This is a genomic window from Acinetobacter sp. YH01019 (assembly GCF_013420285.1).
GTDB lineage: Bacteria > Pseudomonadota > Gammaproteobacteria > Pseudomonadales > Moraxellaceae > Acinetobacter > Acinetobacter gandensis.
In genome coordinates this window covers 1-57,671 of sequence record NZ_VOYM01000010.1, presented here as the reverse complement: position 1 = coordinate 57,671, position 57,671 = coordinate 1, and the positions used below count along the sequence as shown (strand labels likewise).

At 39.1% G+C, this 57,671-nt stretch carries 49 protein-coding genes, 1 other RNA gene and 1 pseudogene (1 of these 51 running past the window's edge); 30 read left to right on the top strand and 21 right to left on the bottom strand.

Annotated features, from left to right (window positions below):
- On the bottom strand, positions 1 to 2,246 hold the 5' portion of the coding sequence (locus FTT84_RS04395) for a M66 family metalloprotease (RefSeq protein WP_180080101.1). 430 nt of this gene lie to the left of the window's left edge; only the first 2,246 of its 2,676 coding nucleotides appear in the window; its start codon is at positions 2,244 to 2,246; the stop codon falls past the left edge of the window.
- Positions 2,247 to 2,623: 377 nt separating this feature from the next.
- On the opposite strand from FTT84_RS04395, the gene FTT84_RS04390 reads away from it, so the two are divergent.
- On the top strand, positions 2,624 to 3,064 hold the full coding sequence (locus tag FTT84_RS04390; protein WP_160255556.1) for a hypothetical protein: 441 nt from the start codon (positions 2,624 to 2,626) through the stop codon (positions 3,062 to 3,064).
- A gap of 77 nt (positions 3,065 to 3,141) precedes the next feature.
- Here the strand turns inward: FTT84_RS04390 and FTT84_RS04385 are convergent, their stop codons facing one another.
- Together FTT84_RS04385 and FTT84_RS04380 are read right to left on the bottom strand one after the other, a co-directional pair.
- Complete coding sequence (locus tag FTT84_RS04385) at positions 3,142 to 3,879, bottom strand: histidine phosphatase family protein (protein WP_067762529.1); 738 nt, start codon at positions 3,877 to 3,879, stop codon at positions 3,142 to 3,144.
- Positions 3,880 to 3,948: 69 nt separating this feature from the next.
- On the bottom strand, positions 3,949 to 4,800 hold the full coding sequence (locus tag FTT84_RS04380; protein WP_180080098.1) for a 3'(2'),5'-bisphosphate nucleotidase CysQ: 852 nt from the start codon (positions 4,798 to 4,800) through the stop codon (positions 3,949 to 3,951).
- 13 nt (positions 4,801 to 4,813) lie between these two features.
- On the opposite strand from FTT84_RS04380, the gene FTT84_RS04375 reads away from it, so the two are divergent.
- The 4 genes from FTT84_RS04375 (at position 4,814) to FTT84_RS04360 (ending at position 7,870) form a co-directional block, all read left to right on the top strand.
- Positions 4,814 to 5,515 (top strand): HAD-IA family hydrolase, encoded by a 702-nt coding sequence (locus FTT84_RS04375; RefSeq protein WP_180080095.1) that lies wholly within the window; start codon positions 4,814 to 4,816, stop codon positions 5,513 to 5,515.
- Positions 5,508 to 5,948, top strand: a complete 441-nt coding sequence (locus tag FTT84_RS04370; protein WP_067762523.1) for an RNA-binding S4 domain-containing protein — start codon at positions 5,508 to 5,510, stop codon at positions 5,946 to 5,948. The genes FTT84_RS04375 and FTT84_RS04370 overlap by 8 nt, the downstream gene beginning before the upstream one ends.
- A gap of 145 nt (positions 5,949 to 6,093) precedes the next feature.
- Positions 6,094 to 7,137 carry a recombinase RecA gene (gene recA, locus FTT84_RS04365; protein ID WP_067762521.1) on the top strand — a complete coding sequence of 348 codons (1,044 nt, stop codon included), beginning with the start codon at positions 6,094 to 6,096 and terminating at the stop codon, positions 7,135 to 7,137.
- 115 nt (positions 7,138 to 7,252) lie between these two features.
- Positions 7,253 to 7,870: a regulatory protein RecX gene (locus FTT84_RS04360; RefSeq protein WP_180080093.1), complete on the top strand. Its 618-nt coding sequence runs from the start codon at positions 7,253 to 7,255 to the stop codon at positions 7,868 to 7,870.
- Positions 7,871 to 7,968: 98 nt separating this feature from the next.
- Here FTT84_RS04360 and ffs read toward each other — a convergent pair.
- Positions 7,969 to 8,065, bottom strand: an RNA gene (gene ffs, locus FTT84_RS04355) — signal recognition particle sRNA small type.
- A gap of 292 nt (positions 8,066 to 8,357) precedes the next feature.
- Here ffs and FTT84_RS04350 point away from each other — a divergent pair.
- A pseudogene (locus FTT84_RS04350) lies at positions 8,358 to 9,219 on the top strand (YbgF trimerization domain-containing protein).
- A gap of 71 nt (positions 9,220 to 9,290) precedes the next feature.
- Here FTT84_RS04350 and lpxA read toward each other — a convergent pair.
- The 12 genes from lpxA to rimO form a co-directional block, all read right to left on the bottom strand.
- On the bottom strand, positions 9,291 to 10,079 hold the full coding sequence (gene lpxA / locus FTT84_RS04345) for an acyl-ACP--UDP-N-acetylglucosamine O-acyltransferase (RefSeq protein ID WP_180057586.1): 789 nt from the start codon (positions 10,077 to 10,079) through the stop codon (positions 9,291 to 9,293).
- 2 nt (positions 10,080 to 10,081) lie between these two features.
- Positions 10,082 to 10,561, bottom strand: coding sequence for a 3-hydroxyacyl-ACP dehydratase FabZ (fabZ, locus tag FTT84_RS04340; RefSeq protein ID WP_171256651.1), 480 nt, complete (start codon positions 10,559 to 10,561; stop codon positions 10,082 to 10,084).
- A gap of 5 nt (positions 10,562 to 10,566) precedes the next feature.
- Complete coding sequence (gene lpxD / locus FTT84_RS04335; protein WP_067762513.1) at positions 10,567 to 11,637, bottom strand: UDP-3-O-(3-hydroxymyristoyl)glucosamine N-acyltransferase; 1,071 nt, start codon at positions 11,635 to 11,637, stop codon at positions 10,567 to 10,569.
- A gap of 3 nt (positions 11,638 to 11,640) precedes the next feature.
- Positions 11,641 to 12,138: an OmpH family outer membrane protein gene (locus FTT84_RS04330; protein ID WP_067762511.1), complete on the bottom strand. Its 498-nt coding sequence runs from the start codon at positions 12,136 to 12,138 to the stop codon at positions 11,641 to 11,643.
- A gap of 40 nt (positions 12,139 to 12,178) precedes the next feature.
- The gene (bamA, locus tag FTT84_RS04325) at positions 12,179 to 14,710 is read right to left on the bottom strand and encodes an outer membrane protein assembly factor BamA (protein WP_373684991.1); all 2,532 of its coding nucleotides are present in this window, start codon (positions 14,708 to 14,710) and stop codon (positions 12,179 to 12,181) included.
- Between the two features lie 86 nt (positions 14,711 to 14,796).
- A complete protein-coding gene (gene rseP / locus FTT84_RS04320; RefSeq protein ID WP_180080086.1) occupies positions 14,797 to 16,152 on the bottom strand; it encodes an RIP metalloprotease RseP in 1,356 nt (451 codons plus the stop codon).
- A 4-nt stretch (positions 16,153 to 16,156) separates the two neighbouring features.
- A complete protein-coding gene (gene ispC / locus FTT84_RS04315) occupies positions 16,157 to 17,353 on the bottom strand; it encodes a 1-deoxy-D-xylulose-5-phosphate reductoisomerase (protein WP_180057592.1) in 1,197 nt (398 codons plus the stop codon).
- A complete protein-coding gene (locus tag FTT84_RS04310) occupies positions 17,354 to 18,175 on the bottom strand; it encodes a CDP-archaeol synthase (protein ID WP_067762503.1) in 822 nt (273 codons plus the stop codon).
- The gene (gene uppS / locus FTT84_RS04305) at positions 18,176 to 18,931 is read right to left on the bottom strand and encodes a polyprenyl diphosphate synthase (RefSeq protein ID WP_067762501.1); all 756 of its coding nucleotides are present in this window, start codon (positions 18,929 to 18,931) and stop codon (positions 18,176 to 18,178) included.
- A gap of 6 nt (positions 18,932 to 18,937) precedes the next feature.
- Entirely contained in the window at positions 18,938 to 19,492 is a 555-nt protein-coding gene (frr, locus tag FTT84_RS04300) for a ribosome recycling factor (protein ID WP_067762499.1), read from the bottom strand.
- A gap of 79 nt (positions 19,493 to 19,571) precedes the next feature.
- The gene (gene pyrH, locus FTT84_RS04295; protein WP_067762497.1) at positions 19,572 to 20,300 is read right to left on the bottom strand and encodes a UMP kinase; all 729 of its coding nucleotides are present in this window, start codon (positions 20,298 to 20,300) and stop codon (positions 19,572 to 19,574) included.
- A 45-nt stretch (positions 20,301 to 20,345) separates the two neighbouring features.
- Entirely contained in the window at positions 20,346 to 21,689 is a 1,344-nt protein-coding gene (rimO, locus tag FTT84_RS04290; RefSeq protein WP_067762495.1) for a 30S ribosomal protein S12 methylthiotransferase RimO, read from the bottom strand.
- A gap of 352 nt (positions 21,690 to 22,041) precedes the next feature.
- Here rimO and glnL point away from each other — a divergent pair, with 352 nt between their 5' ends.
- Together glnL and glnG are read left to right on the top strand one after the other, a co-directional pair.
- Positions 22,042 to 23,148, top strand: a complete 1,107-nt coding sequence (gene glnL / locus FTT84_RS04285) for a nitrogen regulation protein NR(II) (protein WP_067762493.1) — start codon at positions 22,042 to 22,044, stop codon at positions 23,146 to 23,148.
- Positions 23,138 to 24,613 (top strand): nitrogen regulation protein NR(I), encoded by a 1,476-nt coding sequence (glnG, locus tag FTT84_RS04280; RefSeq protein ID WP_067762491.1) that lies wholly within the window; start codon positions 23,138 to 23,140, stop codon positions 24,611 to 24,613. The genes glnL and glnG overlap by 11 nt, the downstream gene beginning before the upstream one ends.
- 73 nt (positions 24,614 to 24,686) lie before the next feature.
- Here the strand turns inward: glnG and FTT84_RS04275 are convergent, their stop codons facing one another.
- From FTT84_RS04275 to mnmG, 3 genes are all read right to left on the bottom strand, one after another.
- A complete protein-coding gene (locus tag FTT84_RS04275) occupies positions 24,687 to 25,013 on the bottom strand; it encodes a hypothetical protein (protein WP_067762489.1) in 327 nt (108 codons plus the stop codon).
- Between the two features lie 128 nt (positions 25,014 to 25,141).
- Entirely contained in the window at positions 25,142 to 26,347 is a 1,206-nt protein-coding gene (gene mhpT / locus FTT84_RS04270) for a 3-(3-hydroxy-phenyl)propionate transporter MhpT (protein WP_067762487.1), read from the bottom strand.
- A gap of 357 nt (positions 26,348 to 26,704) precedes the next feature.
- A complete protein-coding gene (gene mnmG / locus FTT84_RS04265) occupies positions 26,705 to 28,585 on the bottom strand; it encodes a tRNA uridine-5-carboxymethylaminomethyl(34) synthesis enzyme MnmG (protein ID WP_180080083.1) in 1,881 nt (626 codons plus the stop codon).
- A gap of 265 nt (positions 28,586 to 28,850) precedes the next feature.
- Between mnmG and FTT84_RS04260 the strand changes: the two genes are divergently transcribed.
- The 10 genes from FTT84_RS04260 to FTT84_RS04215 all read left to right on the top strand — a co-directional run bounded on the left by FTT84_RS04260 (position 28,851) and on the right by FTT84_RS04215 (position 38,381).
- A complete protein-coding gene (locus FTT84_RS04260) occupies positions 28,851 to 29,201 on the top strand; it encodes a hypothetical protein (RefSeq protein WP_067762483.1) in 351 nt (116 codons plus the stop codon).
- A gap of 152 nt (positions 29,202 to 29,353) precedes the next feature.
- Positions 29,354 to 30,244: a bile acid:sodium symporter family protein gene (locus FTT84_RS04255; protein ID WP_180080080.1), complete on the top strand. Its 891-nt coding sequence runs from the start codon at positions 29,354 to 29,356 to the stop codon at positions 30,242 to 30,244.
- 97 nt (positions 30,245 to 30,341) lie between these two features.
- Positions 30,342 to 31,211 carry a bile acid:sodium symporter family protein gene (locus tag FTT84_RS04250; RefSeq protein ID WP_180080077.1) on the top strand — a complete coding sequence of 290 codons (870 nt, stop codon included), beginning with the start codon at positions 30,342 to 30,344 and terminating at the stop codon, positions 31,209 to 31,211.
- Positions 31,212 to 31,353: 142 nt separating this feature from the next.
- Positions 31,354 to 32,256 (top strand): 50S ribosomal protein L11 methyltransferase, encoded by a 903-nt coding sequence (gene prmA / locus FTT84_RS04245; protein WP_067762477.1) that lies wholly within the window; start codon positions 31,354 to 31,356, stop codon positions 32,254 to 32,256.
- A gap of 18 nt (positions 32,257 to 32,274) precedes the next feature.
- Entirely contained in the window at positions 32,275 to 33,156 is an 882-nt protein-coding gene (locus tag FTT84_RS04240) for a DUF3426 domain-containing protein (protein ID WP_180057602.1), read from the top strand.
- A gap of 392 nt (positions 33,157 to 33,548) precedes the next feature.
- Positions 33,549 to 33,818, top strand: coding sequence for a DNA-binding transcriptional regulator Fis (gene fis / locus FTT84_RS04235; protein WP_001086304.1), 270 nt, complete (start codon positions 33,549 to 33,551; stop codon positions 33,816 to 33,818).
- 95 nt (positions 33,819 to 33,913) lie between these two features.
- Entirely contained in the window at positions 33,914 to 35,488 is a 1,575-nt protein-coding gene (gene purH / locus FTT84_RS04230; RefSeq protein ID WP_067762594.1) for a bifunctional phosphoribosylaminoimidazolecarboxamide formyltransferase/IMP cyclohydrolase, read from the top strand.
- 132 nt (positions 35,489 to 35,620) lie between these two features.
- On the top strand, positions 35,621 to 36,904 hold the full coding sequence (purD, locus tag FTT84_RS04225) for a phosphoribosylamine--glycine ligase (protein WP_180080074.1): 1,284 nt from the start codon (positions 35,621 to 35,623) through the stop codon (positions 36,902 to 36,904).
- Between the two features lie 84 nt (positions 36,905 to 36,988).
- The gene (locus FTT84_RS04220; RefSeq protein WP_180080071.1) at positions 36,989 to 37,822 is read left to right on the top strand and encodes a TIGR02391 family protein; all 834 of its coding nucleotides are present in this window, start codon (positions 36,989 to 36,991) and stop codon (positions 37,820 to 37,822) included.
- Positions 37,815 to 38,381, top strand: coding sequence for a GNAT family N-acetyltransferase (locus FTT84_RS04215; RefSeq protein ID WP_257223355.1), 567 nt, complete (start codon positions 37,815 to 37,817; stop codon positions 38,379 to 38,381). Before FTT84_RS04220 ends, FTT84_RS04215 begins: the two co-directional genes overlap by 8 nt.
- 255 nt (positions 38,382 to 38,636) lie before the next feature.
- On the opposite strand, the gene FTT84_RS04210 is transcribed toward FTT84_RS04215, so the two are convergent.
- The gene (locus FTT84_RS04210) at positions 38,637 to 38,957 is read right to left on the bottom strand and encodes a pyrimidine/purine nucleoside phosphorylase (RefSeq protein ID WP_067762568.1); all 321 of its coding nucleotides are present in this window, start codon (positions 38,955 to 38,957) and stop codon (positions 38,637 to 38,639) included.
- A gap of 734 nt (positions 38,958 to 39,691) precedes the next feature.
- Here FTT84_RS04210 and FTT84_RS04205 point away from each other — a divergent pair.
- The 10 genes from FTT84_RS04205 (at position 39,692) to FTT84_RS04160 (ending at position 52,268) form a co-directional block, all read left to right on the top strand.
- Positions 39,692 to 40,564 carry a MetQ/NlpA family ABC transporter substrate-binding protein gene (locus tag FTT84_RS04205; protein ID WP_180080068.1) on the top strand — a complete coding sequence of 291 codons (873 nt, stop codon included), beginning with the start codon at positions 39,692 to 39,694 and terminating at the stop codon, positions 40,562 to 40,564.
- A 73-nt stretch (positions 40,565 to 40,637) separates the two neighbouring features.
- Positions 40,638 to 41,663, top strand: coding sequence for a methionine ABC transporter ATP-binding protein (locus FTT84_RS04200; protein ID WP_180080065.1), 1,026 nt, complete (start codon positions 40,638 to 40,640; stop codon positions 41,661 to 41,663).
- Positions 41,660 to 42,355: a methionine ABC transporter permease gene (locus FTT84_RS04195; protein WP_078193550.1), complete on the top strand. Its 696-nt coding sequence runs from the start codon at positions 41,660 to 41,662 to the stop codon at positions 42,353 to 42,355. The genes FTT84_RS04200 and FTT84_RS04195 overlap by 4 nt, the downstream gene beginning before the upstream one ends.
- A gap of 144 nt (positions 42,356 to 42,499) precedes the next feature.
- Positions 42,500 to 43,018 (top strand): hypothetical protein, encoded by a 519-nt coding sequence (locus FTT84_RS04190; protein WP_180080063.1) that lies wholly within the window; start codon positions 42,500 to 42,502, stop codon positions 43,016 to 43,018.
- 106 nt (positions 43,019 to 43,124) lie between these two features.
- Complete coding sequence (locus tag FTT84_RS04185) at positions 43,125 to 43,715, top strand: hypothetical protein (protein ID WP_257223353.1); 591 nt, start codon at positions 43,125 to 43,127, stop codon at positions 43,713 to 43,715.
- A gap of 129 nt (positions 43,716 to 43,844) precedes the next feature.
- On the top strand, positions 43,845 to 47,417 hold the full coding sequence (gene dnaE / locus FTT84_RS04180) for a DNA polymerase III subunit alpha (protein WP_180080060.1): 3,573 nt from the start codon (positions 43,845 to 43,847) through the stop codon (positions 47,415 to 47,417).
- A 53-nt stretch (positions 47,418 to 47,470) separates the two neighbouring features.
- Positions 47,471 to 48,313, top strand: coding sequence for an RNA methyltransferase (locus FTT84_RS04175; RefSeq protein ID WP_180080057.1), 843 nt, complete (start codon positions 47,471 to 47,473; stop codon positions 48,311 to 48,313).
- Positions 48,306 to 49,115 (top strand): serine O-acetyltransferase, encoded by an 810-nt coding sequence (gene cysE / locus FTT84_RS04170; RefSeq protein WP_067762575.1) that lies wholly within the window; start codon positions 48,306 to 48,308, stop codon positions 49,113 to 49,115. The genes FTT84_RS04175 and cysE overlap by 8 nt, the downstream gene beginning before the upstream one ends.
- Before the next feature lie 106 nt (positions 49,116 to 49,221).
- Positions 49,222 to 50,136: an ABUW_2363 family tetratricopeptide repeat lipoprotein gene (locus FTT84_RS04165; protein ID WP_180080054.1), complete on the top strand. Its 915-nt coding sequence runs from the start codon at positions 49,222 to 49,224 to the stop codon at positions 50,134 to 50,136.
- Between the two features lie 128 nt (positions 50,137 to 50,264).
- Positions 50,265 to 52,268, top strand: a complete 2,004-nt coding sequence (locus tag FTT84_RS04160; protein ID WP_067762577.1) for an alpha/beta fold hydrolase — start codon at positions 50,265 to 50,267, stop codon at positions 52,266 to 52,268.
- A gap of 55 nt (positions 52,269 to 52,323) precedes the next feature.
- On the opposite strand, the gene FTT84_RS04155 is transcribed toward FTT84_RS04160, so the two are convergent.
- The gene (locus FTT84_RS04155) at positions 52,324 to 53,100 is read right to left on the bottom strand and encodes a TenA family transcriptional regulator (protein WP_180058671.1); all 777 of its coding nucleotides are present in this window, start codon (positions 53,098 to 53,100) and stop codon (positions 52,324 to 52,326) included.
- A 273-nt stretch (positions 53,101 to 53,373) separates the two neighbouring features.
- Here FTT84_RS04155 and FTT84_RS04150 point away from each other — a divergent pair, with 273 nt between their 5' ends.
- Positions 53,374 to 54,597 carry a diguanylate cyclase gene (locus FTT84_RS04150; RefSeq protein WP_180058955.1) on the top strand — a complete coding sequence of 408 codons (1,224 nt, stop codon included), beginning with the start codon at positions 53,374 to 53,376 and terminating at the stop codon, positions 54,595 to 54,597.
- 260 nt (positions 54,598 to 54,857) lie between these two features.
- A complete protein-coding gene (gene mutS / locus FTT84_RS04145) occupies positions 54,858 to 57,488 on the top strand; it encodes a DNA mismatch repair protein MutS (RefSeq protein ID WP_180058954.1) in 2,631 nt (876 codons plus the stop codon).
- The last annotated feature ends 183 nt before the right edge of the window (positions 57,489 to 57,671 follow it).

The window sequence follows — 57,671 nt, the reverse complement described above, 5'->3', positions numbered from 1 at the left end:
TTTATCAATGTTGCTTGTTCAAAAACACCATCACGGTTTAATACCAACTTTTGCATAAAACTGGTTAATGCCGTTGATGCTTCAGGCACTTGATTAGATAGATCTTTATAATAAACATTCATCCAACGATTGATACGGTATGCCGTATTTTGCTGGGCTTCATAACGGTCAAATTGCTGACGCGCAACTGAACTTAACAGCGCCTTATCATTTTTATAGGTATCAAACAGCATCTTAGCCGTTGGATCTAAATTCACAACAGCATTGTTCACTTGAGCCACTAGTGCTTGTTCGAGCTGCGGTAATTCAATCGAACGTAAAGCACTATAACCTGCTTCACGGCCTATTTTCACAGCAGGCTTAATCATATCGCTGTAAACTGGAATCACGATATTCGAAAGCAATTTAGCTTCTGCTCCTGCTTTCTTACGATACAAATCTACCGCTTTTGGCTGATCGCTAATCGCTAAATTGACATGTAGTTTATTTGCATTTGAACCCATACGGTTCGGAGATAATGCAATGATCTTATTCTGCGATGGATATTGTACATTAAGCCAGCACGATGAACTTACAGTCGCTGTATCAGCAGTCGGTAAATCAAAGACATTCCCCCAGTTACCTCGTGCCGCAGGATATAACAAACCTACTTGTTGTTCAGGGTCATATCCACCCAAAATGGTATACACAGGCACACCTATTTGTTTTGGTTTGAGATAATCACCATCTTGGCTGTTAAACCAAATATCAGAGGATTTCGGTACTTTAGGTTGAGTAACTTCCATGGTGCGGGTTTGTGTATTCCAAAGTTTATACCCAGTTGGAGAGCTTACATCCCATACTGCACGATTGAAATGTGGCTGAATTTTTAAGAATGTACTATAGCCAGTATAGTGGGTATAACGTGAGTAAGTGCTGTTGGGATAACCACCAGCCATAGAGTCACGGCCATAAGGAAATAAGTTTTTAAAATTTGGCGTACCTGAACTTGCATCCCATAATGAAGTCGACGTCCAACTTAAATTACCACGCATTTTATTACGGTTAGCAATATAGCCCCAACCACTGTCGGCATGGTGAGACGCCCAAAAGTAATTCGTCACGCCATCCGTGGTTACAGCACCTGGATAATGTCCAAGTCCATAATGATGTCCAATTTCATGACTAAATTCATTACCGACCGAATCAATTAAGGTCAACATACCGTTACCACCACTGAGACCATGGTTGTTATAACCATTGGCATAGCGACCACGTGAATGGTGTGTTATCACAGATTGAGTCAGTTGTGGTTGAGATTGACTTGACATTGAAGCGCTCGTCACCCCCCAGTTCGCAAGATTAATGCCTACACTAAACGTTGATTTCCCCACGTTTTCACGCATATCACCTGCATATACCCCTCCATCACCCGCACTGGCTTCGTTATAAATAACACCCGATGCTACGATCACTTTATCAAGTTGGATATCATCGTACTTGGCAACTGTCATTGCCGCCGCAGGAATAGTTTGGAAATAATCTGTACCCGCCTTCTCAGGCTCAAGTAACATATAATGTCCATTTGAAACTGGCGGCTCACTTAACATACCTATGCGTATATTATTCAGTACCAATTCACCAGGTGAGGCAAAATCAATTTTTTCTTCAACCAACTCACCACTTCGTTTCTGTGCATCAACAATTTTGAGTTTTAAACCTGGTTTAACTTCATCCCAATTCAGCTTTGTGGTCCACGCACGTTTGCTATAAACCACATCTGGACGACCTTTTTGACCACTTTGATCTGAAAGTGGCATTTGACTTGGGTCATCTAAATTTACTGTTCGAACTAAGCGATTATTTTGATAAATTTCGACTTTTAATTGTCCAATATCCTGCATATCAAGTGTTGGTGTCACAATCAATAACGCATCTTTCTCTGTCGTCAAGCGCGGCATTTTTTTAGCTTCATTACCATTTGGGTCGACAACATGACTTTGCCCAAATTGAACTTGGGCATTGAAACTTCCTTCTAAATCATTTCGTATAACTCGAATTTCGTCATTGGCATCATAATCATAAAAACCTATAGATGTTTCATCTGCCACATCTTGACTTGGTTCCGGATACTTTTGCTGTGTCGCACTCGGTAAAGACTCTCCAGAAGCGTTTTCTGAACCCCCACCTCCACCACAAGCTGTAAGTATGACTGACATAATACAAACACTTAAAGTGTTATATGAAAAACCTATCACAGTTTTCATGTTCAATTCCCCAATACACCGCATATTTGCTAAATTAAGTGATCTATATTTTTATATAAATCAATATTTTATGATTTATTTATGATATTTTTAAAAAGAAATTATTTCAATTGCCGTATTTTGTCAGAAACTGACAGACACTATTTTTCATTATAAAAACAATAACAAATTCAATCATTATGATGTGACTAATGTTTTACTTTTCAACTAAATCATGACACAACAGAAGATGTTGAAGATTTTAATCCAGACAAATTTTGTCAACATTATTTTATATTTATAAAATCCATTAAGAAAAAACAAATCCCTTAAAAAAATTATGGTATTTTAAATTAAATGAATTCTTCCAAAATATTTTCCCAATAAGGAATTTTAGAATGATTAATCGCTTTTTACCTTCACTCGAAAAATTTGAAGAAACAGAAAAACAATATATCGAGTACTTCACCGCCAAAGGTGAAAAAGATGTCATTGGAAAAGTTATATCAAATATGAAATCTACTGCAGAAATTCAAGCATCTCAGGGTGTGGATGCATGGCTTGGCTATGGTGTTTATTTACCTGCAATCGAGCGAATTTTTGCCATGCATAAAGGTGAAAGTGAAGCTGATTTTTTTGCTCGCACCCAATATCCACACGATGTCGTCACTGCCTATAGCCTAAATGGACATGATTTGGCCACGCTCATTGCAGCAGACAAATATAGTCGTATGCACCAACAGCAAGTTGCTGTGAATACCAGTCAATGGCCGCTCAATGAAAATGGTCGAGTGCTTGAATTAAATGATTTTCCAGCACGTATTCGCGCTAAAATTTAGTATTTATTAAAGATAAATTTTACTTAAAGCATCTTAACAATCAGTGAGGTGCTTTTTATAGTGCTATTAAGATGAAATTACGGGTACGCTTGTTGAAATTCACGAATATTCAATTCGTTTAATTCACCACGCCAAATCCATTTCAGTTTTGAGTCTAAGAAAACATCCCCTTCAAACCAAACGAATAAACCTTCCATCATTTTTGGCCAATCTTCGCGTGTAACCATATTCTTTCCAGATATGATCGCTAAAATTGCCGCCAAAATTGTGTCGTGGCTCACTGCAAGACTTAAACCATAATCATTGGTCGGATGGGTGTTGTAAATTAGTTCGAGTACATCCACCACCCCATGAATGGGTTGTTTCATTCCTGGTAATGCATTATTTACAAAGCTATTGATAAAGCCTAAAGCACCTTGCTTTTGAAAAAATGGCCCAGCTTTTTTTATATCTAGTACGAAGCTTCCCGGTTCAACCAATAAACCTTGCTCAATAATTTCAATATGATGGGTATTTGGTTCAATAGTGACATTGTCTGCGCCTTGAATCATCAAAGCCGCCGTATCTACGCAGCGTTGAATCGGGCTCGAAATACAATGTTGGATGACACGATCAGTATTTTCAACTAAATAACTGCCCCATGCTTCAGCTAAATCACGCCCTTGATTGGTCAGTTGTAAATCATAACCAGCCAGTCCTTGTCCCTGTACCACCTCACGTATGGAATGACGGGTAAACAACGTCACCGGCGTCTTTTCATCAGGCAATAAATCAATTGCCTTCAGCATACTAGGTGGGAGCAAGTCTAAAGCCATAATCTAACAGTTCTTAAATAAGCGAGAATTAATCAGTTTGATCACACTATAGCATGATCAAACTTTTGCTCAAGGCTTGTCATCCATCTGCGCAAGCGCTTTTAAGGCCAAATCTTTGATTGCATCATTTTTGTAAGCAATAAAACCATTATTTAATAAACTATCTCGTTGGTTATAAATGAAAGCGCGCCCTTTAAAGTCCACTAAACCTCCACCAATTCGCTCTATTAGACACTGTCCTGCACTGGTATCCCACTCACAAGTGGGGTGAAAACGCGGATATAGATCAACTTGATCTTCAAGCATCATACAAAATTTATATGCGCTACCTGCATAATAGTTTGTGTAAGGGCTAAGTCGAGATAATGCAGCAAGATAATCTGCATATTCTGGTTTCGTCCGTGCACTTTGACTCAAACCCACCTGAAGAGTCACACCTAGTTCCGTAGGCGCATATTCAAACCACAATTGCATTTGCGTATTATATTTCAGTGGCATACCCTTAATAGGACAAATATAAATACTATGCTCACAAGGAATTGCAAGCATTGCAAATGTTGTCTTCTCACCTTCCACTAAACTCAGATTGATTGTGAATTCAGGCCTTTGATGTAAAAATTCTTTCGTACCATCTAAAGGATCGAGCAACCAAAACTTAGTCCATTCATCACGTTTTGATTTATCACCTTCTTCAGACAACAAAGGCAAAGTTGAAATCTGCGCCAATGCTTCGGTGATATAAGTATTTGCACGGTAATCTGCTTGCGTAACGGGTGAATTATCCTTTTTACGCTCTACATCAAATTCAGCACCTGAACAATAACGCTGATATTCTTCTCGCAAAATTTCACAGGCCTGTGTCACAATGGGTACGAGCTGCAAAATCATGGGGTCTTGCGGTGCTGTTGTTGTTTTAAACATAGATTACCTATATATGCCAAATTTCTCAGAAAAGCCGACAATTTTCTTCGACATGGACGGAACTTTACTCGACCTTGCTTACGATGATTTCATTTGGAATGAACTCTTACCCATTCGGTATGCCGAGCAGCATGGCTGCACCTTAGAGCAAAGCCAACAAATATTGTTCAGCTTTTACCAACAACATAATCATACCTTAAAATGGTATTCATCACGCTTTTGGACATCACAAGTAGGCGTTGATGTTTTGGCCATGCAAATTGAACAAAAAGCTAAAGTGGCTAAACGTGTTGGCTGCACTGAACTATTACAATATCTAAAAGAAAATGGATATCCAATTTGGTTAGCCACCAATGCCGATGCTGCTGGGCTACAATTTAAATTAGAAGAAACAGGTATCGCTCAATACTTTGATGTCATTGTAAGCTCTGAAACCATCGGTCATGCAAAAGAATTTATAGAATTTTGGAAAATCTTACAGCAAACACATACTTTTGATCCTGAAAATTGCTATTTCATTGATGACACTGAAAAAGTACTCAATGGTGCAGAGCAATTTGGCATTCAACAACTCTATTCTATTCTGCAACCATCTACAGGCAAAGCACCACGTGAGACTTGCAAATACCCAATGTTGTCCGCATTAACAGATTTAATCCCTATTTTAGAGGCGCAAGCTTCACAGCAAGACAAGGAACAAAAAAAATATGCGTAAATCAAATCTAGCCGAAGATGCGGTTGGAATGCGTATAGATAAGTGGCTTTGGGCGGCACGCTTTTTTAAAACCCGCTCTATTGCGAAAAACGCCATTGAAGGTGGTAAAGTTCATCAGAATGGTGAACGGGTCAAAGTATCACGTGAAATCCGTGTAGGCATGGAATTGACTATTGCTCAAGGTATTGAAAAAAAAACCGTGGTCGTAAAAGCACTTTCAGATGTGAGAGGTCCAGCTCCGGTCGCACAGTTACTCTATGATGAAACAGAAGTCAGTATTGCAAAACGTGAATTGCTTGCATCACAAAGAAAGTTGCATAATCTTGCGCGACCCGATCATCGGCCAAGTAAAAAAGATCGCCGAGATATTGGTAAATTTAAAAAAGAAAATGATCAACAGTTTGACCAGCAATGGTCTTATAATGATGATTAAGTTAAAGCGTCACAACATGTCGCACCGGTTGTGATTTTCATAGAACAGAAGGATGAATTCTGTCACTATACTCGGGTGGAACAGATTTAAACTGAATACATCCACTTGAGTATATTGTTTCGTGACATCGTATTGAGGTTGTAAGATGGATGATAATAAAAGCAAAGCGCTAAATGCAGCACTAGGTCAAATTGAAAAGCAATTTGGTAAAAACACTGTAATGCGCTTAGGTGATAATACCGTTTTGGCTGTAGAGGCTGTATCTACTGGATCACTTACCCTAGATATCGCACTTGGCATTGGCGGTTTACCAAAAGGTCGTGTAATTGAAATTTACGGCCCTGAATCTTCAGGTAAAACCACAATGACATTACAAGCAATTGCGCAATGTCAGAAAAATGGTGGTACTTGTGCTTTTATCGATGCAGAACATGCGCTCGACCCTCAATACGCACGCAAACTTGGCGTAGATTTAGACAATCTATTGGTATCGCAACCCGATCATGGTGAACAAGCGCTCGAAATTGCGGACATGCTCGTTCGTTCTGGCGCAGTTGATATGATTGTTGTCGACTCAGTCGCTGCATTGACGCCTCGTGCAGAAATTGAAGGTGAAATGGGTGACTCACACATGGGCTTACAAGCACGTTTGATGAGCCAAGCACTGCGTAAAATGACAGGTAACGCTAAACGTTCAAACTGTATGGTTATCTTTATTAACCAGATTCGTATGAAAATTGGTGTTATGTTTGGTAGCCCTGAAACTACAACAGGCGGTAACGCACTGAAGTTCTATGCGTCTGTACGTTTAGACATCCGTCGTATCGGTCAAGTGAAAGAAGGCGATGAAATTGTCGGTTCAGAAACTCGCGTAAAAGTTGTGAAGAACAAAATGGCGCCTCCATTCAAAGAAGCGCTCTTTCAAATTCTTTACGGTAAAGGCGTGAACCAAATGGGCGAATTGGTTGATTTAGCAGTTGCTCAAGAATTGGTGCAAAAAGCTGGCGCATGGTATTCGTACCAAGGCAACAAAATTGGCCAAGGTAAAAACAACGTAATTCGCCATTTAGAAGAAAACCCTGAAATTGCGAAAGAACTTGATCGTTTAATCCGTGAAAAACTGTTAACACCTGTTGCTGTGCCTGCAGATGAAAAAGACGAAGCTGAGCCTGATTTTTTAGATGCTTAAACTAAACTGATATTTACATCATAGCAATCTGACTTATTCGTGTGCATGCAAACACCTTTCAGATTAAACTGTTAAACGCCCTTCGGGGCGTTTTTCCTTATGACGTTACTTAATAATGAATGATTCAAAATTTCCCAAACTTTTAGACTATCAAGCACTCAAAGCTCAATATGGTGAAGAGGATATCGCCCCACCTCACACAGAGCACCATAGTGAGCAATCTAATGATGATCACGTTGACTTTAGTGAAGAAGTCACAGTGCCTGAACAAAAAAAGCCAGGACTCACAGGAACCCGTTTGCGTTCTTATGCTTTTGCTGTATTAACACGCAAAGAATACTCGAAAGCAGATTTGACAGAAAAATTAGCGCTATATGCAGAAGATAGAGATGAAGTCATAGCACTTGTCGATGAACTTGCGCGTGAAAATTATCAAAGTGATCAACGTGTCGCTGAGACCTTACTTTCTAGCCAAAAACGTAAAGGAAAAGGTCCGAACCGAATTAAACTAGCTTTAAAGAATAAGAAACTCAATACAGCGCTAATTCAAGAAGAATTGAAAGAAACAGATTGGAGCATTGAAGCCTATACGCTCAAAGTAAAAAAATTTGGTAAAGCCGTCGAAAAAGATCCAAAGCTCAAGGCAAAACAAATCCGTTTTTTACAATATCGTGGTTTTGACTTAGATACGATTTTTAAAGTCATTACGCGCACAGAGTTGGATGACGATTAAAAAGTTAGGTTAAATATAAACAAGAAAAATGAGGAATAAATGAAAGAATGTAGTCTAAAATAATGAATAAAATTATTGTTTTATAAAAATGGTGGCAACCCTACCAGCAAAGCTTCGGCACATCATAGTTCTACTACCGTTGCTACCTTCCGGTCCTGGCGGGGTTTGTAGAGTACAATTGCGAAGTAACCAGCAGGGCTACCATTGCAAGAACAGAGTATAGAGAATTTTCCTAAAGTTGCAAGACAAAACATTGCTTTTGTATGACTTCACTAACTGTTTGATTATTTATAAATCAATGTGCATTTAAATTATGTAGAATGCGTGAAAATTACACCCATCTTATTTACTTTAAAACACAACAACCATGCAAAAGCTTATTGCAATTCATGTGTTTGGCGTTTTTAATGTGTTTATCGTTTTATCAACTCGCTGTCTGTAATAAAAATATTCAGTACAGTGCAACGAGTCACTACATGGAATTTTTATGATGCTTAAAAAGCAAATTCTTGGCGCCCTCACCCTTAGCTGTTCTGGCGTCCTCTTTGCAAACATCCCTATTGAATCGCGCGGTTTGAGCGGGGCAAATAACGGAACTGTTTACACGGCGAATAATACTGCGATCCAAACAGGTGCTGGTTCCACACCTACCCCAACGAATCTCAATTGGCAGCTAATGCAAAAAAACCAACAGCTGGAAAATGAACTACGTACGCTCCGTGGAAAAATGGAAGAACAAGATAACGAAATTGAGAAGTTAAAAAATGAACTGACTAATCGTTATGCTGATTTAGACCAGCGCTTAGAACTATTACAACAAAAAATTGAGCCAACTGAAGACACAGATACTACGGAGGATAATCAACAAGGTACTGCACCCAGCAGCTCCTAAGCCACCTTTGACCAATACATCACAGTCCATACCACAAAAAAACCTGAGCTCTTCAGCAAAGCAGCCAGTCAATGCTGGTGGAGATCCTCTTGAGCTAGAAAAAGCAGCCTATACAGTTGCTCTAGATGCCTATAAACAAGGTGGTGCAAAAAAAGCGATTGCACCAATGCAAAATTTTATAAAAAATAATCCAAACAGCGTTTATATTGGTAATGCATATTTTTGGTTAGCTGAATTTAATCTCGCAATTGAACCAACCAATTATATTGAAGCGAAAAAGAATTATGGCATTGTCGTAGATAAATATCCCGACTCAAGTCGCGCAGCTCGCGCACTGTATCAGCTCTATAGTATTGCTAAAGATGTCGACCGTAATACGGTACTAGCTACACAGCTAAAAAATAAACTTTTACAGAACTACCCTAAATCGGAAGAATCAGGCTTTGTTAAAAAGTAATTTTTTTAATAGTTTTATTTTAGCAATAAAAAGACACCGCACTTGGTGTCTTTTTTATTTCGCATCACTAATTAACGAACGATACCACGTTTAGATTGTTCTAAAGAATCAATCAATAACTGTGCTTCCGCTACTTCTGGCAAGATCTCGGTACGAATACGCTCAATGGCCTCATTGGTCGTCAAACCTGCTTTATAGATCAATTTGAATGACTCACGTAGACCTTGAATGGTATTTTTAGACCATCCTTTACGACGCATACCTTCAACATTCATTGCAAAAGCATGTGCAGGGTTACCTGAAACCATCACATATGCAGGAACATCTTTAAGAATAAGCGATGCACCACCAATCATGCTATAAGAATCAATCTTACAGAACTGATGAATACCTGAGTTACCACCTACAATAACATAGTCACCAATATGAACGTGGCCTGCAACACCGACATTATTGGCAAAAATATTATGGTCACCTACCACACAATCATGTGCAATATGTGTATTCACCATCAATAAATTATGACTACCAATTTTCGTCAAACCATGGTCTTGTGTTGTACCGCGATGAAGGCTGCAATGCTCACGAATTGAATTGTGATCACCAATTTCTAACCAAGTTTCTTCACCTGCATATTTCAGGTCTTGGCACTCTTCACCCACACTGGCAAACTGAAAAATATCATTATGCTGACCAATACGGGTATATCCACCCACCACAACATGTGAACGTAACTTGGTACCAGCACCAATCGTCACATTAGGTCCAATAATACAATATGGCCCAATTTGAACATCTGCAGCAATCACTGCAGATGAATCAATAATAGCGGTCGGATGTATTAATTCGTTATTGCTCATGCTTACTCTGTTTTTTGATGCGAAACCATAATTTCCGCAGTTGCTGCTACAATACCATCAACAGTGGCAATACAATTATATTTGTAAATGCCACGCTTTTGCATCACTAATTCTGATTTTAAAACAAGTTGATCACCTGCAACCACTTGTTTTTTAAATCTTACCTTTTCTGCACCAGCAAATAGGAACAAAGAACCTGATGAGGGCTTTTCATTATTCATAATGAAACCCAAAATACCAGAAACCTGCGCAAGTGCTTCAACAATTAACACACCTGGCATAATTGGATATTCTGGGAAATGGCCCTGCAAAAACTCTTCATTGATCGTTACGTTTTTGTAGCCAACAATCCCGTTGTCGGATACTTCAACAACACGATCAACCAATAAAAACGGATAACGATGTGGCAAATATTCACGAATAGTCTGAATAGTCATTGGTAATTCAGGTTTAGTGAACGCTGGGGTATTTGACTCTGTCATCATAATTATTTACGCAATTTAAAAGTTGATTCAAGGGACTCAATTTGAGATTGCATATGATCAAGTCGTTTGACCAACTGGGTCAATGGCACATCTGCTAATTGTTTGAAGCGAATCGCAGCCTTTTTCCAAGAACCACTTTCAAGCATTGGCGTCCCCGACGAATAACTACCAGCGACTGAAATACTTTTTGTGACCATTGACATTCCAGTGATTGTAACATTATCGGCAATATTAATGTGACCTACGATACCTACCGCACCAGCAAGTACACAATTTTTGCCAATCGTGGTACTACCCGCAATACCACATTTAGCAGCCATCGCAGTATTCGCACCCACTTTTACGTTATGTGCGATTTGCACAAGGTTATCAATAATGACTCCATCTTCTAAAATAGTGTCATCCAAAGCACCACGATCAATACTACAATTTGAGCCAATTCGTACATCATTACCAATGCGTACCGAGCCAAGTTGAGCAATACGATGCCATTTACCTTGATAAGGTGCAAAGCCAAAACCCTCACCACCAATCACAGTACTTGCATGAATACGTACACGGTCTGCAATTCTAGCTTCACCAGTTAAAGTCACATGTGAATCGATAAAGCAATCTTTGCCAATTTCAACATTATCATCGACTTTTACTTGTGATTCTATGCGTGTACCTTCACCAACGACACAGTGCGCACCAATAACGGTGTAGTGACCGATATATGCTGTATCTGCAATGATTGCTGAAGGATGAATTTGCGCAGTACTTTCAATACCCGTTTCAACATGTTTTTTTTCAAAAACATGCGTCAAAATAGCAAAAGCAAGATACGGATTAGCAACAACAATAAAATTTTGTTGTGTTGTGATTTGAGCTTGAAGTTCAGCAGTGACGATTAATGCACCTGCTTGAGATTGATTCGCTTCAGCTAAATACTTTTCAGCATTCACGAATGCAAGATGATGTGGTTTGGCCTGCTCTAAGCTCGCCATACCACTCAGTTGTAAATCAGCCTGACCTATACATTGACCTTGTACAAGCCCGGCTAGCTTTTCTAAACTGAATTTTTGAGAATTCATTGATTATTTAATTGCGTTAACCTTTTGAATCATTTTATCAGTTAAATCAAACTTAGGGTCATACGCCAATGCTGAATTTTTATTCAAAACAACATCTAAATTATTCTCTTTACGCAATTGTTCAGCAACTTGCTTAATTCTGGTATCCATCGAACGATTTAAATTTTGAATATTACCTTGCACCGAAGTTTGAACAGTCTGCTGCAAAGCATTTAATTCTTTCAATTTATTTTGATACTGCTGACCCATTTGTTGCTTTTGCGCATCAGTCAGCTTATCACCACTTTGCTGTGCTTTTTGCTGCAGTGATTCAAGCTCTTTCGCCAAGGCTTCAATCTTGGTTGTTTGTGGTTTTAATTGCTGCTGAATTTGTGCATTTTGCTGCTTAATATAAGTGCTTTGATCAACAACTTTTTCTAAGTCCACAACACCATAACCTGCCGCATGAAGCATTGAACTACACGATAAACCAACAACTAAACCAGCTAGAAGTTTTTTCATTTTATATCCTTTTAATTTTGATACCCAAAATGGGTCGTACTTAGAAAGTACGACCGATTTCGAATTGAATCTCTTTTGTTTCATCACCAGCTTTATCATTCAATGGGAATGCATAGCTCAATGAAATTGGACCAATCATCGTAATCCAAGTGAAACCTGCGCCTACGCTATAACGCATATTATTCATATCAAAGCCGTAGTTGTCTTTACAGTATTGACGTGCATTATAAGATTGACCATCTTTAATTAACACACTGTCTGCAGCTGGCACATCACACTGTGTATCAAATACTTGTGCACCCTCAGCAAACAATACTGGACGAACTTGACGAGCCCAATCCCCTTTAAATGGAACTGGAAGTGCTAGTTCTGCACCAAATTGTACAAGCGCGTTACCACCAACTTCCTCAAAATCTAAATCTTCTTTGCCAACACCTTGATAGTACACACCATCATATTTTGGACCTAATGTACTATTGTCATAACCACGTACCGAGCCAAAACCACCTGCATAGAAGTTTTTATAGAATGGCAAGTCATTACCATAGCCTAACTTACCGTAACCACGCACAACAAAGTCTTTACCTAGTGGGAAATAAGCTTGTGCATCGTATGTGACTTTTTGATATTCAACATCACTACCTGGTAAAGCAATTTCAGTATTTACGCGATGCGACATACCTGAAGTTGGGAACACAGGACGGTTTAGCGTGTTATATGACCAACCTAAATTTAAATTGTAGGTTAAAAATTTACCTTTAAATTCATCATTATAATCTACAAGATCAACAGCTTGATATTTATCGTCGACACAATGAATTGCATCCTCATAATCACTTGGAATAGGATTAGGAGTTGGAGTTTTATTATAAATATCTATTGCTTTTTGTGAGACATAACTACCAGTACAAACATCTTCCGCGCGATGAGTAGCCTTACCACCATTAGCAAGCAAGTAATCACGTACATAAGTTGAAACGTATGGACCCGTAGTAACCTCAGTTTGGTCTACGTTTAAACCCATACTGATACTTTGGTTTTCATCGATCGGATAACCGAAGTTGATACCACCACCAAAACTATCAGTCACATAGTTGTTGACGTTATAGTCATCATCTAACTTAGTTTTACGGTAGTACATGTTATAACCACGACGCACACCATCAATCGTGAAGTATGGGTCAGTTACACTTAAATTATAGTAATCTTGTGTTTCTGAACGTGATAAATCGATAGAAACTGCATTACCTGTACCCAAAAAGTTGGTTTGACTCAAACCTGCTTGGAAAGTGATACCGCCACTTTGCGAGAAACCTACAGCGAGTGTACTTGTACCCGAGTGCTGTTCTTCAACATTCACGTTCAAGTCAATTTGGTCTGGTGTGCCAGGAATACGTGCAGGTTTCACATCAACTGTTTTAAAGAAACCTGTACGCTCTAGACGAACTTTAGATAAGTCAATTTTTTCGTTACTTGCTAAAGCACCTTCCATCTGACGCATTTCACGACGTAACACTTCATCGGCAGTTTTTGAGTTACCGGTAAAGTTAATACGGCGTACAGTGACTTGTTGACCTGGATTTACATAGTAGTTCAGATCAACTAATTTCGTATCTTTATTAATTTCTGGAACAATATTCACTTCAGCAAAGTAATAACCCGCATTACCATATTTACGAAGGAGTAATTGTTTAACTGCGTTTACTTTTTCTTGTGAATAAAGCTCACCATCTTTATAAAGCTTTAATGCATTCAATTCATTTTGTGTATAAAGCGCATCACCTAAGAATTTGGTTTCCCCAAACTTAAATTGCTCGCCTTCATCCACAGAAACTTCAATGAACACATGCTTTTTATCTTCACTTAGGTTTAAGCTTGAATTGGTAATATTAAAATTGATATAACCTTTGTTCAAATAAAGCGCGCGCAAAGACTCTAAACTTGCAGCCATTTTTTCACGTGCATAACGGTCATTACGGGAAATAACTGAATTCCAGCCGCTTTCTTTCAATGCAAAAATTTGTTTAATTTCGCTTTCTTTAAAGACTGTATTGCCAATGATATTAATATCAAATACTTTAGCTGACTGACCTTCAACAAAATCAATTAAGACATTTACACGGTTATTTGGCTGTGCTGTTGTTGTCACTTTTACATCAGCATCATAACGGCCTTGCTGCATGTACTGTTGTTCTAATTCTGTTTCAACCAATTGTAATGAAGATTTCTTAAGAACCTCACCTTCAGCAAGACCCATTTTTTTCAGGCCTTCTTCCAAAGCTTCCTTTGGAATCAATTTATTGCCTTTCAGCTCAACTTTAGAAATGATTGGGCGTTCCACTACGGTATACACAAGTGTATTTCCCACTTGAGATGATTTCACATCATCAAACATACCTGAAGCGAATAAGCTACGAATCGAGTTCGAAATGATTTGATCGTTTACACGATCTCCAGCGGAGAATGGAATCATTCCTGCCACATTGTCAGGAGTTAAGCGCACTAAGCCATCAACTCGAATATCTTGTACTACAAAATCATCTGCTGCATATACTTGTTGTGCTACTGCCATAGCACTAACCAGTGCCAACGGCATAAATAAATGTTTGTGCTGCATGCCAGTCTTTTCCGCTGTTAATTTATTACGTATCTACGTTGTTATAAACGCATAATGTCATTGAATAGAGCCAGTAGCATCATACTACCCAGCAATACCATACCAATTTTTAAGCCAACCAATTGTATTTGTTCAGAAACAGGTTTACCACGAATTAATTCAATAAAATAGTAAATTAAGTGACCGCCATCGAGCATTGGAATTGGAAGTAAATTTAATATTCCCAAACTTACACTCATCAGTGCCATAAAAGAAATGAAGGTTTGCCAACCCATTTCAGCACTTTGCCCCGCGACTTTAGCAATCGTAATTGGGCCTGACAAGTTATCCAAACCAACCAACCCACGTACCATTTTTACAATAGAATTCAAAATCATGCCAGAAATTTGACCGGTTTTTTCTACTGCTTTACCCATTGCTTCAACAGGACCGTATTGAATAGTTTGCTTATATTCAGCAGGAACATTCACTTTACCAGGATCGCTTTGTACACCAAGCATACCTGTGACTTTACCCATTTGGTCACGCTTACCTTGCGGCATCACTTCCAAATGCACAATTTTATTTTGTCGCAATACATCTATTTTTAGTAATTTTTCGGGTGATGCTTGTACAACTTGTACAACATCAAACCAATCTTTCATTTTTACGCCATCAATCGCAACAATACGATCTCCCTGCTTCATTCCTTGTCGTACTGCCGCACCATCTTCGCTCAGTTTTGAAACCACAGCTGGAATTTCTGGACGATACGGTGTAAAACCTAGAATTTCTAATGGAGATTGCGATTGATCGCGTAAAAAACTTTGAATTGGCAAACTAAACGTTTTCAACTGTCCATCACGTTCAGCCTGAATTTGAATATTGCCCGTTTCGCCAACTCGGTCTACTAAAGCATAGCTTAGTCGTTCCCATGTTGATACTTGAGTACCATCAACTGCCGTGATTTTATCACCAGCTTGCATCTGAACTGATGCAGCTGGCGTATTAGGAATAACCTTCCCTACACGAGTATTCAATTGCTCTTGCGCGGGTAAAAATAAGATCCAAAATAAAATAACTGCAAATGCCAAATTAATGAGCGGGCCAGCAGCAACAATTGCAATACGTTTCCAAGGATGTTGACGATTAAAGGCTTTCGGTAAATCAACCTCCGAAACATCTCCTTCACGTTCATCCAACATTTTGACATAACCACCGAGTGGTAATGCAGAAAGCTGATATTGAATCCCTGACTTTTTAGATGTCCACTTTAAAAGTGTAGGTCCAAAACCAATCGAATAGACCAATACTTTTACACCCAGTTTACGAGCAACAATATAGTGTCCAAACTCATGAATCGCAATGAGTGGACCAAGTAGCAATATTGCCGCAATAATCATAAACAAGGCATTCATGTTTTTAACTTCCTAAATTCAATACAGCTTTCTCAGCAACGATACGTGCAGTATGGTCTGCCTGAAGGATCACATCAATACTTACCGCCGCAGCATTTTCAACTTGACCCAAGGTATGTTCAACAACCTGTGGAATTTGAGTAAATCCTATTTGCTCTGTTAAGAATGCCGCAACAGCTATTTCATTTGCTGCATTTAATATAGTCGGTGCTAATCCACCTGCTTTCATGGCTTGACGCGCAAGTTTCAATGCAGGGAATCGAACTGTGTCAGGCTCTTCAAAATTCAATTGTGAATGCAAGAACAAATCCAAAGGTGGCACATGTGTTTGAATCCGCTCAGGCCAAGCCAGTGCATGTGCAATTGGTGTGCACATATCAGGATTACCCATTTGTGCCAAAGTCGAACCATCCACATATTGAACCATCGAGTGAATGATACTCTGAGGATGAACCACAACTGTTACAAATTGTTCTTCTACTGCAAATAAATGACATGCTTCGATGAGTTCTAGGCCTTTATTCATTAATGTTGCAGAATCAACCGAAATTTTTTGTCCCATAGACCAATTTGGATGCTTACAAGCCTGTGCAGGTGTAACTGATTGCAATTGTTCTAAGCTATGGTGTAGAAAAGGCCCACCAGAAGCAGTAAGTAAAATCTGCTTAACGCCCATTTTAGGCTGACCATTACGATTTTCTTGTAGATAGTTCTGTGGCAGACATTGAAAGATAGCATTGTGTTCAGAATCGACAGGCAATAACAAAGCGTTATTTTCCCGTGCTGTCTGAATCATGATGTCTCCTGACATCACCAAAGCTTCTTTATTGGCCAATAAGACACGTTTACCTGCTTTTGCTGCGGCAAGTGTTGGCAACAATCCTGCTGCCCCCACAATTGCAGCCATCACAACATCTACGTTTGGATGTTCTGCTACAGCAATTAACCCTGCCTCATCATGCAAAATTTCAATTTCAGACAATTGATTTGCGATTAACAACTGGCGCAGTTCATCCACTTTTTGCAAAGGAACAACTGCGATTTTCGGTCGAAACTGTTTGCAAATTTCTACAAGTTCTACAATTCGGCTATGAGCAGTAACTGCAAAGACTGAATACTCTTCGGGATGTAGTTGCAGAATCTTTAAGGTACTTTGACCAATGGAGCCTGTAACACCCAATATACAAACAGATTGTGACATCTATAAATCTACGCCAATAAGTTTTAAAACATACATACCCGCTGCAAAAATAGGTGCTGCAGCAAGCAACGAGTCGATACGATCTAGCACACCACCATGCCCTGGAAGAATTCGGCCTGAATCTTTGATACCCGCACGACGCTTGATCATCGACTCAAATAAATCTCCTAGCACAGAACTAAATACAGTAACGACAGAAAGAATAAGGAATAAAATATGCTCCGCAAGGCTTAAGTCGAGGTATAGCACTTCAACCACAACCACAATGATCATTGCAGTGATTAAACCGCCATAAAGTCCTTCCATCGACTTGTTAGGACTTACATCTGGTGCAAGTTTATTCTTACCGAGTTTACGGCCAACAAAATATGCACCACTATCTGCCCCCCAAACCAATAAGAATAGATACATCAACCACCAAGGTGAGCTATCCCAAACTGCAAAAATTGCAGTAACAGCAGCTGAAATCAGCACAAGTCCAATTCCGTTTAAACTTGGGTTATACCAGTTATCGTATTCTGGGTAAGATTTCACCCAATAAACACTTAATACCCAAGTAAAAATTGACGCTGCCCAAAGCAGTAAAGCCACATCACCAAAATGTAATGCCAAAGCAGAAATAATTGCTGTGACTAAGCCATAGCCCCAAGCAAATGGCTTCACAGTTTTAGTACTTCGCGGCATGAGTTTAAACCACTCATAACCTGCTACAGCCGATGCAATGATCATCAGCACAAGCATTGGATAATGTGACTCTGTTGCAAACATACAACTTAGTACAACTGAAACCAGTACCAATGCGGTAATTATCCGCTCTAACATTTATTTATTCTCAAGTTGCTCTTGTTGAATCTGCTCTGAGGTCTTACCAAAGCGACGCTCACGGCCACCAAAAACTGCCAGTGCATCATCAAACTCTTCAATGGTAAATTCAGGCCACAACGTATCTGTGAAATAAAGCTCTGCATAAGCAGCCTGCCACAATAAGAAATTCGAAAGACGGAAATCTCCACCTGTACGAATTAACAAATCAACTGCAGGTAAATCACTTAAACTTACGTATTGACCAAAGACATCAGCATCCACTGCTTCAAGATCTAATTTATGTTCTAAAACATCTGCTGCAATGTGTTTTGCAGCTTGAGCCATATCCCACATACCACCATAACTAATTGCAATGGTCAGGGTCATGCTGTCGAAATTAGCAGTCCTTTGTTCCGCATGCAACATTAAGTCACGTAACTTCGCAGATAAACGAGAACGATCACCAATAAAACGCAGAGCAATATTAAACTTTTCCATGCGTGGCAACTGCTCATGGATGGTCTCTTCAAGAAGAGCCATGAGTAAATCCACCTCGAATTGAGGACGATTCCAGTTTTCACTTGAAAACGCAAATACAGTCAGTGCTTGAATATTTCTTTTACGACAATGCTCAACGATTGGGTCAAGGATGTCCTTTCCAGAACGATGCCCTTCACCTTTTTGCATTTGATTCTTTTTGGCAAAACGATTGTTGCCATCCATGATGATGGCAACATGTTTTGGAAGATGGGAAGTTTCTTCAGATGAGGTCATTAAAACTTAGACCTTCATCAATTCAGCTTCTTTTGCAGCTAGACGTTTTTCAACTTCAGCAACGAATTTGTCTGTAATTTTTTGGATATCATCGCCTGCACGACGTTCATCATCTTCAGAAATTTCTTTTTCTTTCAATAATGCTTTGATATCGCCCAATACATCACGACGGATATTACGAATCGCAACTTTTGCATTTTCAGCTTCGTTACGTGCAACTTTTTGCATATCTTTACGTGTTTGTTCTGTCAATGCAGCCATTGGCACACGAATTGAGTCAGCAGTTACAGGGTTCAAACCTAAATCTGATTCACGAATCGCTTTATCAATTGCTGAAACCATTGAACGTTCAAATGGTTGCACCAATAAAGTACGCGAGTCTTCAACACCTACGTTTGCAACTTGGTTTAAAGGCACATCAGAGCCATAGTAAGGAACCATTACACCATTCAAAATTGATGGATGTGCGCGACCGGTACGAACTTTTGCAAAACCGTGCTCAAGAGACTCAAGCGATTTGTTCATACGCTCTTCAGCGTCTTTTTTAAGATCGTTAATCATGTGATCTTCCTTACTTAATTCGAAAAGATGTAAATTCTAAAATAGTCTGTAGTATAAAGAGCTTTCAGGCTCACGTACATTAGTTAGTAACGTGAGTACCTTCTTTTTCACCCATTACCACTGAAAGCAATGAACCAGATTTGTTCATATCAAATACTTGAAGTGGAACATTGTGGTCACGACATAAACAGATTGCTGTTAAGTCCATTACACCAAGTTTCTCATCAAGTACTTGATCAAAGGTCAATGTGTCATATTTCACAGCATCTTCAAATTTGCTTGGGTCTTTGTTATAAACGCCATCAACTTTTGTTGCTTTCAAAATAAGGTTGGCTTCAATTTCGATACCACGTAAGCATGCTGCTGTATCTGTTGTGAAGAATGGGTTACCTGTACCCGCAACGAACACACACACTTCACCACGAGTTAGGTGGCGAATGGCATCACGACTTGAATAAGACTCAACCACAGTACCAATTTCAAGTGCTGACATTAAACGTGTTTTTATGTTACGACGAACCAAAGCATCACGAAGTGCTAGACCATTCATCACAGTCGCCAACATACCCATTTGGTCACCTGTTACACGGCCAACCAAACCGTCTTTTTGCAACTGGCTACCACGATAAAGGTTACCACCACCAACAACAATACCGACTTGAACACCTAGACCCACTAAATGTGCAATAGCAAGTGACATCTGGTCTAAAACTTGAGCATCAATACCCATGTCTTTATTGCCAGCAAGTGCCTCGCCAGAAAGCTTAAGCAAAATACGTCCAAAGCGTGGTTTTTTAGAATCCAGCATCATCTACTCCGAATTATTCAATCTCAATTATTTTTTGTGAATGGTTTAGGCTGTTTTAACTGAAATAAGTTTAGCAAATAAGTCATACTCATCTGCATCTGTGATTTCAACTTCGAGTAAATCACCCGCTTTAATCACGGACTTATCAATATCTTCAACAAAAACGTTACCATCAATTTCTGGCGCATCCGCATACGAACGTGCAACCGCAACTGGGAATTCTTCTTCCAAGTCGTCGACAAGTACAGTCATTTTTTGACCAATACGTTTTTGTAATTTCGCTGCTGAAATTTCTTGCTGAACTTGCATGAAACGTTCATAACGTTCTTGCTTAATTTCTTCAGGCACATGATCTGGCAAATCGTTCGCTGTTGCACCTTCAACCGGTGAATATGTGAAACAACCTACTCGATCAAGCTGCGCTTCTTTCAACCAATCAAGCAACATTTGGAAGTCTTCTTCCGTTTCGCCTGGGAAGCCAACAACAAATGTCGAGCGAATCACAAGGTCTGGACATTTTTCACGCCAAACATTTAAACGTTCCAATGTATTTTCACTATGAGCTGGTCGCTTCATCAATTTTAAGATGCGCGGACTGGCGTGTTGAAAAGGAATGTCTAAATATGGCAAGATTTTGCCTTGCGCCATCAAATCAATTACTGCATCTACATGCGGGTATGGATATACATAGTGCAAACGCACCCAAATACCCAATTGACCTAATGCTTCACACATGTCAAAGAATTTGGTTTTGACTGGCTGACCGTTCCAGAAGTCTAATTTGTATTTAGTATCAACACCGTAAGCAGAAGTATCTTGTGAAATTACTAGAACTTCTTTTACACCTGCTTTTTTCAGTGCTTGCGCTTCGCTTAATACTGAACCAACTGGGCGAGAAACCAAATCACCACGCATGCTTGGAATAATGCAGAATGTGCAACGATGGTTGCAGCCTTCTGAAATTTTCAAATACGCATAATGCTTCGGTGTTAATCGAATACCCTGCTCAGGAACAAGATCAATAAATGGATTGTGTTTTGGTGGCTCAGGCACGTACTCGTGCACAGCTTCCATCACTTCTTGATATGCTGCTGCACCCGTAACTTTCAAAACGTTCGGATGCATTTGGCGAATTTTGTCTTCATCTTTACCCAAACAGCCAGTCACAATGACACGACCATTCGAGTTCATCGCTTCACCAATGGCGTCTAGCGACTCTTGTACTGCAGATTCAATAAAACCACAGGTATTAACTACTACTAAATCAGCACCATCATAATCTGATGCTACATCATAACCTTCAGTCTTTAACTGAGTTAAAATTCGTTCGGAATCTACCAACGCCTTAGGACAACCTAAAGAAACAAAACCGACTTTGGGGGATTTCATGAATCTGCGCTCCACTATAATCCGCGTATTGTATGTCTTTTCTGTGGATAAAAACAGTTGAAAAGCCCACTCTTTATATCACGCACCAAAATAACGCTATAAATTCATCCATATAATTTATGACGCACCATTTTGAGTCATTTTTGATTTACAGTCGGTTTTGAATCGGCTATACATTTTATTCAGAGTCTTAAATAGGCGCATTTTATTAAATAAGCATCAAAACTTAGCGTTATAGACATAAAGTTGGCTTGTATCTTGCATAACTTGCATCAATTCAAACCTTATTAAAGATAACGATTTGCTTTATGAAGATGCCATTGCGCCATTTTAAGACAGGAACCTCTCGCTAATGGATCAAACTATGACTATTGATTACCGGCTTTTAGTGGACAATTTAACCACTGCCATTTTATTGGTCGATAGTAACCTGAATATTTTTTATTTAAATTCGTCTTGTGAAGCCCTTTTTGACATCAGTTTATTACGTGCATCAGGACAACCTGTGCTTAATTTATTAAGCATGCCTGATGATGAGTTCAATACCCATGATGCTTTAATTAATACTTTAACTACAGGTCAACACTACACGCGTCGTGAAGCAACAATAAATGTTAATTTTAAAGACATCCATGTCGATTATACCGTTTCACAATTAAATTCTGGTAAGCCTTACCATCCGCTGTTGATTATCGAACTTAATCAAATCGATCGCATGTTAAAGATTTCCAAAGAAGAAAACTTTATTCAACAACACCAAGTCGCACGCCAACTTATTCGAGGCGTCGCACACGAAATCAAAAATCCTTTGGGTGGTATCCGTGGAGCTACGCAGCTTTTAGCTCGTAGTTTAAATGATCCAAAATATAGCGAATTTACCGACATTATTATCAGTGAAGTTGATCGCTTACGTAATCTTGCTGACACCATGCTGGGCTCTCGCCAGCTTCCAAGTTATGAGCCAGTAAATGTACATGAGCCACTAGAACGTGTTCGCTCATTGATTGTCAATCAAACCAAGAAAAAAATTAAGATTACACGTGATTACGATTTATCTTTGCCAGATGTCTTAGCGGATCGAGATCAATTAATTCAAGTGATGCTCAACATTAGCGTCAATGCCGTGCAAGCAATGACTGAGAACAAAGAGTTTTTCGTCGATCATCAACCTGAACTCACATTACGCACACGGATTCAGCGCCTTGTTACTATCAATGGCGTATTGAAGCGCTCAGCCGTCCGCATAGATATTGAGGACAATGGGCCAGGTGTACCAGAAGAAATATTAGAATCGGTGTTTTATCCATTGGTCACAGGACGTGCGAAAGGCACAGGCTTAGGATTAAGTATTGCTCAAAATATTATGCATCAACATAACGGAATGATTGAATGCCAATCAGTTCCAGGAAAAACAGTCTTTAGCTTATATTTACCTTGGGAGTCAGATCATGTCGCGTAATAAGATTTGGGTCATTGATGATGATCGCGCCATGCGTTGGGTGCTAGAAAAAACATTCAAAGAAGAAGGTTTTGATGTCACCAGTTTTGAAGAAGCACAATCCGCTTTGGATCAATTAAGTGTTGATGCACCAGATGTCATTTTGACTGACATCCGCATGCCGGGTATTGATGGACTTACCTTCTTAGGTAAAGTTAAAGGTAACTATCCTGACCTACCTGTCATCATTATGACAGCACATTCAGATTTAGAGTCTGCGGTTTCAAGCTATCAAACAGGTGCTTTTGAATACTTACCAAAGCCATTTGATATTGATGAAGCTTTAGCACTCGTTAATCGTGCAATTTTACATATTGCAAAATTACAGCAGCAAGAATCAGCAAAAACAGTACAACCAATTCAATCGACTGAAATTATTGGTGAATCCCCTGCAATGCAGGAAGTGTTCCGTGCAATTGGCCGTTTATCACAATCTCATATCACGGTGTTAATTAACGGTGAATCAGGTACAGGTAAGGAACTTGTTGCACACGCACTACATAAGCACTCGCCACGTGGTAATAAACCGTTTATTGCCTTAAATATGGCTGCAATTCCAAAAGACCTGATTGAAACTGAATTGTTCGGCCACGAAAAAGGCGCATTCACTGGCGCAAATACACAACGTCAAGGCCGCTTCGAGCAAGCCAATGGCGGCACTTTATTCCTTGATGAAATTGGTGATATGCCATTTGAAACGCAGACACGACTACTTCGTGTTTTAGCAGATGGTGAGTTCTACCGCGTTGGTGGACATATTCCTGTTAAAGTTGATGTGCGTATTGTTGCTGCAACACATCAAGATTTGGAAAAATTGGTTCACGAAGGTCGTTTCCGTGAGGACTTATACCACCGTCTAAACGTGATTCGCATTCACATTCCAAAACTTGCACACCGCTCTGAAGACATTCCAATGCTTGCCCAACACTTCTTAGCAAGTGCAGGGAAAGAATTAGGTGTTAGCCCGAAAATTCTTCGCCCTGAAACGCAAGAATATATGCAGAAACTTCCTTGGCAAGGTAACGTTCGTCAGCTTGAAAATACCTGTCGCTGGTTAACTGTAATGATCACAGGACGTGAAGTTTATCCTGAAGATCTCCCTTCTGAACTGAAACAAATTCCAATTCAGGGCAGCGACGGTAATCCAGTTGTTCAAGGCATTGACCGCATTGGTGTACATCATTGGGATGAACTACTTGGTCAGTGGGCTGTTCAAAAGCTTAAAAACGGCGAAATGAAAATTCTCGACATTGCCACCCCCATGTTTGAACGCACATTGATTAATGCCGCACTTCAACAAACACGCGGACGTAAGCGTCACGCTGCTGAGCTTTTAGGTTGGGGCCGTAATACCCTAACGCGAAAACTAAAAGAACTTGGCATGGATAGCGCCGAAGATGATGTAGAAGAAGAAATCGAAAGTTAATTCAACTGTAAAAAAGCCAGTGTTATCACTGGCTTTTTTATGTGTATGAATACTTAAATAATCATTCTTAAATTTAAGCAATAAAACCCACATAGCGTGAATAACCTTCCACACCTAAATCCGACTTATAAATTTTAAACTCAGAATAGCTTGATGCCGCAATTTCGCTAAACATATGGTACTGATCATCATTGGCATGTAAATCATCTACTGTGTGCTGCATAGTCTGTTCAAACTCATCAGTGATGTATTCAAAACCAATATCCATCGCAATAAACAGCACATGCTCACACGGCTGTACATATTGTTCTTCTACCCAATCAATGACCTGCTGTTGACAATGCGGGCACTGAATATTATCGGATGGAGAAATGTCGAGTTCGATCAATTGATATGACATAAATAGTTAAATTCAGCTGTATTAAACACATTCTATCAAAACTTCAATTCATCTCACTGCATAACGTGCAAAAAAAGGAGCCGAAGCTCCTTTATCTATACAATTAAAACTAAATTACCGCTTTGAGCTTATTTCTTTAACGATGCTTTGTAGGCTGAAAGAGCTGCAACCGCAACTGCAGATAATGCAATACCGGGCGCACTCGCAATCAAGATACCTGTCGTACCTAAACCAAGTGCCAAAATCTTACCTGTGAGCAATGGTCCTGTCATCGCACCCAATCGTCCTAGAGAAATCGCACTTCCCACGCCAGTCACTTTACCTGCTGGCGTATAGAAAATTGGTGAAATGCCATACAAAATCGATTGACCGCCGGTAGAGAAAATCCCGCCCATAATCCCTGCTGCAATCAACACAGGAATCGAGTTAGTTGTGAACAAGACAAACAACGCGATAAACAAGCCTGTATAAATAATAGCAGCCATTTGCCACAATTTGAGTCGATCTAGCAAATACCCTAAGCCAAGCGTACCAATCACCGCACCGACTTGGAACATTAACATAATCATGAATGCTTGTTGTTTTTCTAAACCTTGCTCCATCAATAAGTTTGGCAACCAACTGATCAAGATATAGTTCACCATCAAGGTAAAGAAAAAGCTTACCCAAAGCGGCAACGTATATTTATAACGTTGTTCCGCAAATAAAATTTGCGCCATAGGTGGTACTGCTTCCGCACTCACCGTCTCGACTTTTTCTTTACGTTTATCTTTAAGAATCACTGCCATAAATGGAATGAGCACCAACGGTGTCAAGCCACCAATCAAAAATAATGTATGCCAAGAGATGTCTTTAAAAAGCATACCCAAACCAGCCACAAAGATTGCGCCAACAGGTAAGCCACAATACATCAAGCTATTTAAACGACCACGGTTTTCTTCTGTTGCTTCATCACCCACTACTGAAATCATGGTCGGCATTGCAGCACCCAACCCCAAACCTGTAAAGAAACGTGCTATGTACAAAACTTCAATACTTGGCGCGACTGCCGTAATCGACATGAACACACCAAAGATGAAAATAGACAACATGAGCACTTTTTTCTGCCCCATGTAATCTGCGATACGCCCCCCAAAGAACGCACCAAATAACATACCAAACACACCTAAACTAAATACATAACCCATTTGCACTTGGTCTAAGGAAAATGTCGCTGCAATTCCTTTCGCAGCAATACCGGGCGCTTGCAGGTCAAAACCTTCAAAAAATGCGACCCAGAAACACAAAAATACCGTTAGAAATTTTTGCATTTTTCCCGATTGTTGATTTGCCATAATCGAACTCCATTCATTGAACGTATAGATGGTCATACGCTATGGCATGCAGTGTCTGCTTAATTTAAATGAATAAATACCACTACAATGGTCGGAATTAGTATGAGTAATACAACATGATTAAGACCTAAAACTTTGTATAACAATACATTTAGCATCTAAATAGTTTATTTTTTATTTTAAATACAATAAGTTAATTAAAGTAAAGATTTTATTGATCGAACTATAGCTAAAACTAATGGTGGTGAATAAATCTTTATTTTCAGATGAATGCCTTAACTACAAGTAGAACACTTTAAAATCACTCAGATATAAAAAAACCCGCATTAAGCGGGCTTTTTTATATCAACTAAAATCTTAAGCAGATTTTTTCGCTGCATTATTCTTACGAATGGTAATCATCACCAATTGAACTGCTGCTGGTGTTACACCTGGAATACGGCTCGCTTGCGCCAAAGTTTCAGGACGAACATCTTTCAATTTCAGTGTAATTTCACGAGATAACCCAGAAACCACATCATAATCAAAATCAGCAGGAATAAGTGTTTCTTCAAGACGTTTCATTTGAGCTACATCTTCACGTTGACGGTTAATATAACCATCATATTTCACTGCAATTTCAATTTGCTCACCAACAAATGCTGTCACTTTTGAATCTGTTAATTCAGCAATTTGAGCAAAATTAATATTTGGACGCTTTAACAAATCAATCGCAGAACATTCTTTAGACAGATCTGCACCAGTCATTTCGATAAACTTCTTACCCATTGGGTTGTTTGGCGCAGCCCAAAGATGCTGTAAGCGACCTTTTTCTGTTTCAACAGCTTCCATTTTTTGGCAGAACGAATCCCAACGTGCATCATCCACTAGACCCATTTCACGGCCAATCGCAGTTAAACGTTGATCTGCATTATCTTCACGCAGCATCAAACGGTATTCGGCACGTGAAGTAAACATGCGGTACGGTTCTTTGGTACCCAAAGTAATCAAGTCATCTACGAGTACACCCATATACGCTTCATCACGTTTAGGTGTCCATTGCTCTTGATCCCATGCACGACGTGCAGCATTTAAACCTGCAAGCAAACCTTGTGCACCCGCTTCTTCATAACCTGTAGTACCGTTAATTTGACCTGCAAAATACAAATTATTAATGGCTTTGGTTTCTAAAGAGAATTTCAACGCTTGCGGATTGAAATAATCGTACTCAATTGCATAACCCGGACGAAGAATGTGTGCATTTTCCATACCACGAATCGAGCGAACCAATTCAAACTGAACATCAAATGGTAGTGATGTTGAAATACCATTTGGATAAAGCTCGTGCGTATCTAAACCTTCAGGCTCTAGGAATACTTGGTGCGAGTCTTTATCTGCAAATTTATGAATCTTATCTTCAATTGATGGGCAGTAACGTGGACCTACACCTTCAATTTTACCTGTGTACATTGGTGAACGATCTAAACCACCACGAATAATATCGTGGGTACGCTCATTGGTATGTGTGATGTAACAGTTAATTTGTTCTGGGTGCATTGAAGCATCACCCATGAATGACATGGTCGGCGATGGAAAATCACCAGGCTGTGCTGTCATTACTGAGAAATCAACTGAGCGTGCATCGATACGTGGTGGCGTACCTGTTTTCAAACGACCCACAGGAAGTTTCAATTCACGAAGGCGCGCAGCCAAAGAAATTGAAGGAGGATCGCCCGCACGACCACCAGATGCGTTGTTTAGACCGATGTGAATCACACCACCTAAGAATGTACCAGTCGTCAGTACAACTGTTTTTGCATCAAAGCGAATACCCATTTGGGTAATAACGCCTTTAACGGTATCGCCTTCAACAATTAAATCATCAGCAGCTTGTTGGAAAATATCCAAATTTGCTTGGTTTTCTAAAGTTTCACGAATTGCAGCTTTAAAACGGACACGGTCTGCTTGCGCACGTGTAGCACGTACTGCAGCACCTTTACGTGAATTCAGAATACGGAATTGGATACCACCTTTATCGGCAGCCAATGCCATTGCACCGCCCAATGCATCAATTTCACGTACAAGGTGAGATTTACCAATACCACCTATGGCTGGGTTACAGCTCATCTGCCCTAAAGTCTCAATATTATGAGTTAAGAGTAAAGTCTGTCGACCCATACGTGCCGCAGCAAGTGCTGCTTCTGTACCTGCGTGACCGCCGCCGATAACAATGACATCGTAAACTTTAGGATAATGCATAGTGGTAAAGGAGAATAAAAAAGAATGACGGAAGATTATAGCAAAAAATCAGCCATAAGTTGACTGATTAACTCGATTTTATTGTGTCGGTTGCTTTACCGAGTTTCAGGCTAATTCCAAGCATTTCATTTATACACATACATAATTTGCATATTCCATATAAAACTAAACATATTTCTTGCAAAAGTTACCCGATCAATGTTGTTTTATTCTGATTATTTTTTATTCTGTTATAGATCCCATGAGAATCATAAGGAAGATAAGCATGAATAAGAATATTTTGCTCTCTACGGTTTTATGCGGTTTATGTTTTGCCCCACTCGCTGCTTCAGCCAACGATAAAGTTGAGAAAGTTTATGATGCTCAACGTTATCAACAAGTCTGTAAGGGTAAAAGTCAGGGGGCACAAGTTTCATTTGCTTACCGTGGTATTATCTGGAATGGTACTTGCGAACCACAATTCTTTAGCTCAAGTAAAAATGTGAAGTTACATGGTGAAGAGCCTGAGCTATTAAGCACATGTAGCGCAGATGCTAAAGCAACTACAGCCACTATTGATGGTCAAGAAATTAAAGGCAAATGTGCTCTTGGTTTCACACCACCTCGCCCTAAATAAATCGATGTTTTTGCTCTAAATATCGACTATTTAACACATCAAAAAAGAAGCGGGTAAATCATCAATTTTTACTCGCTTTATTTTATTGCTTATTTAAAAAACTTAGTTACACTGAAAATATATTAAAAAGGATAATAATATTAGGAAATTCCATGGATTCGGGATTATTCGCATTTTTTTTGCCTATTGCATTGGCCATCATGATGATGGGCTTAGGCTTAGAACTTTCTATTAAAGATTTTCTTCGGGTTGCTCGCTATCCTAAAGTTATCTTTATAGCACTGTTTACTCAATTGATTGTATTAACCAGCATAGCATTTTTATTATGCAAACTGTTAGAACTTCCTCCTTTATTATCAGTAGGTTTAATGCTATTGGCTGCATCTCCAGGTGGTGCAACAGCAAATGCTTTTAGCTATATTTATAAGGGAGATGTTGCACTCAACATTTCTATCACTGCGATTAACTCGCTGATTTCTTGTTTTACCCTACCTTTTATTGTGAGCTTATCCATTTTACATTTTCTTGGTGAGAACACTGAAGTCAATATTCCAATTGAAAAAATCACCCAAACATTTTTAATGATTTTCATTCCTGTATGTATCGGTATGTTGATTCGCAACACATTACCCAATTTGGCACAAGCGATTAGTAAGCCAATGCGACTATTAACCATCACGCTGCTTACTTTAATCTTTTTGATCGCAGTCGTTCGCGAACAAAGCAATATCATAAGCTACTTTACCAACGTAGGAATTGCCACCTGCTTATTATGTTTTAGTGGCCTATTCTTAGGATATGTCATTCCATTTTTGGCTGGGGTGCCCGAAAAACAAGCACGTGCTTGCACCTTTGAAATTGGCATTCACAATACGGGGATTGCTATTACCATCGCACTCAGTGTTTTAGGAAGTACAGCAATTGCGATACCTGCTGGTGTCTACTCGATCTTTATGTATGTCTTAGCCACATTATTTGGTTTTATTTTAACACGTCGAGGCAGTTACTTAATTCAAGCTCGCAACACAGAAGCTTCTCACTAATTTTAGCAACTTTTATAAATAACAACTTTGAAAAATAACACCGCAATACGGATGTAGGCGGGAATCCACTTAACATATGTCATGGAGCACAATAATTATGGATTCAGGAATTATTACGGTCTTATTACCTTTAGCCCTTGCCTTTATTATGATTGGCTTAGGCCTTGAACTAACACCCAAAGACTTTGCGCGAGTCACTAAACACCCCAAAGCAGTGCTCATTGCACTTTTTTGCCAGTTGGTGTTACTCGTAGGGATTGCCTTTCTTTTATGTAAATTATTGGCTCTACCACCGTTATTAGCTGTAGGTTTAATGCTACTTGCTGCATCACCGGGTGGTAGTACAGCTAACCTATTTAGTTACCTTTTTAAAGGTGACCTAGCATTAAATATCACATTAACAGCTATTAACTCAATTATCGCTGCAATCACACTACCGATTATTGTTAATTTTTCCATTATGCATTTCATGCAAGATGGCCAACAGATCAGCTTACAGTTCAGTAAAGTACTGCAAGTTTTTAGCATTATTATCATTCCAGTATGTATTGGCATGCTTATTCGTCACTATGCGCCAAAACTGACTGAAAAACTGAATAAACCTCTGCGTATTTTTGCTGTAGTGTTTTTGATCCTCATTATTATTGGTGCGATTTACAGCGAACGTGAAAATATTGCCACGTACTTAACCCAAGTGGGCTTAGCAACTGTGCTCTTTTGTATATTCAGTTTATGTATTGGCTATTTTGTACCACGTTTCTTTGGCATCAATAGTGCACAATCACGTGCATGTGCCTTCGAAATCGGTATTCACAACAGTACACTAGCAATGACTATTGCATTAACCGTTATTGCCAATTCAGCGGTTGCTATGCCCGCAGCTGTATATTCGATCTTTATGTATATCTTTGCGGCTATCTTTGGGTATCTCATTACACGTTTTGCTCCACTTCCAGCAAAAGCATAATAATGAATGATTTTTGGCTTCAAATGATAAAAAGGATGCGCAATGCATCCTTTTATTTTAAGTGAAAATACATAATCTATAGCTGCAACTTGCCGAGTTCCGTTACAATAGCTTTTTTATAAAACACATTTAGGTTATTTCCGTGAAGTGGTTACAAATTCATATTACTGTTGAGCAAGCTCAAGTTGATTACACCGAAACACTGTTAAGCTCATTAGGCGCAGTAAGTGTAACGCTGGATGATGCTGAAAATCAGGATTTACTTGAACCACTTCCAGGCGAAACGCCACTTTGGAATAAAGTAATCGTTACTGGTATTTACGCACAAGAAGACGATGAAGAAATAGATGTTGCCGCTTTAGAAACATTTATTAAAGCGCAAATGCCCGATGCACCGATGCGTAGCGAATTCCTTGAAGATCAGGAATGGGAACGTACTTGGATGGATGCTTACGAACCAATTCAAATTGGTGAGAAATACTGGATTGTTCCAGAATGGATGGAAGCTCCTGAAGCTGATGCAGTTAATATCAAATTAGATCCAGGTTTAGCATTCGGTACAGGCAACCATGCTTCTACATTCTTATGCTTACAATGGCTAGGCAAAACAGATGTTAAAGATAAAATCGTCATCGACTACGGCTGTGGTTCAGGTATCTTAGGCGTTGCAGCATTACTTTTAGGCGCTAAAAAAGTTTATGCAACAGATATTGACCCACAAGCAGTTCTTGCAACCAAACAGAATGCTGAATTGAATGGCGTACTAGATCATTTATATGTCGGTTTGCCTGAAGAGTTCAATCAAGAACTTGCTGGACAAAAATCAGATGTGTTTGTTGCCAACATTCTTGCAGGCCCTTTAATGGCATTGGCGTCAGAATTCGCAACTTTAATTAAATCTGAGGGTGAGTTCGCACTTGCAGGTGTAATTGAAGAGCAAGTTTCTGATGTTTCTAGTGTTTATTCTGAATTTTTTGATATATTAGACGTAGAAAAACGTGACGAAAACTGGTGCCGAATTTCAGGTAAGCGCCAAAAGTATTAAAACCTAAAATGTGTACCTATGAGCGACAAACTGACTAACTGCCCTACTTGTTCTACTACATATAAAGTATCTGTTCCACAGCTTACTGTTGCTCAAGGTATGGTGTGTTGCCCTAAGTGCTCCACATCATTTAATGCATTGTCACATTTGGTTGTAGATAAAGTCTTGTCTTTATCTACACCATCACCAAAAGATGAAAATAGTTCCAAGACCAAAACTATTGATGTCAATCAATACAATATTGACCACAGTGCTATTAAAGAACCTGAAGCCCCAACACATGCACTATTAAAGTTATTCGATCAAAAAGTAGAGAACTCGAATATTGATTTAAAAACCTATTTAAACAACCTTAACTATTTTAGTACTGAGCCTATTGGTAACTTACCTGCGGTCAATTGGGCAGAACAAGCGGAAAGAGAGAAAAAACGCTCTCCACTCAATTATCTTGGTTGGGTCACTGTTAACTTATTATTGTTTGGTGCATTGATATTCCAATTTTTTTGGTTTAATCCGCAATACCTGAAAAATAGTCCAATTATGGGCGCTGCGTTCACAGCAGTTTGCGATGTATTTAATTGTTCACGTCTTGAAGAACATTACAGCCTTATTAGCACTAAAAAAGTTAAAGTACGTAGTACTGGAAATAAAGAAACAAAATTTAGTGGTGAGATGATTAATTATCACGATCGAAGTCTGGCTTTACCCGTTATGAAGATAACTTTAAAGGAAAATGGCGGTGATATTGCGAATTACCAACTTCTGCCAGAAGAATATTTGGCGAAAAGCTTACATGGCATTCAGCGCATTCCAAAAAGTAGTCCATTTAAATTCGAATTTGTGCTGCCAGTTGCACGTAAAAGCTTCGATAATTATTCAATAGAATTGATTCGCCCCTAATATTGGAAAAAACTATTAAAAAAATAAAAAAAACCTAAAAAAAATGCAGTTTTCTTGCTCACTTTTGCTTAGACAATGGTATGATACGCGCCACGAAAGCTTTGTGCTGCAAACTCCTCGCTAAATTTTCACAACAAATACAATCCCAACCGTGCGCTTTATAACTTATCGCGTATTGAGTAGATTTTTTGTTTGATTTTTAGGCTATAACAATTATTAATCTATTGTTACGCTTATTTTTCGATCAATTTTGCGAGTTGTGTCAAGCTACAAGTAATGTACAAGTTTTAGAACTCCGACTTAGGAACTAAAACGGAGTTCATTAATGTTTATAGACCATTTTTAACAAATCACTTTACCCAAGTGATATTTGATTTTTCGGATTAATTCGCATGAATAGCAAATCTCCTATTTTTACTGCACAATCTGATGTCGCTCTTCGTATTCACGTAGATCGCGCAGTTCGCCATTACTTTGCACAATTGCAAGGCGAGCAACCATCTCAGGTATACGACATGGTGCTGGCGGAAATGGAGAAGCCTCTTCTATCTGTAGTTCTTGAATATACGCGTGGTAATCAAACCCGCGCTGCTGAGATTCTCGGCTTAAACCGTGGTACTTTACGTAAAAAGTTAAAAGCTCACGGTTTAATGAGTGAATAAATGATAAAATGCTTGCGGCTTCCGCAGGCATTTTTTTTAACCTGTATTTTGCTAATTTTGTTTTAATCTGTTCCTTGAAAACTGTGACGAAGATCATGACTATTAAACGCGCTTTAATCTCTGTGTCTGACAAGACTGGTATTGTTGAATTTGCACAAGAACTTGCTGCTCTAGGGGTAGAAATTTTATCTACTGGCGGTACATACAAATTGTTGAAAGACAATAATGTTGCCGTAGTTGAAGTTTCAGAGCACACAGGTTTCCCAGAGATGATGGACGGCCGTGTAAAAACGCTACATCCGAAAATCCATGGTGGTATCTTAGCTCGTCGTGGTCTAGACGAAGCTGTAATGGCTGAACACAACATCGATGCAATCGATTTAGTTGTGGTAAACCTTTATCCATTTGCTGCAACTGTAGCTAAACCAAACTGTTCACTTGCTGATGCAATCGAAAATATCGACATCGGCGGTCCTACTATGGTTCGCGCTGCTGCGAAAAACCATGCTTCTGTAGGTATCGTAGTAAATGCATCTGACTATGGAACTGTTGTTGAAGAGTTAAAAGCTGAAGGTTCACTTTCACATGCAACTCGTTTTGACTTAGCGGTTAAAGCATTTGAACATACTGCACAATACGACGGCATGATTGCTTCTTACTTAGGCGCACGCGTAGGTAAGGAAGAAGGTCAAGCAGATAAATTTGCGCGTACTTTCAATACTCAATTAAATAAAGTTCAAGATTTACGTTACGGCGAAAACCCACATCAGTCTGCTGCTTTCTATGTAGAAGACACAGCAACTGAAGCATCTGTTTCTACTGCGAAACAACTTCAAGGTAAAGAATTATCTTATAACAACATCGCAGACACTGACGCAGCACTTGAATGTGTAAAATCATTTGCTAAGCCTGCATGTGTCATCGTAAAACACGCGAACCCATGTGGTGTTGCAGTTTCTCTAGACGGCATCAAAGCGGCTTATGACCTTGCTTATGCAACTGACCCTGAATCTGCATTCGGCGGCATCATTGCATTTAACCGCGAATTAGATGTTGCAACTGCGCAAGCGATTGTTGACCGTCAATTTGTTGAAGTGATTATTGCTCCAAGCGTTGCTGAAGGCGTGCTTGAAGTGACTGGCGCGAAGAAAAACGTACGTGTACTCGTATGTGGCGAGCTTCCTGCAATCACTGAACGTAAAGCACAGTTAGATTACAAACGTGTAAATGGCGGTTTATTGGTTCAAGACCAAGACTTAGGCATGATCACAAAAGATGATCTTAAAGTTGTGACTAAACGTGCGCCAACTGAAGCAGAAATTGATGACTTAATCTTTGCTTGGAAAGTTGCGAAATACGTTAAATCTAACGCGATTGTTTATGCAAAAGGTCGTCAAACCATTGGTGTTGGCGCAGGTCAAATGAGCCGCGTAAACTCTGCTCGTATTGCTGCAATTAAAGCTGAACATGCTGGTTTAGTGGTTGAAGGTGCGGTAATGGCATCTGACGCATTCTTCCCATTCCGTGATGGTATTGATAACGCTGCAAAAGCGGGCATCAAATGCATTATCCAACCGGGTGGTTCTATGCGCGATGAAGAAACAATTGCAGCAGCTGATGAAGCTGGTATTGCAATGGTCTTCACTGGCATGCGTCATTTCCGTCACTAAGTTGGCAACGTGATCATGACAATTAAGCACAGTTTTTTGCTTAATACACTAGATTTCTAATCTTGCATAAAGTCCTCTCCTGCTTTCAGGTTGAGGACTTTATGTCATTTTCGATTCATGGAGTATGAACCGATGAATATTTTAGTTTTGGGTAATGGCGGTCGTGAACATGCATTGGCATGGAAAATCGCGCAAGATGACAAAGTCGCAAAAGTATTTGTAGCACCAGGTAATGCAGGTTCTGCAACTGAAAATAAATGCGAGAATGTTGCACTAAATATTTTAGACAATGCTGCGATTATCGACTTTGCTAAAAACAATGCAGTTGATTTAATCGTAGTTGGCCCTGAAGCTCCATTAGTTAATGGTGTGGTTGATGCCTGCCGCGAAGCTGGTGTAAAAATTTGGGGCCCAACTCAATTTGCTGCGCAGCTTGAAGGTTCGAAAGCATTTGCGAAACACTTCTTAAAACGCCACAACATTCCTACTGCGTTCTATGATGTATTTACAGAGGTAGATGCAGCTAAAGCATTTGTAGAGAAAAATGGCGCGCCGATTGTGATTAAGGCTGATGGTCTTGCTGCAGGTAAAGGCGTAATTGTTGCCATGACCAATCAAGAAGCATTTGATGCGATTGATGACATGCTGGCTGGCAACAAATTTGGTGATGCTGGTTCACGTGTTGTGATCGAGGAATTCCTTGCTGGTGAAGAAGCATCTTTCATTTGTATGATCGATGGCGACAACATTTTGCCAATGGCAACGTCACAAGATCACAAGCGTATCTTTGAAGGCGACCAAGGTCCGAACACTGGCGGTATGGGTGCTTACTCTCCTGCGCCTGTCGTAACTGCTGACGTGTTTGAAAAAACCATGAATGAAGTGATGCGTCCTACCGTTGAAGGTATGAAAAAAGACGGTCACGTGTATACAGGTTTCTTATACGCAGGCTTGATGATTGATGAACAAGGTCAACCTAAAGTGATCGAGTTTAACTGTCGTTTTGGCGACCCTGAAACTCAGCCAATCATGATGCGTTTAAAATCATCTTTGGTTGATTTAGTTGAAGCTGGTATTGCTGGTAACTTACCAAAAGAAGCTGAATGGGATGAGCGTAAGACTGTAGGTATTGTACTTGCATCTAAAGGCTACCCAGAAACTTCTAGCAATGGTGATGTAATTTCAGGTTTAGACACTGAAATGGCAGATGCAAAAGTGTTCCATGCAGGTACGAAAGCCAATGAAAATGGTGATATCGTGACTGCTGGCGGTCGTGTACTGTGTGTGACTGCGCTTGGCAATACCATTGGTGAAGCACAAGCAAAAGCATTAGAACTTTGCCAAAAAGTAACGTTTGACGGCGTTCAATACCGTAAAGATATTGGCTACCGTGCAATTGCTCGTGAAAATGCTTAATCTATTTTAAGTATTAAAAACCCCGCTAAGTGCGGGGTTTTTTGATATATTTAATTAAACATATCAAAAAAATACTATCTAAAAATGCTCTTTAATTTATTTAATCAACCATCTGAAGAAATACAATATTTAGGTACTCCATATACTCAAGATTGTTTAGAAGCTATTGGCTTCATTCTCCAAACTCAAACTTATATTGAAAAAGCATTACTTTTATCATGTGATCATGAACACGCTTATTTAATTAAATCCCATAGGAGTACATATATTATTCGTTCAGGATTTACTTCTGGATATCAAGGTGAAGGACCTAAAGGCCTTGCCTCATCACTTCAACTCTTTTTAAAACATAATATTGAAGTTGAAGAAATTAATATTTCTAAAAAAATAATGAAGAAAGTTAATCAAGCTTCATTATCAGATAATGAATTAGAGAGTATTTTAAAAATAAAATACATCAGACCTCTTCAAATACATGAATATATCTATGCAATCTATAACACACTAGAATACCAAATCAAAAATGACCGCTACTACCCAACAGAATTACCCTACCACTTGATTGATTCTCGAATTTTAGATCTTGCTCTTAAGTTTAACGATGATCCTAACCGCTCAATTTTTAATGCTTTTATAAGATTAGAAAATATTGTTCAAAAACGTGTAAATAGCGATAAACATTCATCAGCATTATTCGAATACGCATTCTGCACAGAAAATCCTCCATTGATCTGTAAGAGTGGCGATAAAAAAGCGTCTCAAGCCACAGGAAGACTTTTTCCTAATATATATAAAGCTTTCAGAAACGAACATGCTCATAATGAAGTATCAAAGTCACTCAAGACATCAATCCGTGAATTTTTACTTATTAATGAGCTTTATCTATTAGAAAGAGGATCAGTTAAAAATGATGATTGATATGGAAAAATCCACCCAACCCCCTCGCCTAATCCTTCGCCAATGGCAAGACTCCGACACTGCACCATTTATTCAAATGTGCGCAGATGAAGAAGTCATGCGTTACTTCCTTAAAAAGCTCAATGCTGAGGAAGCCACTGCATTTCTGCAACGTTTAAAAGATGCCATTGAAACACGTGGTTGGGGCTTATACGCAGTTGAGCTAAAAGCTACAGGCGAATTTATTGGCTTTATTGGTTTACACATCCATCCACCTGAGTTTGAAATAGCAGATGCCCCTGAAATTGGTTGGCGATTACTAGCGCAATACTGGCATCAGGGCTATGCAACAGAAGGTGCAAAAGCAGTACTCAAACATGCTTTTAGAAACTTAAGATTAGATAAAGTTATTTCCTTTACAGCAAGTTTAAACACTCCATCAGAACGTCTCATGCAACGCATTGGTATGGAAAAAGTCCGTGAATTTAATCATCCACTAGTACCAGCGGATCATCCATTAAACCATCATGTGCTCTATGAAATACATCGTAGTGATTATTTGCACATCCCCTTTTGCTGAAGTAAAAGAAAAGTATTCAATATAGTTAGCAAGCACTAAAAGCTAATGACATTAATGCAGACTATAGATTTGCAGTGTGTGCAACCTTAGGCGAAACACTTTTAAACAAATAGATTTAGAGAATAAGAAAAAAGTCTCTTTTATTTGAGGGTGATCTAAGAACGTAAAGACATTGCTTAGTGTGCAATTGCTCATAGAATGCGTAAAGCATTTTTCAAAGAATATGAATATGAAAGACCCTTCAAATTTGGTGTTTTATTCAAAATGACATACATAGTCCACAACCTCTTTGGCTTGTAGCCTAAATATGCTCCCCTGACTAGCGGTAAAAGACTCACCTTCCCCATACAATCGATATGCACTTTCATCATCTATTTGTACGAGACATTGTCCGGAAACTATTTCCATGCGTTCATTCACATGTACTTCGAACACTAAAGGTTGTGGTGAAGGTAAGATGACACCTATTGTTTTTCTAGTCCCATCCTGCATATGCAAGACATGACTAATTGAACGACCACCATAATGTATCGTTGGTTTCTTAGTCACAGAAACAAAATCAAACTGTCTAGACATACTCGATCTCATTTAAAATTTATTTAACTTTTACTCTTCTAACCCACTCAAACTTACAATTTAATGTCTAATTTTTATACATTATTTTGAAAATTTTCTAATTGTTTTTCCAAGGACTTTTTATAAAGCGTGCTATTTCATTTTTTAAAAAGCATCCAAACATTTATTGGGTCTAAACTAAAAATATCGTTCGCTACTAAGATAAGTTGAAATTGTTACATATTTACGAATCACTCAAGCAAAGCGATAAGTGGAGTTTTTGATGTACCAAACATTGAGCAATTGAGTAATCGCATTATTTCAGTTTTATATCCAATTTTCAGCTTTGCATTGTAGAAAATCTTATATAGCAGTTAAGGATATAAAACTAGAAGAAATTTCAAATTTAATAAACACAATATATTGTTTTTACGATTGTTTTAGAAGAATTCTAATTTTCTTAAGCATTAATTCATATAAATACACTCACTTTAATCACTATAATGCATAAAAAAATCTTGTTATGATTGCGCTAACTTTTTGATATCACTCATAGTTAAGCTCTTAGACTCTGAAAAACATAATAATTTTTCTTGCCAATAAAGTGACTTAATTATACTGATATCGCATTGCATCAAAATATGACCGTCTTTTATGATTGTCTTTAAAATCAGATGTAATGATTTAAACAGAATTAATCTCTCTATTCAGATTGATAAATTTAAAATGATGTTAAGTTTATCTGGGATGAACACATGAAAAAGCTCCTTGGTCTTGTTTTAGGTCTATCAGTTGGCTTGTCTGGCTGTGGTAAACAAGAAGCACCTGCAACTGATGCAACACAATCAACAGATAATGCTGAAGTTCAAACAGTTACAATGGCATCTACAGGCTCTGATGCTGACATTTGGCGTTACATTGCTGGCCTTCCTGAAACTAAGGAAGCTGGCATCAAGCTTGAAGTGAAAAACTTCACTGATTACGTGTCTATGAACACCGCTGTAGCGAATAAAGAAATCGACGTGAATGCATTCCAATCTTATGCATACATGGTTGCGTTTAACGACAACAATAAAGATAAAATTGCCCCACTTTCTACAACTTACTTAGAACCAATGGGTATCTATTCAAGCAAAGTTAAAAAACTTGATGAGTTCAAAACTGGCGCAACAATTGCGATTCCAAACGATGGCGCAAACGAATCACGTGCATTGTTACTGCTTCAATCTGCTGGCTTAATCAAACTTAAAGCAGACTTTGATGACGTAAAAGGCACACCTGCTGATGTAACTGAAAACGCGAAAAAAATCGTGATCAAACCGATTCAAATGGCAACTGCTGTTCGTGTTAAAGATGAAGTAGATGCAATTGTTTTGGGTAATACCCTTGCAATGGAAGGTGGTTTAAACGTATTGAAAGATGCTGTGTACTATGAGCCAATCGATCAAAGTACAAAAATGAATGTGAACATTCTTGCTGTTGCAGCTGACCGTCAAAACGATCCTGTATTACAAAAAGTAGGAGCGCTTTACCATACCCCTGCAGTCAAAGCTTATATCGATGAACACTTCGGTGGTACTAAAATTGATGTAAATAAACCAACAAGCTACCTCACTGAAGCAAAATAGTAATATAATTTATTCAAATAAACAGGCAAAGTTTACTTTGCCTGTTTTTTCATTTTTGAACTTTTTTGAAGCTATGATCCAATTTAAAAATATCTCCAAGCATTTTGAGCTTAAAGGCCAAACCGTTACAGCACTGGATCAGATTAATCTGGATATTCCAGATGGCTGTATTTTCGGTCTGATCGGCTATAGTGGTGCAGGCAAAAGTACCTTAATTCGTTTAATCAATTTGCTAGAGCGCCCGAGCGAAGGTCAAATTATTATTAATGATAAAGACTTTACTGCTTTAAATTCGAGCCAGCTTCGTCAAGAACGCACTAATATCGGTATGATTTTTCAGCATTTTAACTTGTTGCAAACCAAGACTGTTGCACAAAACATTGAAATGCCACTGAAATTATTAGGTGTATCAAAAACTGAACGTCAAAAGCGTTTAGATGAATTATTAGAATTTATTGACCTAAAACATAAAAAAGATGCCTATCCAGATGAATTATCTGGTGGACAAAAACAACGTGTTGGTATTGCTCGTGCGCTCGCCAATCATCCTAAAATTTTACTTTGTGATGAAGCGACTTCTGCGCTTGATCCGCAAACCACAAAATCAGTTTTAGCCTTACTTAAAAAAATCAACCAAGAACAAGGTATCACCATTGTTATGGTGACCCATGAAATGGATGTCATTGAATCTGTTTGTGATTTTGTTGCCGTCATGGAACAAGGTAAAGTAATTGAACACGGCTCTACGCTAGAAATTTTTAGTAAGCCGCAACAAAACACCACCAAGAATTTTATTCAAACTGTATTGCAACAACAGTTACCAGTTAACATTTTAAATAACCTAGAAAATCAAAATCATAACAGTATCTATTGCTTAAAATTCCTCGGAAGTTCAGCACAAGAAACCGTGGTTCAATCGGTGATTAAACAGTTTGATATCAGCTTGAATATTTTATTTGCCAATATGACCGAAATTAACGGTGCAGTGATTGGACAAATGTTTGTTCAGCTATTGGGTGATGCAACCTTGATTCAACAATCAGTTGCTTTCCTTGAGCAAAATGGCGTTGAAGTGACACAAGCAGGAGTTCAGCCATGAGAGATTTAATTGTTCAATGGCTGACACAAATCACAGCGCCATTTTGGAAAAGCTCTCTTTCGATGGATCAGTTTGTCACTGCGCTACAAGAAACATTTCACATGGTATTCTTTGCCATGCTATTTGGCTGTATTTGGGGCTTTATTCAAGCAGTGATTTTATATGTATCACGCCCGCAAGGTATTTTGCCAAATCGCGTGATTTATCATGGCTTAAACCCAATTGTGAACGCGCTACGTTCATTGCCATTTATTATCTTACTCATTGCAGTGATTCCGCTAACTAAAGTCATTGTGGGTACTTCTATTGGTACATGGGCAGCAATTGTTCCACTGACCATCTATGTTGGCCCTTACATTGGCCGCTTAATTGAAACTTCACTGCTTGAAGTAAATGACGGTATTATTGAGTCTGCCCAGGCCATGGGTGCATCTCCTATGCAGATCATCACTAAATTTGTACTACCTGAGTCACGTAGTTCGCTCATTCTAAACTTAACGACTGCAACCATTAGCTTAATTGGCGCAACAGCCATGGCAGGTGCAGTCGGTGCAGGCGGTATTGGTGACCTGGCGATTTCTTATGGTTACCAACGTTTTGATAGTAGCGTCGTTATTATGACTGTGATTGTATTATTGATCTTGGTGCAAATCGTACAAAGTCTAGGTGACTGGTTATCGAAACTACGTTAAGGCTTTAAGCACGCGTTTTCATCATCTTATTGAATAAAACCCTCTACATGAGGGTTTTATTTTGTCGATATTATTTTATACTTTTAAAAATCTTGTAAAACTATAAGCGACACCCCCTCTTCCTTATTAAATTATTTTAACCTTATGAATTACAAAATAAAAAAAGCCAATGTCCGCCAAGACTTTAATGGCTTATATATTTCTATACCTGCGAAAAAGAATCTATTTATGCTTCTGTTCTTCATGCTTTGGTTAATTGGTTGGGGCTTTGCTGAATACCATGCCGTGACTGATTTTATCAATGAAAACTATAAGATCGATACTTTTGAATTATTTTGGTTAGTTGGCTGGACAATCGGCGGGCTCTTTGTAATGAAAACCATCTTAGAAAACTTATTCGCTAAAGAACAGTTAGTGATTAAAGACCAGCAGCTCAGTATAAAAAATGCAATATTAGGTCTTGGCGTTTCAGAGCGCCTTGCTACACATCAAATTACAGAGATTAAACTTAATCCGTTTACTCCCCAAAATCCACAAGATAAAACTGGGAAAATTTTAATCATCACGCCTGAAAAAACTTTCAAATTTGCACAATCAATTAGCCTAGATGAAGCACAGTGTTTAATACAATTAATTAATCAATCAGCAGCTCCACAGAAGTAGCTCAAACTCAATAACAAATTTTGATCAATACACAACTAAATTCTAGAAAAGGATAGCTATGCGCTTCATTTATTCTCTATTTTCTGCACTAATGTTCAGCTCTACAATGAGCACGACAACCTTTGCATCCATTGCACATTATGATTATGTGACCAGCATTAAGGTGAATGATGTTGACTTAGCCTCACCCTTGCCTGCTGCAAAAGCAAATGCATTAATCAGCAAAAATCCAGTGAAGCTAAAATATGAATATTCAGAATGTACTGGTAATACAGAATTTCAAGTCTCATCAAAAGGTAAATTTCTTAAATTTGAAATTTACACTGAGGACAATCCTCAAATTAAAAATGATTCATTCTATAAAAATAAAAACAGCTTCGCTCAACTTGGCCAAACCAAAGGCGCTGTGTGGATGGAATGGGACAACGCCACGCAAATACGCGATAAAATTCAAATCGGTCAAAAAAACCTGACAAGCCAATATAACTTTCTACAATTTAAAAAAGACTTTCCCAAAAGTGCAAAATCCGCCAATCCCAATGAAATTGCTTATGTGATTTTGCTCTCACCTACTCATGCCAAATCAGTGCTGAAAGAACCGCAAAACTATGATTTACCCTATATTGGCAACCTAGCATTCAACTTTAAAAATGGCAAATTAACTGCCTTTTCAGTTAATCAAGGTGTTGCTTGCTAAATAGTGATTGTCTTACAGCGTTTATTGATTAAACAGTGAATTTATAAAACACCATAAAGCCATGCAATAAACGCAAGTTTGATCTCAGAGCATGCTAAAATAATCAGCTGTTTTCGCAGGGACTCATCTATGCACTTTGTACATCTTGGTATTTTTACAGAATTTTCCGTTACTGAATCTATTGTACGTATACCTGATCTTGTAAAAGCTGCAGCCGCAGATGATATGCCTGCTTTAGCCATCACAGATTTATCCAACTTACACGCAGCGGTAAAGTTTTATCGTAAAGCGATGGATAAAGGTATTAAACCTATTTTAGGTTCTACCCTACGCTTAAATGACGCAGAGCACAAAGTTACCCTGCTTTCTATGTCAAATAAAGGCTGGCGTAGCCTGACTGAGTTGGTTTCTGAAGGCTATATTTCAGGACAACAACTTGATATTCCATGTGTTCAAAAAGATTGGATTTTAAATCAGCACGAAGATTTAATTGTATTACTCGGCATGCATAGTGACGTGGGCAAGATGCTGTGCTCATCTAATCCACAAAAAGCTGAACCACTTTTAGCCGAATGGATTGAAAAGTTTGGCAATCGTGTTTATTTGTCATTAACACGTACTGACCGTCCTGGTGAAGAAGACTTCATTCATGAAGCAGTTCAGCTGGCTAAAAAATACAATATCGGTGTTGTTGCGCATAATGATGTGCATTTCATTACCAAAGAAGATTATGAAGCGCACGAAGCACGTGTTTGTATTGCAGATGGTTATGTACTAGGTGATAGCCGTCGCCCGAAAAACTACAGCCCTGAACAATACTTCAAAACTGCCGAGGAAATGACAGAGCTGTTTGCAGATATTCCAACTGCAATTGAAAATACTTATCACATCGCCCGTCGTTGTAACGTTTCGCTGCGTTTAGGCTTCCATGACTTACCGGATTATCCAATCCCTGAAGGTCATACCATTGATACCTATTTTGAGCACTTATCTCAAGTCGGTTTAGAAGAACGTCTGGCACACTTATACCCGGTAGAACAACGTGGTGATGATTGGCCTGAGATTCGTAAGCCTTATGATGAACGACTGGCCTATGAAGTCGGCATCATTCTGAGTATGCAATTCCCTGGTTACTTCTTAATTGTCATGGACTTCATTCAATGGTCTAAAGGCAATGGCGTACCGGTAGGCCCAGGCCGTGGTTCAGGTGCGGGTTCATTGGTTGCGTATAGCTTAAAAATTACCGACCTTGACCCACTTCGTTATGACCTACTGTTCGAACGTTTCTTAAACCCAGAACGTGTATCCATGCCCGACTTTGATGTCGATTTTTGTATCGCAGGTCGTGACCGTGTCATTGACTACGTAGCACGTACCTATGGTCGTGAAGCTGTATCACAGATTGCTACTTTCGGTACCATGGCGGCTAAAGGTGCAATTCGTGACGTTGCTCGTGTCTTAGGTAAATCCTATGGTTTGGCTGACCGTATTTCTAAAATGATTCCGACCAAACCTTTAGGTTTAACCTTAGAGGAGTCAATTGAAGCTGAACCACAACTTAAAGACATTGTGACCAATCCATCTAACCCAGATAACGACGATGCAGCCGAAATTTGGGAAATGGCATTAAAGCTTGAAGGGATTACGCGTAATACAGGTAAACATGCCGGTGGTGTAGTAATTGCACCAACCAAACTTACCGATTATTCAGCAGTATTATGTGACGCAGATGGGACAAACCGAGTTGCTCAATTTGATAAGGACGATGTAGAAGCTGCCGGCCTAGTTAAATTCGACTTCTTGGGCTTACGTAACTTAACAGTAATTGAAGATGCCATTAAGCATATTAATGCCCGTCCAGATATCACGACACCTGTCGACATTTCATTGATTCCACTGGATGATAAACCTGCGTATGCCGTGTTCGCTGATGCCAACACGACAGCGGTGTTCCAGTTTGAATCCGTCGGCATGAAAAAAATGCTGAAAGAGGCACGTCCAAGCAAATTCGAAGAAATTATTGCCTTCGTATCTTTATACCGTCCAGGCCCGATGGATCTGATTCCAGACTTTATCTTCCGTATGCACGGTGGTGAGTTTGAGTATTTACACCCCCTGCTGGAAAGCGTGTTAGAACCAACTTACGGCATTATGGTGTATCAGGAACAGGTAATGCAGGCTGCGCAGTTCTGTGCAGGCTATAGCTTGGGTGGTGCAGACTTACTTCGTCGTGCCATGGGTAAAAAGAAAGTCGAAGAAATGATTAAGCAACGTCAGACTTTTACTGACGGAGCTGCGCTCAAAGGCATTGATGCTGATACTGCCAACCATATCTTCGACTATATGGAAAAATTTGCAGGTTATGGTTTTAACAAATCACATGCGGCAGCCTATGCCCTTGTGGCCTATCAAACCGCATGGTTAAAAGCGCATTACCCTGCCGAGTTTATGGCAGCAGTCATGACCTCGGAAATGCAAAACACCGACAACGTGGTGTTCTTGATTGATGACTGTCGTATCAATGGATTAGAAGTTTTTCCACCCTCAGTCAATATGTCGCTGTATAATTTCCATGCCAGCGATCCAAAAACCATTGTTTATGGTTTAGGCGCCATTAAAGGTGTCGGTGAAGCCGCGATGCAATCGGTGATTGATTCACGCATTCAAGATGGCCCATATAAAGACCTATTCGATTTCTGTCACCGTATTGATCTGAAAAAAATCAATAAGCGAACTTTAGAAGCCCTCATTCGTGCAGGTGCACTAGATTGCTTAGGCATTGAACGTGCCGATTTGATGGCACAATTACCAGAAGCTGTACAAGCGGCTGACCAAGCCCGTACAAACCGTGAAACAGGGATGATGGATTTATTTGGTGAAGTTGAAGAAGTTCAGCGTAAACCTTCTAAACCTGTTAAACCGTGGTCAGATGAAGTACGTCTTAAAGGTGAAAAAGATACGCTTGGTTTATATCTGACTGGTCACCCGATTGATGTTTATCGCCCTGAACTTAAAGCTTTCGTTTCGCAGCGTATCAATGAACTCACCCCAACACGTCGTGGAGTAACCACTGTCTTTGCCGGCCTTGTGGTGGATGTGGCAAACTTCCCCAACCGTATGATGGTCACACTGGATGATGGTACAGCTCGTATTGAAGTTTCAGCCAACCATGAACGCTTTAACCGCTTTAAAGATATTTTACAAAATGAAAAAGTAGTGGTAATTGAGGGTGAAATTTACGAACGTGAAGGTTTTGATCGCCCAATGGGTCGTTTAACCAAAGCCTTCAGTTTGAATGAAATTCGCCAAAAGCGTGCCAATGCAATTCAAATTAAACTGACCCCTGATCATTTTAGTAAGACCCTTTCACGCGATATTCAAAATATCCTATTACCTTACTGCAATGTTGATATGTGTACACATATTCCCGTTCAACTTTATATCGACTATCCGTATGCTACAGCTGATATTCATTTAGGCCTGAATTGGAAAGTTGCACCATTGGATGAACTCCTATCCAAATTACGTGATTACTTTGGTAAAGAAGCGTTGCACATTGAGTATCATGTTAAATCCAAAGCAGCGAAAGCAGTGAGCTATGAACAAGCCTCTCAGCCTGCTCAGGTACCGCCACCACCAGAAGGTATGAGCATGGATGACGCAATGGATTTATATCAAGCCGAAGTCGGACAATTTTCTTAAAGTTTAAATGCGTTTTTAAACTAATTTTTTAAATACATCATATTGGAATCAACATGAATCAAACTGACAATGCTGCAGTTTCAGCACATCTCTCCCATGTGCGTATTGTCATGGTGAATACAACTTTGCCAGCAAATATTGGTAGTGCATTACGTGCCATGAAAACCATGGGTCTCTCTAAACTTGTTTTGGTTGCGCCAAAAACTTATCCGCATCCAGACATTAATGCGCTTTCTGCTGGCGCAATCGATTTAATTGATCAAATTGAAATCGTTGACACCCTAGAAGACGCGATTAAAAATTGTCATATTGTATTTGGTACAAGTGCACGTAGTCGCACTATTCCTTGGCCTTTACTTGATGCACGCCCTGCTGCGGAAATGTCACTCAAAGCCGTATCTGAAAGCAAACAAGAAGTAGCTGTCGTGTTTGGCCGTGAAGATCGCGGTTTAACCAATGAAGAATTGGCGATGGCCAACTACCATGTGACGATTCCAGTCAACACTGAATATGGCGTTTTGAACGTTGCGCAAGCTATTCAAGTGATTTGTTATGAAATGCGTATGGCAGCTCTTGGTTTAACAGAATTAACCAGCAACCCTGATGCAAATATGCATGTGACTAAAGACATCGATATGGAATGGGATGAACCTTTGGTCACCCATGAAATGATGGAGCAGTTCTACCCACATATTGAAAAAATGTTGGCAGAGATTGAATTTATGGATCCTAAAAATCCAAGATTGTTACCTTTGCGCTTGCGTCGTCTATTTGGACGTATACAATTAGATCGTATGGAATACCACTTATTACGTGGCATCTTTAGCCGAGTACAGGCTTTAAATAACGGAACATGGAAAAAATCAACAAAGAATGAGGATCAATCAAATGCTTAAACAGCTCAAAGAAGATATACAGGCTGTCTTCGCGCGCGATCCTGCTGCACGAAACACGCTCGAAGTCTTAACAACTTATCCAGGTATTCATGCTCTGATCATGCACCGCATGGCTCATGAACTTTGGAAAAAAGAGTGTAAAGGCTCAGCTCGCCTCTTGTCTTCTTTTAGTCGTTTTGCCACAGGCATTGAAATTCATCCGGGTGCAAAAATTGGTCGTCGTTTCTTCATCGACCACGGCATGGGTGTGGTTATTGGAGAGACAGCAGAAATTGGGGATGATGTAACTTTGTATCATGGTGTAACCCTTGGCGGGACTACGTGGAATAAAGGTAAACGTCATCCGACGTTGGCAGATGGTGTTGTGGTTGGTGCAGGTGCCAAAATTTTAGGGCCTTTTACCGTAGGTAAAAATGCCAAAGTCGGTTCAAATGCCGTTGTCACTAAAGAAGTACCACCTGATACGACTGCTGTAGGTAATCCAGCACGCTTTATTAGCAAAGATAAGCCAAAGGATGATGCTGAAACACGTCGTCGTGATTATGCTGAAAGTATTGGTTTCCAACCGTATGCAGCGACACAAGATCAAACCGATCCAATGCTTGAAGGTATGCGTGTATTACTTGACCGCATTCAACAAAATGAAAAACGTATGAACAATTTATGTCAACGTTTATCACTCCTTGACCCAACCTTTAACAAACAGCAGTTAAACGAAAAACCATTTAGCCAAGAAGAGCTAAAAATCATTGAAGATGTGCGTCGCGAATGCGAAGCGCAAAGTTCACAATCTAAAGCTTAACCAAAAGCAATCACAATCAATAATGTGCGACTTGCATGTTGTTCAGAGATTTTTTAGACTGACCAACATGCACTTTTGTATAAAATAAATTAAATGGATGAACATTATGACGCTTAAGCCCTTGGCAGCTGCTTGTATTGCTTTAACTCTTGCCGCTTGTGGAAGCGCCCCAACTAAGAATAATGCACCTAAAGATGCAATGATCTTTGTAGAACCAGAACTTACACCTCCGTTCTATGCCCTTAACCCTTTTAACTACGATGCCCCACCTCCATTTGAATTAAATCTACAAAAAGCAGCGGCTCAACCTGTAACTAAAATGGTTGTGACAAGCCCGACTGACCCTTCTAAGAAACTCACTCTTGAAGAAAACCGTTTGATCATTCCAACTGTTAACAGCAAAGAACGCTCTATGAAATTTGCTGCATTGGCAGGTGATAACGAAATTGATATCACAGAAATTGATGACTTCTTACAATTGGTTGAAGGCAAAGCTCGTCACTACCCACCGCGTTTTGTACAACGTCAAGAACGTAAAGGTTTTGAGCTAAAACTGAAAGAAGTAACTCAACAGCTTGATACTTTAGCTTCAAAAGAGAATGCTTCTTTTGACATCCTAGTGCGTGCATTCAAAGCAAGTGTTATGGCACGTAACCTAGATTTAGGTTCTGTGTATACCACCAAGTCTTTAACTTATGCTCAGCGCATTCTTAAAATTAACCAAGAAGATGCTGAAGCAAACTTCTGGTTTGGTTTTGGTCTCTCTGAAGGTGGCGGTCAACGTGAAGCGATTCCATATTTAGATAAAGCAATGAAAGCGGGTGTACAAGAAGCCTACCTGTCAGCTGCAAACAATTATATTGCGATGGAACAAAAAAAGAACGCGATTCAAGTCTTGAAAAACTATAAAGTAAAATACCCACAGGAAGGTGAAGTTGCTGATCGTTTAATTCAAGAAATTGAAAAGCAAGGCCGCTGGAACGTATGGCAAGTATTAAATCCACCTAAAGTTGCTTCTTAATCGTATTGATTTAGAAATTTCTTTTGAAAAAGACCGTTTTAACGGTCTTTTTTCATTTATGGCGAATTGAAAATCCTGACAATTATCGTATGATTTGAAAATATTCAAACTTATTTTGCGACCTACCTATGCAGCTAAATACTAAAACAATACTGCTCCTTGGAATCATGAGTACCAGCGTACTGAGTGGATGTCAGGTCGTCAGTGTCAAAAATCAGAAACTTAATGTTTCGATTGCCAATGAACGTGAAAGTATCTTATCTCGAAACAAACTCAGTGAAGCCAGTTTAAACGTCTTATCAATGACTGGCCGCGAAGCCAAAGCCTGTACTGAAAACCCACAAGCTTGCGTCGACGAATTACAACAAATTCCTCAAATTCAGGATGAACAATTGCTTGCAACCGCAAGTGAGCTGTATTTAGCCAAAGCTATCGAACTTGAATCATCTTCTGCTTGTAAAATTGGGTTATTAAGTAGTCATAAATCCGATGAAAAGAAAAAGCTTGAAGAAGCAAACTATAATCAATGTCTAGATAACCAATTAACCCTATTAGATAAGAGCATTCGCTATAGTTATGCCTATATGTTCAAAACGAAACGTGCACCTGCCGATCGTATCTTTGACAACAGACAGGTTCAAATTCGTGATTTTTACAACCAAGGCATTGCAAAATTAGTTAATAGCTACTCTCTTCGTTATAAACCTCAAGAAGCAACGCAGCGGATCACGGTTGGGCATACCACCTATCACATCAATTTTAGTCATTATCCAGAGCTGCAAAATCGTAAAATTGAGCAGTTGATGTCCACATATAACTTGAACTTTTCAGGCTTGCGCTCGATCACCCGTCGGGATGGTTTTGGCTCTGAGTTTTTAGTGGTTCTACCCGATGACAGTGCAAATCCATCAGAAAAATCAAAATATATTATCGACCCGCTTCACTTTAAATATCCGAATGGTGCTAATCCAAATATTCATCCAGCACGTTATCTTGCAGCGACATTTACGGCAGAACCTGTCAATGCAGGCTCAGTAGAACAAATTCTGAATAGTAAAGAATTTCAAATCAAAGCGTATGATCCCTACAAATATGAGCAAGTGAATATCGGTAATAAAAATTATGCGTTGGCAGCAAACTTTTCTGCACCTTATGGACTGTGGTTAGCGCAAAATAACCTCGGTAAATCAGCCTATTTATCATTGATTGACCGTGATGAAAAACTGACTATGCCGCATTTGTATATGTTAGAGCCCTACAATCCGAATAAAAAAGTCATCGTATTGGTACATGGTCTTGCTAGCAGTCCCGAAGCATGGATTCGATTAACCAACGATATTATGGGTGATTCTGTGCTGCGTGAGCACTATCAAGTATGGCAAGTATTCTATTCAACGAATATGCCAATTATTGAAAGTCGTTTCCAAATTTATTCAATATTGAATCAAACCTTTGACAAGGTTGCTGCTAATGCGCCTGCAAAAAAGGATGCTGTCTTGGTCGGCCATAGTATGGGCGGTATTATTGCCCGCTTATTAGTGAGTCAAGCAGATACCACGCAAGATGCTTTGAAAATGATGAATTCCCGCCAACTTGGCCAATATCGAAACATCCCTGTGGTCAAAAACCGCTTGGTAATGGATGATATACCAAACTTCAGTCGTGCGATTTTCCTTGCTGCCCCACACCGTGGAACTGCATTTGCAGACCGTTGGTTTACCAAAGCTGCACGTAAAATCATTAAACTTCCAGGTGCATTCTTATCGGCTATGGGGGATGTCATTACTCAAGAAGAAGACTTGAAAGATTTATTTAAAGAAATTGATCACGGTTTAATTCAAAATGGGCCAAGTGATTTAAGCCATCAATCCAAGTTTATTGCACTAACTGAAAATATCCAGCCGCGTAAAGGATTGAAGTTTCATTCAATTATGGGCAATAACACCAACAGTGATGACCTTAATATTATTAGTGATGATGTTGTACCTTATAGCAGTGCGCATTTGGATGGGGCAGTCTCTGAAAAAATTATTAAGGGTGGACATTCTATTCAAGAAACGCCTGAAGCCGTATTGGAGTTACGCCGAATCTTACGCTTACATTTAATCGAACTCGGTTTGTACAAGCCTTAAGTAAAAAAACCGCCTACATAGGCGGTTTTTTTAACACTAAATTTAATAACATTATTCAATCCCAACTTTTTTGTTGTGCATAGCATGCATCTAAGGCTAGTTCATAATAGGCCAAACCCTCTTTGGCCGTATCAAAGGCTTTTTGTTGCATAACAGGATCATGCTCGCATAAACGCTTAATGAGTTCCATCGCTTCATAAGGATGAATATCATCATAATGCGCATGAGCACGCAACCAAGCCAAACTCCGTTTATTAATATTCACGTCTGGATGTGACGTATAAGCCGAAATTCCGGCATACACTTTTGTGCTCCAATCACCTGTTGCCCACTCTATGGCCAAATTGGTTGCTGCCAAGCATTCGGCTAAATGACCACGTGTATTAATATTCCATAAAAAATGGTTAATCGCATTCATGGCTGCTGGAGGTTGCACACGATCAAGTTCATCTACACTTAGACCAAAACCTCCTGCCCAATCTCGGTACCAATTTAAATGACGCTCTTCAACCTTAATATTTTGTATCAACCAATTCCGTGTTTCGGTGACACCCAACTCGGAAAATTGAGTCGCTTTACTTAAGGCTAACCCCATAAAAGATGGAAAATGTGCCACCAAAGGATAAAAGTTTAATAAGGCAAAACGAAAGCTATTTAAAGTTAATTTTCCACTAGCCATATCTACAAAAAATGGGTGTTCACTAATTCTATTTTTATATGGTAATAAATTATCCCAAAATTGCTGTGACCATACTTGATGTGGGGTTATATGAAATTCCTCTCCATATACATTACGATTATCTTTTTTTATATTTTGTATTATCGATGTCATTTCGCCTTGCTGCCTATCTGACTATTCTCTTCATATTAAGTGAATATATTCCGAACACAATCCTTTTTTAAAGATCGTAGTTTCATATATTTATTATAATTCAAATTTAAATTTCACCATTCACATAATCATTATTTAAGATTTTTTACAAAGGCATAAAAGTGCTTGTTTTATTTTAAAATTTAATATATTTAATCATTATTATCCATTCTAAAAATAAGCAAAATTGAAATGATATAAAAATCCATAACTTTAATGTGAGCGTGACAACGTATGAAGTTAAAAGGCTCTAAACTTTTAGATCGAGAAGCGATCAACAATTTGATCTCTAAAAGATTAAATAAAGTTCACTTTTCTAAAAATTTAGAACCTGTCTATAGACGTCAATACCAAAATGAAGCCGCCTATGAGTTCCGCGTGCGTGGCATTATTATTTTTATGCTCTATAGCTTTTTAAGTTATGGCATTTATCAAATTATCCCCGCTGGTAAAAACTCAACATTGTGGTTTTCACTCTATGTTTGGGTCGGCATCATTATTTTAGTTGCTTGGATTTTATCTTTCCTTAAACGTTTAAACCAATATTTTGATTTATATACTTGCATTGGTTCCATGTTTGCCGTAGCGATCTCTTTTATTATTGTGACGGTGGTGGGCAACGACCACAATGATGCCTTATTACACGCAGCTATGATGTACGCTGTTGTGATTATCTATGCTTTTGTTGGCATGCGCTTTTATACTGCGCTTATTGCAGGATGGTTTGGCGGTGTTATTGGGGTCATTGTGACGAAACTGTTTCACTATAATATAGATTGGACTTTTCTTAATCGCACATATACTTTTAGTAGTTTCCTCGGTATGGCACTTGCCTATGCAATTGACCGGCAACATCGTGAAAACTACTTACAAAACTGCATGATTGAACTCAATCAATTAGAAATGAAAAAGCAATCAAGACAATTACAATTACTCTCTCAGATTGACTCACTCACTGGACTTGCAAACCGACGCCATTTATCAATGATACTTGAACAGCAATGGCGCTATGCAATGCGCCACAAGCACCCTTTAAGTATTATGATGATTGATATTGATTGCTTTAAGAACTATAACGATCATTTGGGTCATCAAGCTGGTGATCAATGTTTAAAATTGATTGCTCAAGAACTCCTCACCATTAGCAGCCGCAGTGGTGATTTAGCTGCACGCTATGGTGGTGAAGAATTTCTGGTTCTTATCCCAATGTTTGATGAAAAACAAATCGAATCTTTAGCTAAATATCTCATTCATCGTATTCATGAGCTAAAATTGCCACATCCTGCAAGTAGTGTTGCTGACATCGTGACGATTAGCATTGGCACAGCAAGTATCAAGCCGAATGAAAAAGATGACCTAAATCAATTTATACGTACCGCAGACAATGCGCTTTATAGTGCGAAAGCACATGGACGTAATCAATATTGTATCGGTGCTGAATTGATGGCCTCTATTTAGCCACCGCCATAATATTCATACGCTTATCTGTATCTTACATCTCCTCTATTTCTTTTCTGCATTATTTATACACAGTAAAGTCGATTACGGCTTTTTGTTCAGACTTTTTTTGTTAGAATCATCCGCGGTATTTGTTTCTGAACGTCGAAGTTTTAAATACAGTCTAAGAATAAGCATAAACCTGTACATATTGACTTTATTTCAGTCCTTAAGCTCTTTTGACAAATACACAGCTATTTATTTTTAAGGTGTTTTATTTAATGCAAGCAGCGATTTCAAAGATGGATCTGTCTACTTTAACCCCTATGATGCAACAGTATATGTCAGTGAAAATGCAAAATCCGCATTCATTGATGTTTTATCGTATGGGCGATTTTTATGAGCTTTTCTTTGAAGATGCACATAAAGCAGCGAAACTTCTTGGAATCACTTTAACCCATCGCGGTAAAGCCAATGGTGAGCCAATTCCGATGGCAGGCGTTCCTTACCATGCAGCAGAAGGTTATCTCGCCCGTCTCGTCAAAAAAGGCGAAACTGTCGTGATTTGTGAACAAATTGGTGAGGTTACCGGTAAAGGTCCAGTCGAGCGCGGTATCGTTCGAATTATTACACCGGGTACATTGACTGATGATGCACTCATTGCATCACATCAAAGCTCTAACTTGGTTGCTATCTGTCTGCAACAAAACCAAATTGGTATTGCCTTACTTGATTTAAGTGCGGGCATTTTTAAAGTTCAGCAAATGGACTATCAACTTGAACAATTAGCAATTGAACTTTCACGCTTAATGCCAAGTGAAATTTTGATAGATGAAGATTTAATTGATCCAAACATTGTTGAGCAAATTAAACGTCAATTGGACTGTCCAGTAACAAAGCGTCCCAATGTTGATTTTAATTTAAACAATGCGCAAAAAACCCTATGTGACCAATTTGCCACCTCTACCCTTGCCGGTTTCGGTATTGATCATTTACCGCTCGCAAAAGCTGCGGCTGCGGCATTAATCCACTATGCACAAATTACGCAAAAAACTGCGCTCCCGCATATTCGCAGTATTCAACTTGAGCAAAGCAGTGATTTTGTCGCACTCGATCCTGTTACACGCCGTAATTTAGAACTGATTGATCCTTTATTTGAACATGGCACATCATTATTTCAATTGATCAATGATTGCCAAACTGCAATGGGTGGACGTTTACTTAGCCGCACCTTGATGCAACCACTACGTGATTCAGCATTATTAGATGCACGATTAGATGCATCACAAGCCATGTTACAAGGCTATCACGAATCCCCTATACGCTTAGTATTAAAAGAAATTGGTGATATTGAACGTGTATTGTCTCGTGTTGCTTTAGGCAGTGCTCGTCCACGTGATTTAGTTCAATTACGCCAAACCTGTGCGCAAATCCCTTACTTGCGCCATGCACTCGAACCGATGATCCAATCGCATCAATCTAAGTTATTAATGCAATTGAATGATGAGATGGGCGATTTTCATGGATTACATCAGCGTTTGATGTCCGCGATTGTTGAAAACCCACCTGTATTGCTACGTGATGGTAACGTGATTGCAGAAGGATTTGATAGTGAATTAGATGAGCTACGTCAAATTCGTGATCATGCAGGACAATTTTTAATTGACTTAGAAATACAAGAACGTGAAAACACAGGTATTCCAACCCTTAAAATCGGTTACAACCGTGTTAGTGGCTATTACATTGAATTAACGCGTGCACAAGCAGAACAAGCACCAGATCATTATATTCGCCGTCAAACACTCAAAAATGCCGAACGTTATATCACGCCTGAACTGAAATCATTTGAAGACAAAGTCCTTTCAAGCGAATCACGAGCACTTGCACGTGAAAAAATGCTATTTGAAATGTTACTTAATGAATTGCGTGAAGACATTGGCAATTTACAAATGATGAGTGCAGCCATCGCGCAAATTGACTTATTGGCCAACTTCGCCCATCAAGCCCGTCTTCGTAATTGGACACGCCCAGAATATAGCCCTGAAATTGGTATCCATATTAAAGCCGGTCGTCATCCTGTCGTCGAAGCATTAAGCAAATCGGCATTTACGCCAAACGATACGACGCTCGACTTTAATCATCGCATGGCCATTATTACTGGGCCGAACATGGGTGGTAAGTCCACCTTTATGCGTCAAACCGCTTTAATTACGTTATTAGCGTATTGTGGTAGCTTCGTGCCTGCGCAATCAGCAATACTCGGCCCAATTGACCGTATATTTACCCGTATTGGTTCAGCAGATGACCTTTCCACAGGTAAATCTACATTTATGGTCGAAATGACTGAAACCTCACAAATTTTACATCACGCCACCAACCAATCTTTAGTCCTTATGGACGAAGTTGGTCGTGGCACTAGTACCTATGATGGCCTGTCACTTGCTTGGGCATGTGTATTGGACTTAACACGTCGTATCAAGTGCTTATGTTTATTTGCAACACATTATTTTGAACTGACTGAACTTGGCAAAGATGCCAATATCGATAATTTCCACGTTACTGCACGTGAATTGAATGGCAATCTCATTTTATTACACAAAGTTCAGCAAGGGCCTGCGAGTCAAAGCCATGGTCTACAAGTTGCTAAATTAGCAGGTATTCCAAATGCGGTAATTAAAGAAGCGCAAAACCGTTTGCGTATTTTAGAAACCCAGCAAAAGCAGCAACTCAATACCGCGGTACAAACTGACTTATTTGCAGATGTCGCTCCAGCTGAAGTAGTTGAACGCATCGTTGAAGTGGAAAAGGAATCTCCTGCACTTGATGCATTAAATAATCTTGATGTTGATAATTTGACACCTCGAGAAGCATTACAGCAACTTTATGCATTAAAGGATTTATTAAAAATCTAACTCTACTTCAATTTGAAAGCCCCCCTATTAGGGTAATGCCAGTCAGTTAAGAAATTGGTGGTGTTTCAAAAAGTATGCTGAAAAAAAGCAGGTTGAATTTTGATAAAATAGAGAAATGCAAATAACTCTAGAAATCAAATGTCCAACCTGCCTCAGTGACAGTATAAAGAAAAATGGCATCAA

What these genes read in the sequence shown, in the direction of transcription:
- FTT84_RS04360 (WP_180080093.1), top strand. Translation starts at nt 7,253, where the DNA reads ATGAATGATTCAAAATTTCCCAAACTTTTAGACTATCAAGCACTCAAA.
- FTT84_RS04380 (WP_180080098.1), bottom strand. Translation starts at nt 4,800, where the DNA reads ATGTTTAAAACAACAACAGCACCGCAAGACCCCATGATTTTGCAGCTC.
- FTT84_RS04240 (WP_180057602.1), top strand. Translation starts at nt 32,275, where the DNA reads ATGAGCGACAAACTGACTAACTGCCCTACTTGTTCTACTACATATAAA.
- lpxA (WP_180057586.1), bottom strand. Translation starts at nt 10,079, where the DNA reads ATGAGCAATAACGAATTAATACATCCGACCGCTATTATTGATTCATCT.
- rimO (WP_067762495.1), bottom strand. Translation starts at nt 21,689, where the DNA reads ATGAAATCCCCCAAAGTCGGTTTTGTTTCTTTAGGTTGTCCTAAGGCG.
- purH (WP_067762594.1), top strand. Translation starts at nt 33,914, where the DNA reads ATGACTATTAAACGCGCTTTAATCTCTGTGTCTGACAAGACTGGTATT.
- fis (WP_001086304.1), top strand. Translation starts at nt 33,549, where the DNA reads ATGAATAGCAAATCTCCTATTTTTACTGCACAATCTGATGTCGCTCTT.
- FTT84_RS04260 (WP_067762483.1), top strand. Translation starts at nt 28,851, where the DNA reads ATGAATAAGAATATTTTGCTCTCTACGGTTTTATGCGGTTTATGTTTT.
- FTT84_RS04220 (WP_180080071.1), top strand. Translation starts at nt 36,989, where the DNA reads ATGCTCTTTAATTTATTTAATCAACCATCTGAAGAAATACAATATTTA.
- lpxD (WP_067762513.1), bottom strand. Translation starts at nt 11,637, where the DNA reads ATGAATTCTCAAAAATTCAGTTTAGAAAAGCTAGCCGGGCTTGTACAA.
- FTT84_RS04185 (WP_257223353.1), top strand. Translation starts at nt 43,125, where the DNA reads ATGAGCACGACAACCTTTGCATCCATTGCACATTATGATTATGTGACC.
- FTT84_RS04310 (WP_067762503.1), bottom strand. Translation starts at nt 18,175, where the DNA reads ATGTTAGAGCGGATAATTACCGCATTGGTACTGGTTTCAGTTGTACTA.
- mutS (WP_180058954.1), top strand. Translation starts at nt 54,858, where the DNA reads ATGCAAGCAGCGATTTCAAAGATGGATCTGTCTACTTTAACCCCTATG.
- purD (WP_180080074.1), top strand. Translation starts at nt 35,621, where the DNA reads ATGAATATTTTAGTTTTGGGTAATGGCGGTCGTGAACATGCATTGGCA.
- FTT84_RS04165 (WP_180080054.1), top strand. Translation starts at nt 49,222, where the DNA reads ATGACGCTTAAGCCCTTGGCAGCTGCTTGTATTGCTTTAACTCTTGCC.
- FTT84_RS04160 (WP_067762577.1), top strand. Translation starts at nt 50,265, where the DNA reads ATGCAGCTAAATACTAAAACAATACTGCTCCTTGGAATCATGAGTACC.
- rseP (WP_180080086.1), bottom strand. Translation starts at nt 16,152, where the DNA reads ATGAATGCCTTGTTTATGATTATTGCGGCAATATTGCTACTTGGTCCA.
- mhpT (WP_067762487.1), bottom strand. Translation starts at nt 26,347, where the DNA reads ATGGCAAATCAACAATCGGGAAAAATGCAAAAATTTCTAACGGTATTT.
- FTT84_RS04390 (WP_160255556.1), top strand. Translation starts at nt 2,624, where the DNA reads ATGATTAATCGCTTTTTACCTTCACTCGAAAAATTTGAAGAAACAGAA.
- FTT84_RS04205 (WP_180080068.1), top strand. Translation starts at nt 39,692, where the DNA reads ATGAAAAAGCTCCTTGGTCTTGTTTTAGGTCTATCAGTTGGCTTGTCT.
- glnG (WP_067762491.1), top strand. Translation starts at nt 23,138, where the DNA reads ATGTCGCGTAATAAGATTTGGGTCATTGATGATGATCGCGCCATGCGT.
- FTT84_RS04200 (WP_180080065.1), top strand. Translation starts at nt 40,638, where the DNA reads ATGATCCAATTTAAAAATATCTCCAAGCATTTTGAGCTTAAAGGCCAA.
- FTT84_RS04195 (WP_078193550.1), top strand. Translation starts at nt 41,660, where the DNA reads ATGAGAGATTTAATTGTTCAATGGCTGACACAAATCACAGCGCCATTT.
- FTT84_RS04385 (WP_067762529.1), bottom strand. Translation starts at nt 3,879, where the DNA reads ATGGCTTTAGACTTGCTCCCACCTAGTATGCTGAAGGCAATTGATTTA.
- FTT84_RS04330 (WP_067762511.1), bottom strand. Translation starts at nt 12,138, where the DNA reads ATGAAAAAACTTCTAGCTGGTTTAGTTGTTGGTTTATCGTGTAGTTCA.
- FTT84_RS04175 (WP_180080057.1), top strand. Translation starts at nt 47,471, where the DNA reads ATGAATCAAACTGACAATGCTGCAGTTTCAGCACATCTCTCCCATGTG.
- cysE (WP_067762575.1), top strand. Translation starts at nt 48,306, where the DNA reads ATGCTTAAACAGCTCAAAGAAGATATACAGGCTGTCTTCGCGCGCGAT.
- FTT84_RS04375 (WP_180080095.1), top strand. Translation starts at nt 4,814, where the DNA reads ATGCCAAATTTCTCAGAAAAGCCGACAATTTTCTTCGACATGGACGGA.
- FTT84_RS04210 (WP_067762568.1), bottom strand. Translation starts at nt 38,957, where the DNA reads ATGTCTAGACAGTTTGATTTTGTTTCTGTGACTAAGAAACCAACGATA.
- glnL (WP_067762493.1), top strand. Translation starts at nt 22,042, where the DNA reads ATGGATCAAACTATGACTATTGATTACCGGCTTTTAGTGGACAATTTA.
- frr (WP_067762499.1), bottom strand. Translation starts at nt 19,492, where the DNA reads ATGATTAACGATCTTAAAAAAGACGCTGAAGAGCGTATGAACAAATCG.
- FTT84_RS04275 (WP_067762489.1), bottom strand. Translation starts at nt 25,013, where the DNA reads ATGTCATATCAATTGATCGAACTCGACATTTCTCCATCCGATAATATT.
- FTT84_RS04370 (WP_067762523.1), top strand. Translation starts at nt 5,508, where the DNA reads ATGCGTAAATCAAATCTAGCCGAAGATGCGGTTGGAATGCGTATAGAT.
- dnaE (WP_180080060.1), top strand. Translation starts at nt 43,845, where the DNA reads ATGCACTTTGTACATCTTGGTATTTTTACAGAATTTTCCGTTACTGAA.
- ispC (WP_180057592.1), bottom strand. Translation starts at nt 17,353, where the DNA reads ATGTCACAATCTGTTTGTATATTGGGTGTTACAGGCTCCATTGGTCAA.
- bamA (WP_373684991.1), bottom strand. Translation starts at nt 14,710, where the DNA reads ATGGCAGTAGCACAACAAGTATATGCAGCAGATGATTTTGTAGTACAA.
- fabZ (WP_171256651.1), bottom strand. Translation starts at nt 10,561, where the DNA reads ATGACAGAGTCAAATACCCCAGCGTTCACTAAACCTGAATTACCAATG.
- FTT84_RS04155 (WP_180058671.1), bottom strand. Translation starts at nt 53,100, where the DNA reads ATGACATCGATAATACAAAATATAAAAAAAGATAATCGTAATGTATAT.
- mnmG (WP_180080083.1), bottom strand. Translation starts at nt 28,585, where the DNA reads ATGCATTATCCTAAAGTTTACGATGTCATTGTTATCGGCGGCGGTCAC.
- pyrH (WP_067762497.1), bottom strand. Translation starts at nt 20,300, where the DNA reads ATGCTGGATTCTAAAAAACCACGCTTTGGACGTATTTTGCTTAAGCTT.
- FTT84_RS04190 (WP_180080063.1), top strand. Translation starts at nt 42,500, where the DNA reads ATGAATTACAAAATAAAAAAAGCCAATGTCCGCCAAGACTTTAATGGC.
- FTT84_RS04250 (WP_180080077.1), top strand. Translation starts at nt 30,342, where the DNA reads ATGGATTCAGGAATTATTACGGTCTTATTACCTTTAGCCCTTGCCTTT.
- FTT84_RS04255 (WP_180080080.1), top strand. Translation starts at nt 29,354, where the DNA reads ATGGATTCGGGATTATTCGCATTTTTTTTGCCTATTGCATTGGCCATC.
- recA (WP_067762521.1), top strand. Translation starts at nt 6,094, where the DNA reads ATGGATGATAATAAAAGCAAAGCGCTAAATGCAGCACTAGGTCAAATT.
- uppS (WP_067762501.1), bottom strand. Translation starts at nt 18,931, where the DNA reads ATGACCTCATCTGAAGAAACTTCCCATCTTCCAAAACATGTTGCCATC.
- FTT84_RS04150 (WP_180058955.1), top strand. Translation starts at nt 53,374, where the DNA reads ATGAAGTTAAAAGGCTCTAAACTTTTAGATCGAGAAGCGATCAACAAT.
- FTT84_RS04215 (WP_257223355.1), top strand. Translation starts at nt 37,815, where the DNA reads ATGATTGATATGGAAAAATCCACCCAACCCCCTCGCCTAATCCTTCGC.